We start from the raw sequence: 57,671 nt of genomic DNA, 5'->3' as shown, positions 1-57,671 counted from the left end.
TCCAGCACCACGCCCAGAGCGGTCAGCTCGTCGCGAATGCGGTCGGATTCGGCCCAGTTCTTCGCCGCGCGGGCATCCAGGCGCGCCTGGATCAGCGCGTCCACCTGCGCCGCATCGACCTTGCCGGCCGCGCCGGCCTGGAGGAACTCGTCGGCATCCATCTGCAGCACGCCGAGCAAAGCCCCCAGCTCACGCACACGAGCCGCCAGCGTGGCAGCCGCCGCCGGATCACTGTCGCGCAGGCGGTTGACCTCGCGGACCATCTCGAACAGCACGGCAACCGCTTCCGGCGTACCGAAATCGTCGTCCATCGCTGCGCCGAAACGCTCGACGAACTCCTCGCCACCCTGAGCAGCCACCTGCGGAAGGCCACGCAACGCGGTGTAGAAACGCTCCAGCGCGCCCTTGGCTTCCTTCAGGTTGTCCTCGGAATAGTTGATCGGGCTGCGGTAGTGGCTGGAGACCAGCAGGAAGCGCACGACTTCCGGGTGGTACTTCTCCAGCACTTCGCGAATGGTGAAGAAGTTGCCCAGGGACTTGGACATCTTCTCGCCGTCCACGCGCACTGCACCCGCGTGCATCCAGCTGGCCGCGTAGAGCTTGCCGGTGGCAGCCTCGCTCTGGGCGATCTCGTTCTCGTGGTGCGGGAACACCAGGTCCGGGCCGCCGCCGTGGATATCGAAGGTCTCACCCAGGCAGCAGGTGGACATCACCGAGCACTCGATATGCCAGCCCGGACGACCGGCGCCCCAGGGCGATTCCCAGCTCGGCTCGCCCGGCTTGGCGCCTTTCCAGAGCACGAAGTCCAGCGGGTCTTCCTTGGATTCGTCGACCTCGATGCGCGCACCGATGCGCAGGTCTTCGATCTTCTTGCGCGACAGCTTGCCGTAGCCGGCGAACTTGCCGACCCGGTAGTAGACGTCACCGTTGCCCGGCGCATAGGCGTAGCCCTTGTCGATCAGGGTCTGGATCATCTCGTGCATGCCGGCGATGTGGCCGGTGGCGCGCGGCTCGATGTCCGGACGCAGCACCGACAGGCGCGCCTCGTCCTCGTGCATCGCGGCGATCATGCGGGCGGTCAGGTCCTCGAACGATTCGCCGTTCTCCTGGGCGCGACGGATGATCTTGTCGTCGATGTCGGTGATGTTGCGCACGTAGGTCAGGTCATAGCCGCGATGACGCAGCCAGCGGGCGATGACGTCGAACGCGACCATCACGCGGGCATGGCCGATGTGGCAGAAGTCGTAGACGGTCATGCCGCACACGTACATGCGTACCTGATTGCCGACCAGCGGCTTGAAAGCGTCCTTGGTCTTGGACAGCGTGCTGTAGATCTGCAAATCAGCCATCCCTTACTGCCCCCAAGAGTCGCGCAGGGTCACGGTGCGGTTGAACACCAGGGCGCCAGCCTTGGAATCCTTGGCGTCGGCGCAGAAGTAGCCCTCGCGCTCGAACTGGAAGCGGTCGTCGGCGGTGGCGCTGGCCAGCGACGGCTCGGCACGGCAGCCCTTGAGCACCACCAGGGATTCCGGGTTGATGTTGTCGAGGAAGCTGCCACCTTCTTCCGACTTCTCCGGGTTGGCGGAGCGGAACAGGCGATCGTACAGGCGCACTTCGCACTCGACGCTCTCGGCGGCCGGCACCCAGTGGATCACTCCCTTGACCTTGCGGCCCTCGGGGTTCTTGCCCAGGGTGTTCTCGTCGTAGCTGCAGCGCAGTTCGACGATGTTGCCGGCGGCATCCTTGATGGCTTCGTCGGCGCGGATCACGTAGCTGCCGCGCAGGCGCACTTCCCCGCCCGGGATCAGGCGCTTGTAGCCGGCCGGCGGGACTTCCTCGAAATCGCTGGCGTCGATGTAGATCTCGCGGCTGAACGGCAGCACGCGCACACCCATGTCCTGCTTCGGATGGCGCGGCAGTTCGAGGCTCTCGACCTGGCCTTCCGGGTAGTTGGTGATGACCACTTTCAGCGGCTTGAGCACGCACATGGCGCGGCCGGCATTGGCGTCGAGGTCGTCACGGATGGCAAACTCCAGCATGCCGATGTCTACCAGGCCGCCGGCGCGGTTCACGCCGATCATGTCGCAGAAGGCGCGGATCGACGCCGGGGTGTAGCCGCGGCGGCGGTAGCCGGAGAGGGTCGACATGCGCGGGTCGTCCCAGCCATTCACGTGGTTCTCATCCACCAACTGCTTGAGCTTGCGCTTGCTGGTGATGGTGTAGTTCAGGTTCAGGCGCGCGAATTCGTACTGGCGCGGCTGGGCCGGGACCGGCAGGTTGGCCAGGAACCACTCGTACAGCGGGCGGTGATCCTCGAACTCCAGGGTGCAGATGGAGTGGGTGATGCCCTCGATGGCGTCCGACTGACCATGGGTGAAGTCGTAGCTGGGGTAGATGCACCACTTGTCGCCCGTCTGGTGGTGATGGGCGTGGCGGATGCGATAGAGGATCGGGTCGCGCAGGTTGATGTTCGGCGAAGCCATGTCGATCTTCGCGCGCAGCGAACGGGCACCGTCCGGGAATTCGCCGGCCTTCATGCGGGCGAACAGGTCCAGGTTCTCTTCCACGGAACGATCACGGAACGGGCTGTTCTTGCCCGGCTCGGTCAGCGAGCCACGGTAGGCGCGCATTTCCTCGGCGTTGAGGTCGCAGACGAAAGCCTTGCCGGCCTTGATCAGGTCGACTGCCCAGTCGTGCAGCTGGTCGAAATAGTTGGACGCGTAGCGCACCTGGCCGGCCCACTCGAAGCCCAGCCACTTCACATCAGCCTCGATGGCGTCGATGTACTCCTGGTCTTCCTTCGCCGGGTTGGTGTCGTCGAAGCGCAGGTGGCAGTCACCGCCGAACTCCTTGGCCAGGCCGAAGTTCAGACAGATGGACTTGGCATGACCGATATGCAGGTAGCCGTTGGGCTCCGGCGGGAAGCGGGTGACGATCTTCTGGTGCTTGCCACTGTCCAGGTCGGCCTGGACGATGGGGCGCAGGAAGTTGGCGGCAACGGTGGCTTCTTTCGTATCGGCGGTAGGCTTGCTCATGGTGTCCTTGATCATTCCGTCGTTCAGCCAGGGTAGGCCGGCCAAACCAAAGCGCTTATCATAGCCGAAGCTGTCAACCCCCTGACAGGCCTTCGATTTTTCCAAAGAGCGGATTTCCCTGATGACTACCACCGTCAAACTGCAGACCAACTTCGGCGATATCACCCTTGAACTGTTCGACGACAAGGCGCCGGAAACCGTGGCCAACTTCAAGGAGTACGTTAAGGCCGGCCACTACGACAACACCGTGTTCCACCGCGTGATCAACAACTTCATGATCCAGGGCGGCGGCTTCGAACCGGGCATGAAGCAGAAGAGCACCCGCAAGTCGATCAAGAACGAAGCCAACAATGGCGTCGGCAACAAGATCGGCACCGTTGCCATGGCCCGCACCATGGAGCCGCACTCGGCCAGCGCACAGTTCTTCATCAACGTCGCCGACAACGATTTCCTCAACCACAGCGCACCGACCGTGCAGGGCTGGGGCTACTGCGTGTTCGGTGAAGTGAAGGACGGCATGGACGTGGTCAACAAGATCAAGACCGTCGCCACCACCATGCGCTCCGGCCACCAGGACGTCCCGGCCGACGACGTGATCATCGAGAAAGCCGAAATCATCGGCGAGTGAGTCGATGAGCGTCCTGTTCATCTCGGACCTGCATCTCGAAGCGGAACGCCCGGACATTACCCGGGCGTTCTTGCATTTCCTTTCCACTCGCGCCCGCACGGCGCAGGCGCTGTATATCCTCGGCGACTTCTTCGAAGCCTGGATCGGCGACGATGGCATGGACGAGTTCCAGCACTCCATCGCCCGTGCCCTGCGCGAACTGTCCGACCATGGCACGCGTATCTACCTGATGCATGGCAATCGCGACTTCCTGATCGGCCAGGCGTTCTGCCGGGAGGCCGGATGCACCCTGCTGCGCGACCCGAGCCTGATCGACCTGGGCGGCGAGAAAATCCTGCTGATGCACGGCGACAGCCTGTGCACCCTCGACGTGGCCTATATGAAGCTGCGCCGCTGGCTGCGCAACCCGCTGACGCTGTTCATCCTGCGCAACCTGCCGCTGGCAAGCCGCCACAAGCTGGCGCGCAAACTGCGCAAGGAAAGCCGCGCGCAGACGCGCATGAAGGTCAGCGAGATCGTCGACGTCACCCCGGCGGAAGTGGAGAAGATCATGCGCGACAAGGGCGTGCGCATCCTGATCCACGGCCATACCCATCGCCCCGCCGTCCACGAACTGGAGATCGACGGCCGCCCTGCGCGGCGCATCGTCCTCGGCGACTGGGACCGCCAGGGCTGGGCGCTGGAGGCCGACGAACACGGCATGCAGCAGGCGCCCTTCCCGCTCTGATCGGCAAGGCCACGCCAATGGTGGCCTTTCGATGCCGACCCCGCCGCACTATCAGACGTTTCCACTTGACCGACACCCGCGATCTTACGCAGCATCGCCGGCTCGCTCACTCAAGGAAGAAACATGCTGATCTCCAAGGGAAATCTCATCAAATTCGGCGCCGCCCCGGTGGCGATGGTCGCTGCGGGCTTCATCCTGTTCAACGGGGTCTTCTTCTATAACGAAGCCGGCTTCATGACCCACGTACGGACCATCTTCGGCGACGAGAAGATCGTTGACGACGTGGGCTACGCCACCAAGTGGTTCGGCCGCGCCACCACCTGGAAGAAGGCCATCAGCGTGCAGTCCGTGCTGGTCATGGACGACAACGACAACAACCCCGAGAACGACGGGCTTGGCGCCACCATCGAAGCCTTCCCGATCGTCTTCCTCGGCAATGTCGACGCCAAGGTCGAGTCCTCTGCACGCTTCCGCCTGCCTGGCGGCGAACAGTTCCTGAAGATGGCCCAGGAATACCGCAACCCGGACAACTTCATCCGCACTGCGCTGGTCCCGGCGATCAAGGAAACCCTGCAAGCCACGGCCTCGCTGATGACCGCCGACGATTACTACGCTGGCGCGCGCAGCGAATTCGCCGCGGAGTTCGAGAACCAGCTCAACGACGGCCTCTACCTGATCAAGCGCAAGGAAGTCCGCGGGCCGCGCGGCGCCGTACCGCACCAGACCGCGATCCTGCAGGCTGGCACCGAACAGGGCAGCTTCGGCGACAACAACGCCAGCCAGTTCGTCACCGAGAAGGTCACCGACGGCAAGGGCATCCCGGTACGCAAGCAGCAGCAGTTCCGCAAGTTCGGCGTTGAAGTGGTGGAGGCGCGCATCACCAACGTTGATCCGAACCCGCAATACAAGCAGCGCATGGTCAAGGTGCAGCAGGCACTGGCCGAGCTGGCCGTGGCTCGTCAGAACCGCCTGAAGGAAGAAGAAGAGAAACTGCTGGTCACTGCCCGCGGCGAGAAGGAAGTGGAAGCCAAACGCCAGGAAACCCTGCGCGACCAGATCGAGCGCACCACCCAGGCTGAAACCGAGAAGCAACTGGCGGTGATCAACGCCGAACGCGAGAAACAGCGCGCCGAGATCGAAAAGCAGACCGCCGAACTGCTGCGCGACAAGGCCACCGTCACCGCGCAGGCCACCAAGGTCACCGCCGATGCCGAGGCCTACGCCCGTGAAGCGGTGATCAAGGCGGACGGCGCACTGCAGCCCAAGCTCGATGCGCTGATCGCCATCAACAAGGTATGGGCCGAAGCCGCCGCCCAGGCGCCGGTGCCCAGTGTGATGATGGCCGGCGGGCAGACCAGCGCCAGCAGCCGCCAGGACGAGATCGGCCAACTAATGGGCGTGCTCGCTACCAAGGCCGCGCGCGACCTTGCACTGGACCTGAAGGTAAAAGACTGACGCCGCATCTGTAGGAGCGAGCTTGCTCGCGAACCAGCCCAGCGCCGGAGCTGCCGGAAAATCTGTTCGCGAGCAAGAACTAGGCGTCCCCCTCGCTCCTACGAAGAACCAAGAAAAAAGCGCCCTGGTGGGCGCTTTTTTTGTTGCGGGGCGCGAGTCAGGCCGCCAGCTCCGCCGGCACGCCGCTGTGAAAACGGAATTCGCTGTCCGGCGACTGGATCAGGCTGGCCTCCACCTCGCGAATCTCCGCCACCCGGCGGTCGATATCGGCGTCATCGCCGTAACGCCGCGCCAGGCTCAGGTAGCCCTGGAAATGCCGCGCCTCGGATTTCAGCAGTGAGCCGTAGAACTTCGCCAGGTCGGCATCCAGGTGGTCCACCAGCGCAGCGAAGCGTTCACAGCTGCGGCATTCGATGAAGGCGCCGACGATCAGCGTATCCACCAGCTTCTGCGGCTCGTGGTTGCGCACCACCGCGCGCAGGCCGGAAGCATAGCGCCCGGCGGAAATCGGCCGCAGCGGGATGCCGCGCTTCTTCAGGATCGCCAGCACCTGCTCATGGTGGCGCAGCTCCTCGCGAGCCAGGCGCGACATGAAGTTCACCAGTTCCTCGTGGGCGCTGTACTTGGCGATCAGGGCCAGGGCCGTGCTGGCGGCCTTGAACTCGTTGTTCTTGTGGTCGATCAGCATCACTGCCTGATCCCGCAGCGCGGCTTCCACCCACGCATCCGGCGTGGCACAACCGAGGAATTCCCTGATTTCGGACAGCATCTTCTTGCTCCAGACGACTCAGCGCACCGGCGCCTGGCTGGCCGGTGCAATAAAGGCGGAGCATTATACGGGGGCCGCCGCGCGGAACCAGCTTCCGGCGTTGATATGCCTCAACGTCATGACGGCGATATCGCGACTACAGTGGTTCCACATAAACAACGCGCACGAAGGGAGACGATCATGCAAGCCATCCGTAGCATCCTCGTAGTCGTGGACCCGGACCAGCCGGAAGGTCTCGCGCTGAAACGGGCCCGCCTGATCGCCAGCGTGACCCAGTCGCACCTGCACCTGCTGGCCTGCGAGCGGCGCGCCGATTACAGCGCCAAGCTCGAGGAAGTCGCCGAGGTGCTGCGCCAGGAAGGCTTCAGCGCTTCCAGCCGCCAGGCCTGGAAGGACAACCTGCACCAGACCATCATCGCCGAGCAGCAGGCCGAGGGCTGTGGGCTGGTGATCAAGCAGCACAGCCCGGACAACCCGCTGAAAAAGGCCCTGCTCACCCCGGACGACTGGAAGCTGCTGCGCTTCTGCCCTGCCCCGGTGCTGCTGGTTAAAACCAGCCTGCCCTGGGCCGGACGCAACATCCTCGCCGCCGTGGACGTGGGCAACAACGACATCGAGCACCGCACCCTGCATGCCGGGATTGTCAGCCACGCCTACGATATCGCCGGGCTTGCCCACGGCCAGTTGCACGTGATCAGCGCCCACCCGTCGCCGATGCTCTCAGCCGCCGACCCGACCTTCCAGCTCAGCGAGACCATCGAGGCCAAGTACCGCGAGGCGTGCAAGGCGTTCCAGGCCGAATACGGCGTGGACGACCAGCACCTGCACATCGAGGAGGGCCCGGCGGACGTGCTGATCCCTCGCGCGGCGCACAACCTCGACGCAGCAGTGACGGTGATCGGCAGCGTGGCGCGCACCGGGCTGTCCGGCGCGCTCATCGGCAACACCGCCGAAGTGGTGCTCGACTCCCTGGAAAGCGACATCCTGGTGCTCAAGCCGGACGACATCATCGCCCACCTGGAAGAAATAGCCGCCAAGCCCTGACGGATGTGAGGAACAGGGTCCTACAGAAAGCAAAAGCGCCCATCCGGGCGCTTTTTTATTAGCCAGAAGAGATCAGACCCGCGACTCCAGCCCCTCAGCCAGGAAGCTCGGCGCGATATAGCGCTCGTAATGCGCCTCGGAGAGGATGAAGAATTCCTTGTCGATGGCGTCGCGCAAGTCCGGCAGTGCCCAGCCGCGGAACTCCGGCAGCAATGCCAGGCCGTAGGCTTCCACCTGGTTGATCATCCGCGAGCCGCGGGCGATCAGTTGGTAGGCCCAGCAATAGGGCGACTGCTCGGGCACGAAGCGGATCTGCCGCTGCTCCAGCTGGCTACGCAGCAGCGGCGCATCGAAGACTTCCAGCTTGGCCATCATCACCTGCGCCAGCAGGACCTCCAGGCGGCTCAGGACCGCCCGCTTCTCCTCGTCGCCGTAGCGGTTCCAGTTCACCACTTCGTGGTGGAAACGCTTGCAGCCACGGCAGACCAGGTCGCCATAGACCGTCGAGCAGAGCCCGACACAGGGGGTTTTGATGCGTTGCGAAGACATGGCTGAACAGATAGCTGGCAAAGCGGGCATGTTAGCCCTTTGTCTAGGCAAGTTCACCCTCGGGCGCCACGCAAATCGGCTTACCAAGGCCCATTAATTCCATTAGAATGGCTGCGCCTTTTTGGCGTCATTGTCCGAAAGAAGCTGTTTTCAAAGCGTCACGAAGCACAGATTCCGGCAGCCGCGCGGTCTGGGCGCCTCCCTCAAGCGCCCAGTCCCTCACGTCCCAGGCCCCACCGGCGTAAAACTTTGAAAACAGCTTCTGCCCGGAGATCGCCGGTGCCGTCGTAGGTCAGTGGATTACCGTCCACCATGCCTGACGAATGGATCGGAGGGGTCTCCTGGATACGCGTCCTCCGGGACCACTGATGAGGGAAATACTGTGCTTGAAGCCTATCGCAAACACGTAGAAGAGCGTGCCGCCCAGGGCGTCGTGCCCCAGCCGCTGAACGCCGAACAGACCGCTGGTCTGGTCGAACTCCTGAAGAACCCGCCGGCCGGCGAAGAAGAATTTCTCCTCGACCTGATCACCAACCGCGTACCGCCGGGCGTGGACGAAGCCGCCTACGTCAAGGCCGGTTTCCTGTCCGCCGTAGCCAAGGGTGAAGCCACTTCCCCGCTGCTGTCCAAGACCCGCGCCCTCGAGCTGCTGGGCACCATGCAGGGCGGCTACAACATCGCCACCATGGTCGAGCTGCTGGACAACGCCGAGCTGGCCGAAGTCGCCGCCGCGCAACTGAAGCACACCCTGCTGATGTTCGACGCCTTCCATGACGTCGCCGAGCGCGCCAAGAAAGGCAACGCCGCCGCCAAGGCCGTGCTGCAGTCCTGGGCCGATGGCGAGTGGTTCAAGGCCCGTCCGGCCGTTGCCGAGAAGCTGACCCTGACCGTGTTCAAGGTCCCCGGCGAAACTAACACCGACGACCTGTCCCCCGCTCCGGACGCCTGGTCGCGCCCTGACATTCCGCTGCACGCCCTGGCCATGCTGAAAATGGCCCGCGACGGCATCGAGCCGGTCCAGCCGGGCTCCGTCGGTCCGCTGAAGCAGATCGAAGCCGTCAAGGCCAAGGGCTTCCCGGTTGCCTACGTCGGCGACGTGGTCGGCACCGGTTCGTCCCGCAAGTCCGCCACCAACTCGGTGCTGTGGTTCTTCGGCGACGACATCCCCTACGTTCCGAACAAGCGTGCTGGCGGCTTCTGCTTCGGCACCAAGATCGCCCCGATCTTCTACAACACCATGGAAGACGCCGGCGCCCTGCCGATCGAGTTCGACTGCACCAACCTGGCCATGGGCGACGTCATCGACGTGTACCCGTATGAAGGCAAGGTCGTGCGTCATGACAGCGGCGAAGTGGTCACCACCTTCGAGCTGAAGACCCCGGTTCTGCTGGACGAAGTCCGCGCCGGCGGCCGTATCCCGCTGATCGTTGGCCGTGGCCTGACCGAGAAGGCCCGCGCCGAGCTGGGCCTGGGTGCCTCCGACCTGTTCAAGAAGCCGGAAGCGCCGGCCGACAGCGGCAAGGGCTTCACCCTCGCGCAGAAGATGGTTGGCCGCGCCTGCGGTCTGGCCGAAGGCCAGGGCGTACGTCCGGGCACCTACTGCGAACCGAAGATGACCACCGTCGGTTCCCAGGACACCACCGGCCCGATGACCCGCGACGAGCTGAAAGACCTGGCTTGCCTGGGCTTCTCCGCCGACCTGGTAATGCAGTCCTTCTGCCACACCGCCGCTTATCCGAAGCCGATCGACGTCAAGACCCACCACACCCTGCCGGACTTCATCATGACCCGCGGCGGTGTCTCCCTGCGTCCGGGCGACGGCATCATCCACAGCTGGCTGAACCGCATGCTGCTGCCTGACACCGTCGGCACCGGCGGCGACTCGCACACCCGCTTCCCGATCGGCATCAGCTTCCCGGCCGGTTCCGGCCTGGTGGCCTTCGCCGCTGCCACCGGCGTCATGCCGCTGGACATGCCGGAATCGGTTCTGGTGCGTTTCAAGGGCAAGCTGCAACCGGGCATCACCCTGCGTGACCTGGTCCATGCAATCCCCTACTACGCGATCCAGGCTGGCCTGCTGACCGTCGAGAAGAAAGGCAAGAAGAACATCTTCTCCGGCCGCATCCTCGAGATCGAAGGTCTGAACGACCTGACCGTCGAGCAAGCCTTCGAGCTGTCCGACGCCTCCGCCGAGCGTTCGGCTGCCGGTTGCACCATCAAGCTGCCGGAAGAGGCCATCGCCGAGTACCTGAAGTCCAACATCACCCTGCTGCGCTGGATGATCGGCGAAGGCTACGGCGATGCCCGTACCCTGGAGCGTCGCGCGCAAGCGATGGAAGCCTGGCTGGCCAACCCGCAACTGCTGGAAGCCGACAAGGACGCCGAATACGCTGCAGTCATCGAGATCGACCTGGCCGACGTCAAGGAGCCGGTACTCTGCGCTCCGAACGACCCGGACGACGCTCGCCTGCTGTCCAGCGTACAAGGCCGCAAGATCGATGAAGTCTTCATCGGTTCCTGCATGACCAACATCGGTCACTTCCGCGCTGCCGGCAAACTGCTGGACAAGGTCAAGGGTGGCATTCCGACCCGTCTGTGGCTGGCTCCGCCGACCAAGATGGACGCCCACCAGCTGACCGAGGAAGGCTACTACGGCATCTACGGCAAGGCTGGCGCGCGCATGGAAATGCCGGGCTGCTCGCTGTGCATGGGTAACCAGGCTCGCGTACAGACCGGTTCGACCGTGGTCTCCACTTCGACCCGTAACTTCCCGAACCGTCTGGGCGACGCCACCGACGTGTTCCTGGCATCCGCCGAGCTGGCCGCCGTTTCCTCGATCATCGGCAAGCTGCCGACCGTCGAGGAGTACATGGCCTATGCGAAGGACATCGACAGCATGTCTGCCGATATCTACCGCTACCTGAGCTTCGACCAGATCGCCGAGTTCCGCGAAGCTGCAGCCAACGCGAAGATCCCGGCCGTCCAGGTCTGAGACTCCTAGCGTGATGAAAAGCCCCGCCCAGTGCGGGGCTTTTCTTTTGCGCAGGCCCGAAATAGAAGCTTCCAGCCCCACCCTAACAATGGGCCTAATACTTATTGAACGGTTGCGCCCTCGCCTCCCGGGTCTAAGGTGGACTTCAGGCTCCTGCCGATATCCATGCCCAGGTGCCCTTGTGGAACCCTCCAGAGGTGCGCTCCCTTCCTCTGCGCCCCGCCCTCCATGGCGGGGCTTCTTTTTTCCTGTCGCCCTGGCACAACCCTTGCTCCGCTCCTGATACCTGCGATCCAACGGCGGATCGCACCCGACAATGGCGTCGCGGCTACTTTCCTTCGATGGCAGGTGGCGCGGCGCTTTTTTGTATTGAGAGGGTGTTCAGAGGTGGAGATGATCGACAGCACCAGCGCAGCTCCGGATAGCCTGGCCTGGGTTGCCGGGTCCGATGCCCCGGAGAAGACCGCGCTCAACCTGGGCTTCATGGCCCTCACCGACTCCGCGTCGCTGGTGGTGGCCGCCACCCAGGGCTTCGGGCAGCCCTACGGCCTGACCCTCAACCTGCAGCGCCAAAGCTCCTGGGCCGGGCTACGCGAGCGCCTGCTCAGCGGTGAACTGGACGCGGCCCAGGGTCTGTACGGGCTGATCTACGACATGCAACTGGGCCTGGGCGGCGCCCCGGCGACCGACATGGCCGTGCTCATGGGCCTGTGCCAGAACGGCCAATCGATCAACCTTTCCGCCCCCTTGATGCGCGACGGCGTGACCTCTGCTGAAGCACTGCAAAGCCATGTGCGCCAGAACGGTGCGCAACTCACCCTCGCCCACACCTTCCCCACGGGCACGCACGCGATGTGGCTCTACTACTGGCTGGCCGCCCACGGCATTCATCCGCTGCAGGACGTGCGCAGCCTGGTGGTGCCGCCAGCGCAGATGGTCGAGCACCTCAGGGCCGGGCGCATCGACGGTTTCTGCGCTGGCGGCCCCTGGGGCGCGCTGGCAGTGGACCAAGGCATGGGCTTCACCCTCGCCACCAGCCAGCAGATCTGGCCGGACCACCCGGAAAAAGTGCTCGCCACTACCCGCGCGTTCGTCGAGCAATACCCCAACACCGCTCGCGCGCTGGTCATGAGCCTCCTCGATGCCAGCCGCTTCATCGAAGCCAGCACAGACAATCTGCGCAGTGCAGCGCAACTGATCAGCAACGCGGACTATGTCGACGCCCCGCTGGCCAGCATCGAGCCGCGCCTGCTCGGCCGCTATCAGGACGGCCTCGGTCACGCCTGGCAGGACGCGCACCCGCTGCGCTTCTTCAATGACGGCCAGGCCACCTATCCCTGGCTCTCCGACGGCATCTGGTTCATGACCCAGTTCCGCCGCTGGGGCCTGTTGCGCGAGGACCTCGACTACCTCGCTATCGCCCGCCAGGTCCAGCAGCTGGATCTCTACCGCGAAGCCGCCGGCGCGGTGGGTGTCAGCGTGCCGCAGGTCGAGATGCGCGCCTCGACCTTGATCGACGGCCGACTCTGGGACGGTAGCGACCCAGCCAGCTATGCCCGCAGCTTCGAGCTGAATGCCCTGGCGGAGCGAGGTTGAACATGCTGCGCGTCCTGCTGATCAATGACACCCCGAAGAAGGTCGGCCGTCTCAAGGCGGCCCTGGTGGAATGTGGCTTCGAGGTCATCGACGAGTCCGGCCTCACGGTCGACCTGGCGCAACGGGTGGAGGCCCTGCACCCCGATGTGATCCTCATCGACACCGAATCCCCCGGCCGCGACGTGCTGGAGCAAGTGGTGCTGGTCAGCCGCGACCAACCGCGTCCGATCGTCATGTTCACCGACGAGCACGACCCGCAGGTGATGCGCCAGGCCATCCGCTCCGGAGTCAGCGCCTACATAGTCGAGGGCATCCAGGCACAACGCCTGCAGCCTATCCTCGATGTCGCGATGGCTCGTTTCGAGAGCGACCAGGCCCTGCGCGCGCAACTGCAGGCGCGCGAGCAGCAACTGGCCGAGCGCAAGCGCATCGAACTGGCCAAGGGGCTGCTGATGAAGATGAAAGGCTGCGCCGAGGAAGACGCCTACACCCTGATGCGGCGCCAGGCCATGGGGCGCCAGCAGAAGCTGGTGCAGGTTGCCGAACAGATCATTGCGATGCACGAGATGCTGGGGCACTGAGCGCCGACGGCCATCTGCCAGCGGCGGCCACTCGCGATCAGAACGCCAGCCTCAAGGCTGGCCCCCGCTAGGCAGATCCTTGCCTATGCTGCGCACGCTCGGCAGATGCCGGGCCACTCGTGCCCTCCGGGGCATCGCAGTGGACACTTGCGGCTAGGCGCCCCGGTGTCCACCCGACCACGCCGCGCATGCGGCCCAGCCAGGGCATCCCCATGATCGACCTCACCACCTGGAATCTCAGCGTTCCCACCGATCCGAGACCCACCGAAGTCACCACCCAGCAGATCGCCAAAGGCTATGAAAGCCGATTTTTCCGGCGTGACGGCGGCCAGGTGGTGTTCTGGGTCCCGGTCACCGGCTCGCACACCTCCGACAGCGTATTCCCACGCAGCGAACTGCGCGAGACGACGACAGACGGAGAGGTTTCCAACTGGTACTACAACCAGGGCGACAACGAACTGCGCGTAACCATGAGCGTCCAGCAGGTGCCGTCGAAGAACAAGATCATCATCGGCCAGATCCACAGCCGCTCGCCCTATACCGGCGACGGCGAGCCCCTGGTCAAGCTGCAGTACCACTATCTGCCAACACTGCAGAGCGGGCGCCTGGAAGCCCTGGTACGCAATCACCCGGACGACAGCGCCAGTATCAATGTCCCCTTGATCGACAACATTGCCCTGGACCAGCGCTTCAACTACAGCCTGCGCGTCACCTCGGTGGGCAACCTGGCCATCCGCGTGGAGACCTCCGATGGCCGCGCCAACTACTACCGCAAGATTCTCAGCACCACCTGGTCCAAGCAATTGCTGTACTTCAAGGCCGGCGCCTATATCAACGACAACTACGGCGACAGCAGCGAAGGCGCGCGCGTGACCGTGTACCACCTGAACATGGCGCATCGCTGAAACGCCATTCGCCAGCCCGATCAGGCGCGCGGCGGGCGCAGTGCGCGTAGAATGCACGACACGCCCGCATCACCCGCCGCATTGTCATCGAGAGCGCCCATGGCCCGCCTGAAACTGGAATTCCCCGAAGAACTCTTCATCTACACCACCAAGCTCACCGTTCGCGTCACCGATATCAACGGCGCCAACCACCTGGGCAACGACTCGATGATCTCGATGATCTCCGAGGCCCGCGCACGCTTCCTGTTCGACTACGGCATTCGCGAGACCGGCATCATCGTCACCGACCTCGCCACCACCTACCGCGCCGAAGCCCACGCCCGCGACCAGTTGCTGTTCGAGGTAGGCGTCATGGACTTCAACCAGTACGGCGGCGACATCATCTTCCGCATTACCCGCCCGGCCGACGCCACCCTGGTAGCGATGGCCAAGTCGGGCTTCGTATTCTTCGACTACCAGGTCGGCGAGGTCATGCCGATCCCCGAGGCCTTCCGCGACACCTTCCCCAACGTCAACTGGGTCGCCTGACGCTCCAGTTCGGCGCGCGCCCTCCATGGGCGCGCCCCAGGATGGCCCATCACTGATCGCAGCTCATCCGGCAACACCTTGATCTGCTAAGGTTTTACCACCTTGGCCCGCACCTTGCTCAGCAACGGGCAGTGGTAGTCAACGGCGATTACCCAACCTACGACAAAGGCGTCGCATCCAACCCCGCAACTTGCGGTGGGTGGAGCGACGCCTTTTTCGTTTGCCCCGGCGCAGGGGCCCAGCAGGACCTTTCCCGAGCCCGGCGGCTGCCAATTGAGCGCCTGACCGGAGCCCTCAACCGTTGCTGATGAGGTGTTCGATGAACACGAGTTTCTGGAAAGCCGGCCATGCGCCGACCCTCTTCGCCGCCTTCCTGTATTTCGACCTGAGCTTCATGGTCTGGTATGTCCTCGGCCCGCTGGCCGTGCAGATCGCCACCGACCTGCAACTGAGCACCCAGCAGCGCGCGCTGATGGTCGCCACGCCGATTCTCTCCGGCGCCATCCTGCGCTTCCTGATGGGCCTGCTGGCCGATCGCTGGTCACCCAGGGCCGCGGGCATCCTCGGCCAGGTGATCGTCATCTGTGCGCTGTTCGGCGCCTGGCAGCTGGGTATCCACAGCCTGGAGCAGGCGCTGATCCTCGGCGTACTGCTGGGTATGGCCGGCGCCTCGTTCGCCGTAGCACTGCCGCTGGCCTCGCAATGGTATCCGCCGCAGCACCAGGGCAAGGCCATGGGCATCGCCGGCGCGGGCAACTCCGGTACGGTACTGACCGCCCTGTTCGCTCCCGCGATTGCCGCCGCCTTTGGCTGGCAGAACGTCTTCGGCTTCGCGCTGATCCCGCTGCTGGCGACCCTTGCGGTGTTCGCCCTGCTCGCCCGCAACGCCCCACAGCGCCCACCGGCCAAGTCCCTGGCTGACTATCTGAAAGCCCTGGGCGACCGCGACAGCTGGTGGTTCATGTTCTTCTACAGCGTGACCTTCGGCGGCTTCCTCGGCCTGGCCAGCACCCTACCCGGCTACTTCCACGATCAGTACGGGCTGGACCCAGTGCAAGCCGGCTACTACACCGCCGCCTGCGTCTTCGCCGGCAGCCTGATGCGCCCGCTGGGCGGTGCCCTGGCCGACCGCATCGGTGGCATCCGCAGCTTGCTGGTGATGTACACCGTCGCCGCGATCTGCATTGCCGCGGTGGGCTTCCACCTGCCCAGTGCAATGGCCGCGCTCAGCCTCTTCGTGGTGGCCATGCTCAGCCTGGGCGCAGGTAACGGCGCGGTGTTCCAACTGGTGCCGCAGCGCTTCCGCCAGACCATCGGCGTGATGACCGGCCTGATCGGCATGGCCGGCGGCATTGGCGGTTTCTGCCTGACGGCAGGCCTGGGCGCGATCAAGCAGGCCACCGGCGACTACCAGATTGGCCTCTGGCTGTTCGCCAGCCTCGGCGTGCTGGCCTGGTTCGGCCTGCACGCGGTGAAAGCGCGCTGGCGCACCACCTGGGGCAGCGCCGCCGTTACCGCGGCACGGGTCTGAACCATGCGCCCTTGTAGGAGCGAGCTTGCTCGCGAACCGCTTAACGCCGGAGTCGCCGGGAAATCCGTTCGCGAGGCCGATTTTGTTCCCGACAACATTCGGCATTCCCCACATCCCTGTGGGTCACAAGCTCGCTCCTACCGGTGTCGGCGATGACTTTGCGGATTTCCTTCGCCCAGGCCAGCGCCACCGGCCCGCGCGCCGAGAACCAGGACGCCCTGCGGGTCGTCACCCCGCCCGCCGGGCTGGCCGCCAGCAAGGGGCACCTGTTCGCCATCGCCGACGGCGTCAGCCACTGCGCCGACGGCGGCCTGGCCGCGCGCCTGAGCCTGCAGGCGCTGGCCGCCGACTACTACACCACTCCCGAGACCTGGGCCGTCGCCCAGGCTCTCGACCGCCTGCTGATCTCGCAGAATCGCTGGCTGCAGGCCAACGGTGGCGGCCAGCCGCTGCTCACCACCCTTACTGCACTGGTCCTGCGCGGCCGGCGCTTCACCCTCGCGCATGTCGGTGATTGCCGCCTGTACCGCTGGCACGCAGGCGTTCTGGATTGCCTGACCCAGGATCATGTCTGGGAACAGCCCGGCATGCAGCACGTACTCAAGCGCGCCCTGGGCCTCGACCAGCACCTGGTGGTGGACTACTGCGACGGCGAACTGGCAGCCGGGCAACGCTTTCTGCTGCTCAGCGACGGCATCTGGGCCGCCCTGGGTGACAGTGCCATCCGGCGCCTGCTGGAGGATGCGCAGTCCCTGCAGAGTTGTGCCGACGCCCTGGTCAGCGCCGCCCACCTGGCCGGCAGCCAGGACAACGCCAGCGCCCTGTTGCTGCGGGTGGACGAGCTACCACCGGCGAGCCTCGGCGACACCCTCGCCCAGCTCGACCACTGGCCCGCACCACCGGCGCTACGGGACGAACAGGAGTTCGAGGGATGGCGGGTCGCAGGCAAACTGGCCCAATCCCGCCAGTCGCTGGTCTACCGCGTGCACGACCGGCAGAATCGCCCCTGGCTGCTGAAGACCCTGCCCCCGGCGCTGCGCGATTCTCCGGAAGCCGCCCAGGCGCTGCTGCTGGAAGAATGGTTCCTGCGCCGCGTGCAGGGCCGTTACTTCCCTGAACTGCACAGCCTGCCGCAGCGCCAGCACCTCTATTACGTGATGCGCGAATACCAAGGGCTGGCACTGGACGAGCAACTGAAGCTCAACGGCCCACTGAACCTGCCCGACTGGCTGGACCTTGCCCCGCGTCTGCTGCGCGGCCTTGGGCAATTGCACCGGCGCAACATCCTGCACCGCGACATCAAGCCGGAAAACCTGCACTGGGCCGACGACGGCGAACTGCGCCTGCTGGACTTCGGCCTGGCCTACTGCCCCGGACTGTCACAGGAAGACCCGCACGACCTGCCCGGCACCCCGAGCTACCTGGCGCCGGAATCCTTCCAGGGCGCAGCGCCGGACGCCCGCCAGGACCTCTACGCGGCCGGCGTCACGCTGTACCGCCTGCTCTGCGGGCACTACCCCTATGGCGAAATCGAAGCCTTCCAGCATCCGCGCTTTGGCACAGCCGCACCGGCCAGCCGCTACCGTCCGGAGGTGCCAGCCTGGCTCGACGACTGGCTGGCAAAACTGACGGCGGCCCAGCCGCAACAACGCTTCGAGACTGCGGAGGAATGCCTGCTCGCCCTGGAACAAGGCGAGCGGCAGGCCCCGGCGCGCCCACGTCCCCTGCTGGAGCGTGAGCCGCTGCGGGTCTGGCGTGGCGTTGCCCTGGCATCCCTGACCATCAACCTCGGCCTGCTGTTCTGGCTCCTGCACCACGGCTGAGGCCGCACCAGATCGGTTCGAGGCGCCTCACCACAGTGCACGCGCCCGCGCGGAAAGCTCCCCCGGTTAGGCCGCAAGCCCGGTAAATCCGAGCTACCGACAAGTTGGCACAGCCCCTGCAACAACCCGTTCAACAATCTACAAAAGCGCGTCCCTCAACGAAGAGGTTCGCACTTCCCGATCGATCGGGACTTGGACAAAGGCGTCCTCGCTGGGTAACCGGCGGGACGCCTTTTTTGTTTTCCGTGTTTCAGCTTTGCGTGACGGAGCCCTGACATGAAAAAGCTCAAGCTCGTACTGATCGGCAACGGCATGGCCGGCGTGCGCACCCTCGAAGAACTGCTGAAGATCGCGCCCGACCTCTATGACATCACCGTATTCGGCGCCGAGCCCCATCCCAATTACAACCGCATCCTGCTCTCTCCCGTGCTGGCCGGCGAACAGGCCTTCGAAGACATCATCCTCAACGACCTCAACTGGTACAGCGAGAACGGCATCCGCCTGCTGCTCAATCGCAAGGTCACGCGCATCGACCGTCACCGCCGCAAGGTCTACGCCGAAGATGGCAGCGAAGCCGAATACGACCGTCTGCTGATCGCCACCGGCTCCAACCCCTTCATCCTGCCAGTGCCGGGCAGCCGCCTGCAGGGCGTGATCGGCTATCGCGACATCGCCGACACCCAGACCATGATCGACACCGCTGGCAACCACAGCCACGCCGTGGTCATCGGCGGCGGCCTGCTCGGCCTGGAAGCGGCCAACGGCCTCAAGCAGCGCGGCATGGACGTTACCGTGGTGCACCTCTCCGACTGGCTGCTGGAGCGCCAACTGGACCGCACCGCCGGCAAATTGCTGCAGGAAGCGCTGGAGTCGCGCGGCATCCACTTCCGCCTGAACACCCACACCGAAGAGCTGATCGACGACGGCAGCGGCCGCGTCTGCGCCATCCGCTTCAAGGACGGCGAAGTGATTGCCGCCGACCTGGTGGTGATGGCCGCCGGTATCCGCCCCAACACCGAACTGGCGGAAAAGACCGGCTTGCCCTGCAACCGCGGCATCCTGGTCAACGACACCCTGCAGACCTACGACCCGCGCATCTACGCCCTGGGCGAATGCGCCAGCCATCGCGGCATCGCCTACGGCCTGGTGGCGCCGCTGTTCGAGCAGGCCAAGGTCTGCGCCAATCACCTGGCCATGCTCGGCTTCGCCCGCTACCAGGGCTCGGTGACTTCCACCAAGCTCAAGGTCACCGGCATCGACCTGTTCTCCGCCGGCCAGTTCATGGGCGGTGAGGGCACCGAGACCATCACCCTCTCCGACCCCATCGGCGGCGTGTACAAGAAACTGGTGATCAAGGACGACGTGCTGGTCGGCGCCTGTCTCTACGGCGATACCGCCGACGGTGGCTGGTACTTCCGGCAGATCCGCGAGAACCACAACGTCGCCGAAATCCGCGATCACCTGATGTTCGGCGAGAGCAGCATTGGCGACGTCGGCCACCAGGGCCAGAGCAGCGCGGCAAACATGCCCGACAGCGCCGAAGTCTGCGGCTGCAACGGCGTGTGCAAGGGCACCATCGTCAAGGCGATCCAGGAGAACGGCCTGTTCAGCGTCGACGAGGTGAAGAAGCACACCAAGGCCGCCAGCTCCTGCGGCTCCTGCGCCGGCCTGGTGGAGCAGATCCTGATCAGCACCGTGGGCGGCGCAGCGGACGTGAAGCCCAAGAGCGAGAAAGCCATCTGCGGCTGCAGCGATCTCAACCACGGCCAGGTGCGCCAGGCGATTCGAGACCATCACCTGGTCACCCTGGGCAGTGCCATGCGCTTCATGGACTGGCGCACCGCGGACGGCTGCGCTACCTGCCGCCCGGCGCTGAACTACTACCTGATCTCCACCTGGCCGGGCGAAGCCAAGGACGACCCACAGTCGCGCCTGATCAACGAACGCGCCCACGCCAACATCCAGAAGGACGGCACTTACTCGGTAGTCCCGCGCATGTGGGGCGGCGTCACCAACGCCGCCGAACTGCGGCGTATCGCCGACGTTGCCGACAAGTACCAGGTGCCCATGGTCAAGGTCACCGGCGGCCAGCGCATCGACCTGCTGGGCGTGAAAAAGGACGATCTTCCGGCCATCTGGAAGGAGCTGGACATGCCTTCCGGCCACGCCTACGGCAAGTCCATCCGTACCGTGAAGACCTGCGTCGGCAGCGAGTTCTGCCGCTTCGGCACGCAGAACTCGACGCAGTTGGGTATCGACCTCGAGCACGACCTGTTCAACATGTGGTCGCCACACAAGGTCAAGCTGGCCGTCTCCGGCTGCCCGCGCAACTGCGCCGAGGCTGGCATCAAGGACATCGGCATCATCGGCGTGGATTCGGGCTGGGAGCTGTACATCGGCGGCAACGGCGGGATCAAGACCGAGGTGGCGGAATTCTTCGTCAAGCTCAAGACCTCCGATGAAGTCCGCGAGTACAGCGGCGCCTTCCTCCAGCTCTACCGCGAGGAAGCCTTCTACCTCGAACGCACCGTGCACTACCTGCAACGGGTCGGCATGGAGCGCATCAGGAAAGCCGTGCTGGAAGATGCGGAGAACCGCCAGGCACTCAACGCGCGACTGCAGTTCTCCCTGTCGCTGGAACAGGACCCATGGCAGGAGCGCATCGCCCAGCGGCCGCTGAAGAAGGAATTCGAACGGATTCCCCTCAAGCAGCTGGAACCCGCCTGAGCGCCCGCCGGGCCCCGCCATCGGGGCCCCTATTACCCGATAGCCGGAGACACCCCATGAACTGGTTCGACATCTGCGCCCTGGACGACATCAACCCGCTGGGCTCGCGAATCATCGCCGGCCCCAAGGGCGACATCGCGATCTTCCGCACCTCAGAGGACGAGGTCTTTGCCCTCGACGACCGCTGTCCACACAAGGGCGGCCCGCTGTCCCAGGGGCTGATCTACGGCAAGCGCGTGGCCTGCCCGCTGCATAACTGGCAGATCGAACTGGCCAGCGGCGAAGCCGTGGCCCCCGACCAGGGCTGCGCCCATCGCCACGAGGTGAAGGTTGCGGATGGCCGGGTGCTGCTGGCCCTGCGCGACAACCTCGCCCGCTGCATTTGATTCCCCCTGCTTCTGACTCAGCGCGAGGCTGCGCCATGCCCCACAACCGTCGCACCACCGCCTCCACCTGCTGCTACTGCGGCGTCGGCTGCGGTGTACTGATCGAGCACGACGACGAGCGCATCCTGGGTGTGCAGGGCGACCCGCAGCATCCGGCCAACTTCGGTCGCCTGTGCAGCAAGGGTTCGACCCTGCACCTCACGGGCGATGAAGATGCCCGCGCGCAGTTCCCGGAGCTGCGCCTGGGCAAGGGTCTGGCGCGTAGCCGTACAGACTGGGATACCGCACTGGAGCATGCCGCCAGCGTCTTCGCCGAGACCATTCGCGAGCACGGCCCGGACAGCGTGGCCTTCTATGTCTCCGGTCAGTTGCTGACCGAGGACTACTACGCCTTCAACAAGCTGGCCCGCGCCCTGGTCGGCACCAACAACATCGACAGCAATTCGCGCCTGTGCATGTCCTCGGCGGTGGTCGGCTACAAGCGCAGCCTCGGCGCCGACGCCCCGCCCTGCAGCTATGAAGACATCGAGCTGGCCGACTGCGTAATGATCGCCGGCAGCAACATGGCCTACGCCCATCCGGTGCTCTTCCGCCGGCTGGAAGAGGCCCGCGCGCGGTGCCCGGAGAAGAAGTTGATCGTCATCGACCCGCGCGTAACCGACACCGCGGAACAAGCCGACCTGCACCTGGCGATCCTGCCTGGAACCGACGTCGCGCTGTTCCACGGCATCCTGCACATCCTGCTCTGGGAGGGCTGGATCGACCGCGCCTTCATCGATGCCCACACCGAAGGGCTGGACGAGCTCAAGGCGATAGTGCGCGACTACGGCCCGCTGGCCGTGGCGGAAGTCTGCGGTATCAGCGTCGATGACCTGCAACGCGCCGCTCAATGGATCGGCCAGGCGCCATCCTTCCTGTCGCTCTGGTGCATGGGCCTCAACCAGTCCACTGCCGGCAGCGCGAAGAACAGCGCGCTGATCAACCTGCACCTGGCCACCGGGCAGATCGGCCGGCCCGGCGCCGGCCCCTTCTCCCTCACTGGCCAGCCCAACGCCATGGGCGGCCGTGAGACCGGCAGCCTGTCCAACCTGCTGCCCGGCCACCGCGACGCCTCGAACGCCGAGCACCGCGCCCAGGTCGCTGAATACTGGGGTGTCGAGCAACTGCCGGAGAGTACCGGCCTGAGCGCCATCGAGCTCTTCGACGCGGTCCGTGATGGGCACATCAAGGCCCTGTGGATCGCCTGCACCAACCCGGCGCAATCGCTGCCGGACCAGACCCGCGTGCGCGAAGCCCTGGCCGCCTGCCCCTTCGTCATCGTCCAGGAAGCCTTCACCACCAGCGAGACCTGCCAGTACGCCGACCTGCTGCTGCCGGCCGCCAGTTGGGGCGAAAAGGAAGGCACGGTGACCAACTCCGAGCGCCGCATCAGCCACGTGCGCCAAGCCATTCCTGCCATCGGCGAAGCACGGTCGGACTGGAGCATCGTCTGCGACCTCGCCCGCCGCCTGGAGCAACGTCTGCGCCCCGGCCAACCCAGCCTGTTCGACTTTGATTCGCCGGCCGAGCTGTTCGATGAATACAAGCTGCTGACCCGTGGGCGCGACCTCGACCTCTCCGGTATCGGCTACGCACTGCTGGACACCCGCGGGCCACAGCAATGGCCATTCCGCTGCGGCGCGGTAGAGGGCACCGAGCGCCTGTATGGCGACGGACAATTCCCCACCGCCAATGGCCGCGCCCGACTGATCGCCGAGCCCTACCGCGCAGCGAAGGAAAAGCGCGATGCGCGCTATCCGCTGATCCTCAACACGGGCCGCCTGCGCGATCAGTGGCACGGCATGACTCGTACCGGTACCGCACCGCAACTGTTCGGCCATGTCGAAGAGGCTGTTCTCAGCCTGCATCCGAATGAACTGCGCCGTCGGCGCATCAGTGACGGCCAACTGGTACGCCTGCACAGCCGCCGTGGCGAATTGGTGCTGCCGGTACAAGCCGACGACCGACTGCGTCCCGGCCAGGCCTTCCTGCCGATGCACTGGGGCGACCGGTTCCTCAAGGGGCTGGGGATCAACGTGCTGACTCTGCCTGCCGTAGACCCGCTGTCACGCCAACCCGAGCTGAAGCACGCCACCGTGGAAGTCAGCCGCATCGAATTGCCCTGGCACTTCTTCGCCCTGGTGGAAGGCGATGTGCAGAAGCGCTTCGACACACTGCGCCCATTGTTCGAGGAGCTGCGCTACGCCAGCTTCAGCCCGACCGGCCGCGACCGCCCCGCATTGGTGATCAGGGCAGCCCACAGCGAGGCACCCAGTGCTGAGTGGTTGAATCGCATCGATGCCCTGCTCGATCTCGGCGAAGGGCCGGTCATGGCCTACGACGACCCGCGTCGTACCGTCGGCAAGCGCGTGCGTATCGAACAATCGCGAATCGTCTCGCTGCGCCTGGCCGGCGAAACCGCCGCCCGCGCCTGGCTGCGCGAACTGTGGAAGGAAGGCCGCGCTGACCAGGAGCTGCGCCGCTGGCTGCTCGCCCCACTCAGCGCCGCCCCTGGCAAGGCCGGCGCGGCGACAGACAAGACCCTCTGCAACTGCCTGAACGTCAGCCAGAGCCGCATACAAGCCGGCATCGACCAGGGCCTGGACCTGGAAGGCCTCAAATGCGAACTCAAGTGCGGGACCGCCTGCGGCTCCTGCGTACCGGAAATCAAGCGCCTGCTGGCCTGCAAGCCGCTCGCGGCGAGCGCCTGAACCAAGCCGCGAAGACGGCAGCCTGAGGAGAACGACATGAGTGGAAAAGTCTGGCTGATCGGCACCGGTCCGGGCGACCCGGAAATGCTGACCCTGAAGGCCGTGCGCGCCATGGCACAGGCCGATGTGGTGCTGATTGACGACCTGGTGAATCCCGCCGTGCTGGAGCACTGCCCAACTGCACGGGTGATTTCCGTCGGCAAGCGCGGCGGCTGCCGCTCCACGCCACAGGATTTCATCCATCGCCTGATGCTGCGCTACGCAAGCCAGGGGCGCCGCGTGGCACGCCTGAAAGGCGGCGACCCGTGCATCTTCGGTCGCGGCGGCGAAGAGGCCGACTGGCTCGCCGCGCAGGGCATCGAGTGCGAGCTGGTCAACGGCATCACCGCCGGGCTGGCAGCCGCTACCCAGTGCGGTATCTCCGTGACCCTGCGTGGCGTCAGCCGAGGCGTGACCCTGGTAACCGCGCACACTCAGGACGACAGCCCGCTGAACTGGCGCGGCCTGGTGGAAGGCGGAACGACCCTGGTGGTGTACATGGGGGTGGCAAAACTGGCGGATGTCCACAAGGGCCTGCTTGACGGCGGCATGGCGGCTTGTACGCCAGTGGCGATGATCGAGAACGCCTCCCTGCCCGCCCAGCGCGAGTACCGAAGCCGGTTGGCCGACATGCTTGACGATGCCCGGCGCATCGCCCTGAAGAGTCCGGCAATCCTGGTGATCGGCGAAGTCGTAGGCGCTGCACAGCAAGCGATGCTGGCCCGCACTGCCTGAATCTGACTTTTCTGCAGGCAAAGAAAAACCCGGCCTAGGCCGGGTTTTTCTCGTCAGCTCAGACCAATTACTTGGCTTGGGCTTCCACTTCGGCTTCTACGCGGCGGTTAACAGCGCGGCCTTCGGCGGTTGCGTTGTCAGCAACCGGACGGGACTCACCGTAACCAACAGCGTTTACGCGACCGCCTTCAACACCGTACTCGTTGACCAGTACGTCACGAACGGCGTTGGCACGACGCTCGGACAGCTTCTGGTTGTAGGCGTCGGTGCCGACGGAGTCGGTGTGGCCTTCAACGGTGGTGGAGGTGGACGGGTACTGCTTCATGAAGTCAGCCAGGTTTTTGATGTCAGCGTAGCTGTTCTCTTTAACCTTGGACTTGTCGAAGTCGAACTTCACGTCCAGCTGTACGCGAACGACTTCGGCAACAGCCGGGCAGCCGTTGGCATCAACGGTGACGTTGGCCGGGGTGTTCGGGCACTTGTCGACGTTGTCGCAGACGCCGTCGTTGTCGGAGTCGGAGCAGACTTCAGCAACCGGCTCGGGAGCCGGGGCCGGCTTGGCGCCGCCGCCGAAGTTCATGCCGACGCCCAGGCCAGCCATCCACTCGCCCTGGTGACCGTTGTCACGCTTCTCCAGGCCGTACTGGCCATCGAGGCTGGCTTTGGCGTAGAAGTTCTCGGTGAAGTAGTACTTCAGACCGGTACCGACCATGGCCATGGTCAGGTTCTGACGACCACCGTTGTCGGAGTTGATGTTGGTCAGGCTCTGGTGGCCGATACCTGCGGAAACGTACGGACGCAGGTTGCCAGCACCCGGAGTGCCGAAGTGGTAGATGGCGTCCAGAGTGCTCAGGTTGCCATGGACCTTCTTGTTGCCGGTCTCGTAGGTGCCACGTACGTCGTGGTACTCACCGTAGGACAGAGCCAGCTCGACGTCGTCGGTCAGGAAGTAACCAACCGAGCCGCCGTACAGGTCCGCGTTCTTCATGTTGCGGGTGCTGTCGGTGAAGTAGCGCTTGCCGAATGCTTCGACTTCGACGGCGCCCTGGCCTTGAGCGAACGCATTGACAGCGGCAGTGGCGATCAGCGAGCCAACTACAACGCCTAAGGTGTTCTTCAGTTTCATCCGTTAAATCCCCATCTTGGTGGTCAATAAGTTGTCCTAACCATAGGCCGTACAACTTGGGTGGCAAGTTTATCAGAACTTGCCAAACAGAGAGACAATATTTCCCGGACTAAGATTCCGTCACATTCGAAAACTTTTCTCTCATTCGATCGAGTGCACGTTTGTAGCGCATCTTCGTGGCGCTAAGCCCCATGTGCATGATGTCGGCGATTTCCTGGAACTCCAGTTCCGCAACAAATCGAAGCACGAGGATTTCCCGATCAATGGGATTGACATGAACTAGCCAGCGGTCTAGTCCACCTCGCTCTTCGACTTTCGGGGCCTTCTCTTCAGAAGCTTCCTCGACTGGATCCAGACTCAGCGCATCGAGCAATCTGCGTTTGCGCCGCTCCTTCCGATACTGGGTAATGCACTCGTTGTAAGTGATGCTGTACAGCCAGGTCTTGAACTTCGACTTCCCCTCGAAGTTCTTCAGACCATACAGCACCTTGAGCATGACCTCTTGACACACATCATCGGCGTCCCGGTCGTTGCCCAGGTAGCGCGCACAGACGTTGAACAGCGTGCGCTGGTAACGGCGCATCAGCTCTTCGTAGGCCCGTGTCACGTGGTAAAGCTCCTCGTGAGAACGCTCCACCAGCTCCTCGTCGGTGAGCTGGCGCGGGTCATAGCGCAAGGACAGTGATTGCGGCGTGTTCAAGTCGGGTCGGGCCAGGTCAAGTCAGCGTCCGGCACGGCTTTCGGGAAGCCGTACCGGCAATCGGTCATCATCTTCAGCGACTGGTTACACGCTGATCGAGCAGGATGCGGTTGGCGATCGACACCAGCTCACCCTCGTCTGTCAGCAGGATAGTCTTGATGGTACCAATTTCCTCGATGATGCCTTCGACATCCGCGACTTTCACCTGTTGTCCGACCTGATACAGCTCTCGCACGTAAATGCCTGCAATGATCTGCCCCGCCACTTCGCGGCTACCCAGGCCCAGGGCAAGCGCCGCGGCCAGGCCGATCGTGATCAGCACGATGGCAATGATGTAGTTCAGCAGGTCGGTCTTGATTTCGAGCTGGCCGATGGCCACGGAAATGCTGACGATGATCACCAGCCACTGGGCAACACGCCCCAGGCCGCTGGCATAGTCGAGACCGAAACCGTCGGCGGCGCCGCGCACCAGGCTGTTGGCCAACTGGGCCAGCAGTACGCCGACAATCAGCACCAGGGCCGCGCCAAAGACCTTCGGCAGGTAGAGCGCCAACGCATCGAGGGAGGTCGAGACCCGCGGCAGGCCCAGGGTATCCACGGCGGACACGAGGAATACCAGGAGCACGAACCAGTACATGATCTTGCCGATCAGGGTCGAAACCGGAACCTGGATGCCTGCCCGCGACAGCAGCTTGGTCAGCCCGGTGCCACCCATCAGGCGGTCGAGGCCGAGCTTGGCGAGCAGCTTGGACAACAGCGCATCCAGCAGCTTGGCGACGACAAAGCCGAGCAGCACGATCACCAGGGCGGCAAGCAGGTTCGGAATGAACGCGGCCAGCTTGCCCCACAGGGTGTTCATGGCGGTCAGCAGGCTCTGCGTCCAGATGTCGATTTGCATGTTCAGTCGGCCTTGTCAGCGGAAGGGGCGGAATTCTGCGCGCGGCGCGAAACCGGTGCAAGGTGCAGGGCTCCACGGCTCACGCCAATGGTCAGCGCTTCGAACCAGTGCCCGACCAGGCTGAACAGATCGCCCGCACCCACCTGCCGGTTGGCAGTTTTCAGGACGCGATCCAGACGCGAGTCATCACCCGGCTGTTCCGGGGGCATGCGCAGCAGGTCGCGCAGGGATTCTTCAAATGGATCGTGCATACGCACCTCGCCTGTGTGAGGTGCTTGACGCCCTCACCACCTCAAAAGTCACACCTAGAGCCAACGCAGGCGGCGGAAGACCCACCACTGGAACGCCACTATTGCGAGGATCACCACGCATGCCACGGCGAAGCCGTAAGGTGCGCTGGAGCCCGGAATACCGCCGACATTGATGCCCAGAAGACCGGTCACGAAGCTCATGGGCAGGAAAAAGCCGGTGATGATACCAAGCAGGTACATGGTGCGGTTCATCCGCTCGGTAATTCGACGATGTTCGGCTTCCTGGATCAGGCTGATGCGCTCGCGCACCAGTTCCAGTTCTTCCAGGTTGCGAGTCAGGCGGTTATACAACTCGTTCCAGTAATCGGCATCATCGGCGACCGTCCAGTTTGCCTTGAACCTGACCATCTGCGAGTAGATTTCCCGCTGCGGCGCCAGATAGCGGCGCAGGCCTGCGGCACGTCGCCGCAAGGTGCGCAGCTGGTGCTGGTCGGGAATGCTGCGCTCGTCCTCCTCGATAGCCTCCTCCATGGCGTCAAGCTGGTCGGCGAGTCCGCCAATCAGGGTATCGACGCGATCGGTGAGGTAATGAGCAAGGTACAGCACGACTTCCGAGGCGGTCTTCGGACCACGTCCGGCGTCGAGGTCGGCCCGCAGGTCCGCCACAGCCTTGAGCGGGCGCAGGCGCAGCGAGATGACACGTTGCGATTCGGCATAGACGCGCAGGGAAACCATGTCCTCGGGCACCGCCCCGGGGTTCAGGTTGACCCCGCGCAGGAACAGCAGCAGGCGCTCGCCACCCAGATCCACCAGGCGCGGACGGGTCGCCTCCTCCAGCAACAGGTCACAGGCGAATTCGTTCAAGCCGCTCAATTCGCGCAACCAGGCCTGGGCTTCGGGCACACCACGATCCCAGTGCACCCAGAGGCTCTCCTCGGGCTTGAGATCCAGCAACGGCAGTTCGCTACGGGTGATCCGCCGGCCACCGCCGTGACCATCCAGTACGAAACCGTCGATCAGTCCGCGTTCCGTGCCGCTTTCGTACTGCTGCATGCCTTTTTTCCTTCGCTCCCGATCGCTATCGCGAGGCCTCATGAAAAATGCCGGAAGCTTTCGCTTCCGGCATTGACTCGAACTCTTGCTGAAAGGTTCGAATTATTCCGGCATTTTCAACGCTTTAGGAGAAACGATGATGCCGTTGTTATCGGCATAGACGAACTCGCCCGGGCGGAAGGTGATACCGCCGAAGGTCACGGCCACGTTGAGATCACCGATGCCGCGCTTGTCGGTCTTCATCGGATGGCTGGCCAGCGCCTGCACGCCCAGATCGGTCTGCGCGATCACATCGACGTCACGGATGCAGCCGTACACCACGATGCCTTCCCAGCCGCTCTTGGCAGCCTTCTCGGCCAGCATGTCGCCCAGCAGCGCGCGGCGCAGCGAGCCGCCGCCATCCACCACCAGCACCTTGCCCTTGCCGTCCTTCTCGACCTGCTCCTTGACCAGCGAGTTGTCCTCGAAGCACTTGATGGTGACGATCTCGCCACCGAAGGAGTCCCGTCCGCCGAAGTTGCTGAACATCGGCTCGACGACCTGGACCAGCTCCGGGTAGGCATCGCACAGATCGGGGGTGACGTAATGCATGGAAAACGCTCCTCTTGATGAAATCCGGCCGGCTTCAGGCCTGGATGTGACCGAAAGCCGCAATGGCGTCACAGTCTACTCCCTGCCACGCCAAGCTCAAGCCTGGGCCAGAGCGCCCTGCTCCGCTGGCAACCCACCGTGCTCCAGCCAGTGTTGCAGGCTTGGCCAGACTTCGCGCTGGGCGCCCTTGCTGATGAGCATCTCGACGTGGCCGAAATCCTCGGAGAAGCCCTGCCGCCGCCCCAGGTGCAGGTACTCGCGGACCTCGGAACCGAACTGCTCCAGCAGCATGCGACAGGCCCAGGCCGGATCCTGGATATCGCCATCGGACGCCACCGCCAGCACCGGTACGCGGACATTCTGCAGACCACCCCACCAGTCATTGCCCTTTTCGCCGAAGCGGCCGAACAGGCTGTACCAGCGCAGGGTTTCCAGGGCGAGCCCCAGCGGCTCATCCTCAGGCCCACGCTTGAGCCGCGAACCCGACAGGCCGCCCATGCGCTTGAGCAGGAAGCGCCCGCCCCAGGCAACCGGCGGCAACTTCAGCGGCCAGTAGGTGCGACTGATCTGACTGCCACATAGGGCAACGCTGGCCACCTCGGCTTCTTCGAGATAGCCGCCGCCAAGTGCCGCCGCAAGGGTGATGCCACCCAGGGAATGACCGATCCAGTGTGGTGCCTGACCACTCTGCTCGACCACGAAGCGTGCGAGGGCCGGCAGGTCGAAGCGAGCGTAGTCGGCGACACGATTGCGGTCGTAGTCCTGGTTGCGCAACGACAGTCCGTGGCCGCGCATTTCTGGAATCCACACGTCGAAACCGGCGCGCGCCAGATAGGCGCCCAGGCCGATGCCCTTCGGCGAATACCAGAAGCGACGATTGGAGAAACTGCCGTGCAACAGGATCACCGGCACGCCACGCCGGCCTTCGGAGCGGCCAAGGCGGGTCACTGCCAGCTCGACGCTGGTGTCCGGGCTGTTGTTCGGCTTGAGGCGGTAAACATCCTCGGTGAGGTCACCGCGCAATTCGGCGCTCACGAGCGCGACAGGAAAAAGTTGACTGCTGCTTTGCATGGAATCGCTTGCACAAAAAAGGGCGGGTGAAATCACCCGCCCTTCTCAGGATGGTAAAGGAAACGTCAGGACTGACCTTCAGCGAGGAAGAACCAGGTATCGAGGACCGAGTCGGGGTTCAGCGATACGCTCTCGATGCCCTGTTCCATCAGCCACTTGGCGAGGTCCGGATGATCCGACGGGCCCTGGCCGCAGATGCCGATGTACTTGCCGGCACGGTTGCACGCCTGGATGGCGTTGGACAGCAGCTTCTTCACGGCCGGGTTACGCTCGTCGAACAGATGCGCAACGATGCCCGAGTCACGGTCCAGCCCCAGGGTCAGCTGGGTCAGGTCGTTGGAGCCAATGGAGAAGCCGTCGAAGAACTCGAGGAACTCATCCGCCAACAAGGCGTTGGACGGCAACTCGCACATCATGATGACGCGCAGGCCGTTCTCGCCACGCTTGAGACCGTTGGTGGTCAGCAGGTCGACGACCTGGGAGGCTTCGCCCAGGGTACGGACGAACGGCACCATCAGCTCGACGTTGGTCAGGCCCATTTCGTTGCGGACCTTCTTCATCGCGCGGCATTCGAGCTCGAAGCAGTCACGGAAGGATTCGCTGATGTAGCGCGAGGCGCCACGGAAGCCGAGCATCGGGTTCTCTTCTTCCGGCTCGTAGAGCTTGCCGCCGATCAGGTTGGCGTATTCGTTGGACTTGAAGTCCGACAGGCGCACGATGACCTTCTTCGGCCAGAAGGCAGCGGCCAGGGTGCTGACGCCCTCGACCAGCTTCTCGACGTAGAAACCGACCGGATCGTCGTAACCGGCGATACGCTTCTCGACGCTTTCCTTGATGTCCGCCGGCAGGCTGGCGAAGTTCAGCAGAGCCTTGGGGTGCACGCCGATCATGCGGTTGATGATGAATTCGAGGCGGGCCAGGCCCACGCCTTCGTTCGGCAGCTGCGCGAAGTCGAAGGCACGGTCGGGGTTGCCGACGTTCATCATGATCTTGAACGGCAGCTCGGGCATGGCGTCGACCGAGTTCTGGCGGACGTCGAAGCCCAGTTCGCCTTCGTAGATCAGACCGGTGTCGCCTTCGGCGCAGGACACGGTCACACGCTGGCCATCTTTCAGCGCCTGGGTGGCGTTGCCACAGCCGACGACAGCCGGGATACCCAGTTCACGGGCGATGATCGCAGCGTGGCAGGTACGGCCGCCACGGTTGGTGACGATGGCGCTGGCGCGCTTCATCACCGGCTCCCAGTCTGGGTCGGTCATGTCGGAGACCAGTACGTCGCCCGGCTGGACCTTGTCCATCTCGGAAACGTCGTGGATCACCTTCACCGGACCTGCGCCAATGCGCTGGCCGATGGCTCGGCCCTCGACCAGGACCTTGCCTTTTTCCTTGAGCAGGTAGCGCTCCATCACGTTGGCGCTGGAACGGCTCTTCACGGTTTCCGGGCGGGCCTGCACGATGTACAGCTTGCCGTCGTCACCGTCCTTGGCCCATTCGATGTCCATCGGACGCTGGTAGTGTTTCTCAATGATCAGAGCCTGCTTGGCCAGTTCGATCACCTCGGCGTCGGACAGGGCGAAGCGAGCGCGATCGGCCTTCTCCACATCGACCACCTTGACCGATTTGCCGGCCTTGGCTTCGTCGCCGTAGATCATCTTGATGGCCTTGCTGCCCAGGTTGCGACGCAGGATGGCCGGACGGCCGGCTTCCAGGGTCGGCTTGTGGACGTAGAACTCGTCGGGGTTCACCGCACCCTGCACCACGGTCTCGCCGAGGCCGTAGGCACCGGTGATGAACACCACGTCACGGAAACCGGATTCGGTATCCAGGGTGAACATTACCCCGGCAGTACCGGTTTCCGAGCGAACCATGCGCTGCACGCCGGCGGACAGGGCGACCAGTTTGTGGTCGAAGCCCTGGTGCACGCGGTAGGCAATGGCACGGTCATTGAAAAGGGAGGCGAAGACTTCCTTGGCCGCGCGGATCACGTTGTCCACGCCGCGGATGTTCAGGAAGGTCTCCTGCTGGCCGGCGAAGGAAGCATCCGGCAGGTCTTCGGCGGTGGCGGAGGAACGCACGGCCACGGCCATGTTGTCGTTGCTGCCGGCCATCTCGGCAAAGGCCTTGCGAATCTCGGCGTCGAGACGCTCAGGGAATTCGGCGTCCATCACCCACTGGCGGATCTGTGCGCCGGTCTTGGCCAGGGCATTGACGTCGTCCACGTCGAGGGCGTCGAGGGCCGCGTGGATGCGATCGTTCAGGCCGCTCTGCTCGAGGAAGTCACGGTAGGCCTGGGCGGTAGTGGCGAAGCCACCCGGTACGGAAACGCCGGCACCGGCGAGGTTGCTGATCATTTCGCCCAGGGATGCGTTCTTGCCCCCCACATGTTCGACATCGTGGACGCCGAGCTTATCGAGGGAAACTACGTACTCTACCAAGGTGATCTCTCCACTAAGTGTTGGAAAAGGTCATACAAGTCGGTGCGGCCCCACCCTGTCTGGCCGGAGCCGGAAAAATGGGTGAGAATGCCCCGGCAAAGGGCCTTGCAAACGCGGGGCCTATCATAACCAGGATTCGATCCTACCTATAAGGCCCGCAGCGCACATGAAACGAACTGCATTCTTCATTTCCGACGGCACCGGCATCACTGCCGAAACCCTCGGCCAGAGCCTTCTGGCGCAGTTCGAGAACATCAATTTCACCAAACTGACACGACCTTACATCGATACCGAAGAAAAGGCGCGCGTCATGGTACAGCAAATCAACCGGGCTGCGGAGGCGGACGGGGCAAGGCCAATCATCTTCGATACCATCGTCAATCGTGAGATCCGTTCGGTCCTTGCGCAATCCAACGGTTTCATGATTGACATCTTCTCGACCTTTTTGTCCCCGCTCGAGCAAGAATTATCCTCAGACTCGTCGTATTCCGTCGGAAAATCCCACAGCATCGGCCATAACCCGCATTACATGGAGCGGATCGATGCGGTGAACTTCGCCCTCGACAACGACGACGGCGCCCGCACCCACTACTACGACAAGGCCGACCTGATCCTGGTCGGCGTCTCGCGCTGCGGCAAGACGCCCACCTGCCTCTATATGGCCCTGCAATACGGCATTCGCGCGGCCAACTACCCGCTGACCGAAGAGGACATGGAGCGCCTGCAGCTGCCCAATGCGCTCAAGCCCTACAAGCACAAGCTGTTCGGCCTGACCATCGACCCGGACCGGCTCACCGCGATCCGCCACGAACGCAAGCCCAACAGCCGCTACGCCAGCTTCGCCCAGTGCGAGTTCGAAGTTCGCGAGGTGGAAAACCTGTTCCGCCGCGAGAACATCGCCTACATCAATTCCACGCATTTCTCGGTGGAGGAGATCTCCGCGAAGATCCTCGTGGAAAAAGGCGTCGAGCGCCGCCTGAAGTAACTGTCCGGGCTTTCCCCCTACCTTCCTGCAGCGGCCGGTCCTCCCGGCCGTTGATCTTTCGGCAGCTTCTCGCCGCTGCGCCTATCATTCTCCAGACCCACGATTTGCCCATGACCCAGGTCATGGGGCGGGCATTCCACTGCAACGGCACAGGAGAGCGCCATGCGAGGATGTCAGTATCTGGTTCTGGCCTTATTGCTGGCGCTGTCGGGTTGTGATTCGGACGAACCGCCCAACGCCCAAAAGGCCACCCCAAGCCCACCAGCCACCCCCCAGCCCGCCGCTGTGCCAGCGCCGCCACCGGCCCCGGCCCCGACTGCCGCGCCCGCACAACCGGCGACGCCAGCACCGGCTGCGCCCGAGCAACAGTCCCAGGCGGTGTTCAGCAACGAGCAACTGGACCAGATGCTCGCGCCTCTGGCTCTGTACCCCGATTCCCTGCTGGCGCAGGTGCTGATGGCGACCACCTATCCCGGCAATGTCGCCGACGCGGCAGCATGGTCGAAGGCGCACCCTAAAGTCAGTGGCGATGACGCCGTCAAGCAGGTGGCAGATCAGCCATGGGACCCGAGCGTGCAATCGCTGGTCGCCTTCCCGTTGGTACTGGTCACGCTGGGCCAGGACCCCGCGTGGGTCCAGCGGGTCGGCGATGCCTTCCTGGCCCAGCCGGACGCCGTGATGGATTCCATCCAGCGCCTGCGCCGCCAGGCCCAGGCCGCCGGCAACCTGAGCTCCAACGAACAGCAGACCGTTACGCTGAAGCCGGCCGCAGCGGCGCCCGCACAGCCTTCCTCAGGCAGCACCGTGGTCACTCAGCAACCTGCACCGGCGCAGACGATCGTCATCGAGCCGGCCAATCCGCAGGTGGTCTACGTGCCCAGCTACAACCCCACGCAGGTTTATGGCACCTGGGCCTACCCGTCCAGTCCGCCGGTCTACTACCCGCCGCCGCCGGAATACCCCGTCGCTACCGCACTGGCCAGCGGCCTGGCATTCGGCGCGGGCGTCGCCATCGTCGGCTCGCTCTGGGGCGACTGCGACTGGGACGACCACGAGATCGACGTGGACGTGGAGCACTACAACAACTTCAACAGCAACCGGAACGTCAACCGCAACGTGAATCGCGAGTTCAGCCAGAACATCAATGGCAACCGTGCGGCCTGGCGCCATGACCCGACCTACCGCAACGGCGTGCCCTACCGCGACGCTCGCAGCCGTGAGCAGTACAACCGACGGCTGGCGGGCGGCGAACAACGCGAAGCGATGCGCGGCTTCGACTCGGCCAAGGCGCAGGAGCGCTCCCGCGCCCGGGACAGCCTGGCACAGCGCGGCATCGCCCCGGCAGCGAACAACCAGCAGGCGCGCGAGCGTGCCCAGGCGGCGACCCGCGACCTGCGCGACAACCCGCAAGCGCTCCAGCGCGCGCAACAGGCCAACCGCGAACCACGCGACGCCAATCAGGCCCGCGAGCGCGCGCAGAACGCCACTCGTGAGCTGAAGAACAATCCTGAAAACCGGCAGCGGGCGCAGAACGCCATGCAGAACCGCAGCAACCCGGCACAGCAACGGCCCCGGGCGCAGAACAACCAGCAGATCCGCGAACAGGCCCGTCAACAGCACGCCAGGAGCCAGGCGCCACGCAACAATGCCTTTGCCGGCGCCAGCAACCCGAGGCAAACCCGCGAGATCGCCAACCGCGGGCAAGCCAGTCGCGCCGCTGCCAGCCGCCCGCAGGCCGCCCGCGCCGGCCATACCGTACAACGCCCTGCCCGCGCGCCTCGTGGCGGCGGACGCCGATAGGAGACGAGCCATGCCCATCGCCTCGCGCCTGCTGGCGCTCGCCCTCCTCGCCGCCCTGCCCGCCAGCCTGCTGGCCCAGGAAAGCTTCCCCACCCCCGACGCAGCCGCCGACGCCTTCATCGCCGCGCTTGGCAGCGAAAAGGCCGACCCCGAACGCCTCGCTGCGCTGCTGGGCAAGGACTGGCAGAGTTACATTCCGACTGCTGGCATCGATCGGGACGAAGTGGATGCCTTCCTCGCCCACTACAAGGACAAACACCAGATCGAGAAGGACAACCCCCACCTCGCCCATCTGGTCGTCGGCAACGACCCGTGGACCCTGCCCCTGCCGATCGTCCACGAGAAGAACGGCTGGGCCTTCAATGCCAAGGCCGGCGGCGAGGAAATCCGCATTCGCCGCATCGGCCGCAACGAAGAGTCGACCCTGGAAGCCGTGCAGGCGTACCACGATGCGCAGATGGATTACGCCGAAGTGGATCGCAACGGCGACGGCGTCCTGGAATACGCGCAGAAGTTCGTCAGCAGCGACGGGCAGCATGACGGGCTGTACTGGCCGGAGGAGGAAGGCGGAGAGGAAAGTCCGCTCGGCCCGCTGTTCGGCGACGAATTGCCCGGCGACGGCTGGCATGGTTACCACTACCGCATCCTCACCGCCCAGGGCCCCTCGGCGCCCGGCGGCGCCTACGACTACCGGATCGGCGGCAGGATGACCCGTGGTTTCGCGCTGGTCGCCTGGCCGGTGAAGTACGGCGACAGCGGCGTCATGAGCTTCATGATCAGCCACGATGGCGAGATCTTCTCCAAGAACCTCGGCCCGGAGAGCGACAGGATCGCCAAGAAGATGACCCGCTTCGACCCGGACAGCAGCTGGACCGAGGTCTCCGCAGAGCAGGAAAAACCCTGAGTGACTGAACCCGCCCGACCGCCCCGCGGTCGGACGGGTTCAGGAACAGCCGCCGCTCGCACCGGGTCCGGCGGGTGCGCCCAGGCCTGTCATGCGCCTGAAACAAATAGCCTGCCAACGCGCCAACCGACTGTCGCCAGCGAAAAACCACATGATAGAATTCGGCGCGCTATTGCCTGGCGTCACCAGGCCTCGCCGGTCGGCATGCCGGCCACAGCCATCTGGGGTGACGACCGCGGCGTTTCTTTTCAAGGCTTTGCGGCCACTCACTCATCAAGGCCCATGAGACTCAAGCCCACTGCCCTGCTCCTCTTCCTGAGCATCCTCCTGCTTCCTGGCATCAGCGCCGCTGCCGGCAAGACCGTCTATGGCCTGAACGAATACGCCCGGATCAACGACCCGGACATCGAACTGGCCGCCAAGCTCGACACCGGCGCCAAGACCGCCTCCCTCAGCGCCCGCGACATCAAGCGCTTCAAGCGTGATGGCGAGACCTGGGTGCGCTTCTACCTGGCCACCGACACCGCCGATAGCCAGCCGATCGAAAAACCCCTGGCGCGCATCAGCAAGATCAAGCGCCGCCACGGCGACTACGACCCCGACGAAGGCAAGGCCTATACCGCGCGCCCGGTGATCGAACTGGAGCTGTGCATGGGCAAGGCCCTGCGCACCATCGAAGTGAACCTTACCGATCGCAGCGCCTTCCAATACCCGCTTCTGATCGGCTCCGACGCGCTCAAGCGTTTCGGCGCCCTGGTCGACCCGAGCCTGAAATACGCTGCCGGCAAGCCCGGCTGCCAACCCGTAGCGAAACCTGCCGAGTAATCCCATGCGCTCTCTTACCCTGCATCTGAAGGTCCTGATCGCCATCCTGCTGACGCTGGGCGTCGCGATCACGGCCTACCAGATCTTCGTCCTCGGCATTCCCATGACCGAGGCCGAGACCGACGACCTGTGGAACATCGACGCCAAGGTCGAGTTCGTGGCCACGCCGAAGACCCCGGTGAAGGTGCAGATGTTCGTGCCGCCGCTGACCCAGGACTACGTCAGCCTCAACGAGAGCTTCGTCTCCAACAACTACGGCGTGGGTATCAACCGCTCCGACGGCAACCGCAAGGTCACCTGGTCCTCGCGTCGCGCCACCGGCCAGCAGACGCTCTACTACCGCCTGGTGCTGACCAAGCGCTACGCCGGCGCCAGTGAAAAGGCCAAGGAAAAGGGCCCGATCTTCCGCGACAGCCTGCCCCTGGAAGGCCCGGACAAGATCGCCGCCGAAGCCCTGATCGCGCCCATCCGCCAGCACTCGGCGGACGTCGAGACCTTCGTCAGCGAAGCCATCAAGCGCGCCAACAACCTCAATGACGACAACGTGAAGCTGCTGCTGGCCGGCGATACCAGCCTGGACAAGCGCTCCCACGTGGTCGAGACCCTGCTCGCCGTGGCCCATGTGCCGCTGGAGCGCGTGCACACCATCCGCCTGGTCGCCAACCAGCCGCAGCAGCCCGAACTCTGGCTGCGCAGTTACAACGGCAAGGAGTGGCTGTACTTCAACCCGGAAACCGGCGAACGCGGCCTGCCCAACGACCGCCTGATCTGGTGGCTGGGTGACGAGAGCCTGCTGTCCATCGAGGGCGGCAAGAAAGCCACGGTCAACTTCAGCCTCAACAGCAGCGAGATGAACGCCATCCGCCTGGCCAAGCTGTCGGACGAGAACACCGACGCGGCCTTCCTCGAGTACTCGCTGTACGGCCTGCCGCTGTCCACCCAGCAGACCTTCCAGATCATGATCATGATCCCGTTTGGCGTGCTGGTGATCCTGATCCTGCGCAACCTGATCGGCCTGCAGACCCTGGGTACCTTCACCCCGGTGCTGATCGCCCTGGCCTTCCGCGAGACCGGCCTGCAGTGGGGTATCGGCCTGTTCACGGTGATCACCGCGCTGGGCCTGTCGCTACGCTCCTACCTGGAACACCTGAAGTTGCAGATGCTGCCGCGCCTGTCGGTGGTACTGACCTTCGTGGTGGTGATGATCGCCGCCATCAGCCTGCTCAGCCACAAGCTCGGTTTCGAGAGTGGCCTGTCGGTCGCCCTGTTCCCGATGGTGATCCTGACCATGAGCATCGAACGCCTGTCGATCACCTGGGAAGAGCGCGGCGCCGCCCACGCCATGAAGGCCGCCATCGGCACCCTGTTCGCCGCCGCCCTGGCGCACATCCTGATGCGCGTACCGGAGCTGGTGTACTTCGTGTTCACCTTCCCGGCCGTGCTGCTGATTCTGGTGTCGTTCATGCTGGCGATGGGTCGCTACCGCGGGTACCGCCTGACCGAACTGTTCCGCTTCAAAGCCTTCCTCAAGGACTAAGCCATGTTCGGCCTGATCAAGCGATGGAAAGCCCTGGAAGCCAAAGGCATCATGGGCATCAACCGACGCAACGCGGACTACGTGCTCAAGTACAACCAGCGGCACCTGTACCCGATCGTCGATGACAAGATCATCACCAAGCAGCGCGCCATCGAAGCGGGCATCCACGTACCGGAAATGTACGGGATCATCTCCACCGAGAAGGAGATCGAACGCCTGCCGGAAATCATCGGCGAGCGCAGCGACTTCGTCATCAAGCCGGCGCAGGGCGCCGGCGGCGACGGCATCCTGGTGATCGCCGACCGCTTCGAGGAACGCTACAAGACGGTCTCCGGGCGGATCATCAGCCATGAGGAAATCGAGCACCAGCTGTCGAGCATCCTTACCGGCCTGTACTCCCTGGGCGGCCACCGCGACCGCGCACTGATCGAGTACCGGGTGACCCCGGACCAGATATTCAAGAGCATCAGCTACGAAGGCGTGCCGGACATCCGCATCATCGTGCTGATGGGCTACCCGGTGATGGCGATGCTGCGCCTGCCGACCCGCCAGTCCAACGGCAAGGCCAACCTGCACCAGGGCGCCATCGGCGTGGGTGTGGACCTGGCCACCGGCCTCACGCTGCGCGGCACCTGGCTGAACAACAAGATCAGCAAGCACCCGGACACCACCAATGCGGTGGATGGCGTGCAACTGCCCAACTGGGACGGCTTCATGAAGCTCGCCGCCGGCTGCTATGAACTCTGCGGCCTGGGCTACATCGGCGTGGACATGGTGCTGGACCAGGACAAGGGCCCGCTGATCCTCGAACTCAACGCCCGCCCCGGCCTGAACATCCAGATCGCCAACGACTGCGGCCTGACCCTGCGCACCCATGCCGTCGAGGCGCACCTCGCCGAGCTGGAGGGCAAGGGCGTGAAGGAGACGGTGGAAGAGCGCGTGCGCTTCTCCCAGCAGCTCTTCGGCCACGTGCATCCGAAGGAAGTCTGAGGCGCCCTGACCCATGAAAAAGCCCGGCGAATGCCGGGCTTTTTCATGGGCAGCCGCTGCGCTGCAATCCCGTAGGGCGCATAACCTGGAACAGGTTATCCGCCGGAAACTCTATGGCGGATAACGCTGACGCGTTATGCGCCCTACGCAACTGGGCGGTTCGCGAGCAAGAACTAGGCGTCCCCCTCGGTCCTACGAAAAGCATCGACCCCGTGCACAGCTCATCGCACCACGGCCAGCTCGAAGCCGCCCTGGTCGCCGTGCTCGCGCACCTTCATCCCCGCCTCGTTCACCGCCAGGTCTTCCAGCGGGCGCTTGTAGGGCTTGTTGTCGAGGGTCTGCAGGCTGCGGTCCTCGTCGGTGGTGAGCAGCAACACGTAGCGCTCACCCTGGTTGGCGCGCACCGGTACCGTGCCCTCGATGAAGGCGTAGCGGTACCAGGTTTCCGGATTGAGCTTGTACACCGCGTCGCTCACCAGCCGGGTCGGGCGCTTCTGTTCATCCAGGAACAGCAGCGATGGGTAGACCACCTGGTGATTGGCGAAGCTGCGCACGCGCAAGCCGTAGACGCGCTGGGAGCTGGGCAGCTTCATCGCGACGAAATAGCTCTTGCCCATGGGGAAGTCGAAGCTCGGCGAGAACTTGTTCAGCTCTTCATAGCGCGGCTCCTCCGCCGACAGCTCGGTAAAATCGCCATCCCCCATCTGGTCGCAGCAGCGCCGCTGCAGGTCGACGTAGAGGTCATCCAGGGTCTTGCCGCTACCCTTGAGCAACGCCTTCATGGCATCGGTCTGTTCGCCCGCGCCATCGAGCCCCGGCAGGTTGTTCGGGCGCGCCTTCAGGTCGATCTGGCGGCCTTCGGTGAAGGCGATGTTGCTGCCGCCCTGCTCGCCCCGACGGAAAGTTTCGCCGCGCTGCTCCGCGGTGATCGGCGAGTTGCGTACCTGGCCCTTGTCGTCGACCCAGGTGAAGTACGGGCTGCCGTTCTCGCTGCGGACGAAGCCGCGATCCTCATAGGATTCGGCATCGATGTACTCGGAGGAATGGTCGCCATTGGGCAGCACATAGTCGGCGCGACCGGGCGCTACCTGGCCGGCGGCGTAGAAGCTGTTCTGCAGGTTGCCCTGGGCGTCGACCCAGGTGAAGTAGCGCCGCTTGCTTTCCCCCGCCGGCCGGCTGCCCGGCCATTGCGTGGCGCTGAGGTCGATCAGCCGCGCACGATCGCTCTGGTCGATGCGCTTGTCCGCCTGGCGCTGCTGCTGGGCGTAATTGGCGTCGACGAAGGTGTTGTGCACCTGGCCGCTGTCGTCGATCCACGACAGGTAACGGCCGCTGGCAGCCTGCGCCGAGGCACTCAGGCCGATGGCGGCGCAGCAGGAAATCAGGAGGGTCAGCCTGCTCATATTCTCGCCCTCAGAAGGTGGTGCGGTAAGTCATGGCGAAGACGTATGCCTTCACCGTGGTGCTGACGTCGAGGCCGGCATAAGGGTTGTAGACCAGGTTGTCGATGCCGGTGCAGTTGATGTTGCAGCTGCTGCCCGCCTTGATGCTCTGCTTGGAGACGAAATAGTTGAAGCCCAGGTCGATCACCGTGTCCTTGTCCCACTGGTAGCCCAGGCCCAGACCATAGAGGTCGGCGTCGCCAATCGGCACCAGGGCGTCGGCCTTGTCCTTGGGAATCGCCGAGGGGCGGTACTCGTAGCCTGCACGCAGTTGCAGGCGGTCGTTGACGTCGTACTGCACGCCCATGGCGTAGCTCCAGGTGTCCTGGTAACCACGGTCGAGGATGATGCTGTGGTCGGTGGCGCCGTTGGGCGCGAAGTTCTTGGCGATGCGCAGCAGGTCGAGCTCCTTGTCGAACTCGATTTCCAGTTTGTTCCAGTCGCTGTAGTCGGTCCACTTCAGGTCGAAGTTGAACTGCCACTTGTCGAACGGGCGCACCTTGATGCCAGTGGAGAAGCTGTCCGGGTTGACCATGTTCAGCGTCGCCACGCCGTGTTCTTCCTCGGCGTTGCCATAGGGGAACAGCGGGCTGAGGAAGGCGCCGAACACCGAACTCTGCATGCCAGACCAGAAGCCCTGCCAGTCCTTGGTGTAGTCGACGCGGTACTTGCCCTTGAGGTGCATGCGCGACTCGCTCTGGTAGGTCGCGCCCCAGGCGAGCCAGTCATAGGGTTCCCAGAGCACGCCCAGGTTGAAACTCGGCGAGAGGGTCTGCTGCATGTCCAGCTTGAGGTTGGCCAGCGAATCATAGGGGCCGATGCGCCCGCCGCAGACGTTGAACACCAGCTCGACGATTTCCTGGGCGCCGGGCACGCAGGTGGTGTCGTGCAGGGTCTGCAACAGCCCCGTGAGCAGGCCCGGGTTGCGGAAGTCGGTATCCAGCGCCATGGCCTGGTGCGAGAAGCCGACGCTCAGCCCCACCGACAGGTCGTCGTTGACCTCGTAGCCCACCGATGGCGAGAAGTAGGTGATGCGTTGCAGCGAGACGCGGCGGCCTTCATAGCGCGCCGGGTCACTGTCGGAATCACGCGAATAGCCCAGCGCCTGGGGGGCGTAGACGTTGGTGGCGAAGGTGAATTTGGAGCCCGGCGGGTTGATCGACAGGCCCGCCAGCGGAGCCACCAGCAGCGGCATGTCGGTCATGCCGCCGAGGCCCGGCAGGTACATGGTCGGCGTCAGGGTACGGCTGTTCTCGCCGGCCACCGGATCGTCGTCCAGGCCGAATGCCGAGGAGCCGTAGTCCGGCGGCGCCTTGAAGCCCGCGCGGATATCCATGACCCCGGTGATCAGCTTGATCTGGGTCTGGCGGCCCTTGAGCTTGGTCAGGGCAGCGGGGTTGTAGTGCACCGCATCGATACCGGTGGAGTCGGCCGTGACCGCGTTGGCCATGGCCATGGCCTTGGGGTTGCCGATGGTCAGGTCGTTGGCCAACTGGGCCTGGGCGAGCGTCGCCCAGCCAAACCCTACCCCTGCCATCGCCACCGCGAGGGGCGAAATGCGCATAGTCATGTGGTGATCGCTCGTCGGTTACTGGGCTTTGAGGCCTTGGATATCCAGGGGCAGGGAAACCCCCAGCAGTACATCCGGCGAGTCTTCGGTCAGACCGAAACCGGCGTTCACGTTGACGATGTAGTCCGGCGATGTTCGCAGGCCGAGCGAGAAGTTCATGATCGCGCTGGTCTGCTCGGGCGCCTCGACCGTGCGGTCATTGAAGTAGTACTTGTTCTTGAACGAGTAGGCCATCTGGTACGAGGTGGCCAAGGAAACGTCGTAGGACAGCGCGTACGCCATGCCCATGGCGAAGTTGAGGGTATCGCCCGGCACCACCTTCTCCAGCTCTTCGCCGAACTGGTTCTGGTGGATGTCGTCGACCTTCATGTTGTAGGTGTAACCGAGCGAGCCGTAGAGCACGACCGGATCGATCACGTAGGACATGTTGGCCCCGGCGCCGAGACTGTAGTAACCAGCGCCGGTGGAGACATCGTCCTGCACATTGCCCTTGTAGGGGCTGTCGCCGGTGGGCAGGCCGAGCGTCGCATAGAGCGTGGTGACCGGCCGGCCACGACTCGCGGCCCAGGGCTGCCAGCGCAGCGTCGCGGAAATGTCACCGAGGCTGTAGGCATGGATGTCGCGCTCGGTGTCGTACTTGGCCACGAACGGCAGACGCATGCTGAAGGTCAGGTTGTCCCAGATGCCGTAGTCGAAGGTGAAGGAGTTGGTGAAGGTGTGCTGCGCCTCGCTCTGGGCCAGTACGCTGTAGACGTTCTCGCCACTGCGCACGGCCTGCAGGCGCGTGTCGCGCATCAGGGTGTAGTCAAAGCCGTAGGTCAGCTGGCGCTCACCCTTCTTGAGCAGGGTGTAGCTCTTCTCGGCGGCCTGGAATACCTGCTCCAGCGCCTTGGCGCTGTCGGCGTCGGTGTCCTTCTTGGCCAGCGCATCACGCGCGTCTTCGGTTGTCGCTTCTTCGGCGATGGCGCTGGTACTTGCCAGCAGGGCCAGAGCGGCAACGCACGCAAACCCCTTGAAATCCATGTTGCTATCCCCTGGTCTTGTTCTTATTCGTATGGGCCGATCGGGCGGTCACTTGCGCCGGATGTACTGGACATCTCCATTGGTGGCGGCTTCGCCAATCTGGTTCTGGGTGATCTTGCTCATCTCCGGAAACTCACGGAACGCCAGCAGGCTGACGGTGCGGTCATCCACCAGGCGCAGGTCGGCCTCGCGCAGCTCCAGGGCGTTCTTGGGCTCCTGGCCGCTGGGGTAGATGACGAAGAGCACGTTCTGGTCCCAGATCTCTTCGAAACGGGCGCGGGTGAAACTGATGTTGCCCAAGGCAGGATCGGCAACGAAAACGTGGTCGTTGTAGACGTCGCGGACCACGACGAAATGCTTGAAACCGGCATAGTGGATCGGCACCAGCGCCGGGTGTTCGAGCGAGTCCAGGTCGGAGAACTCGGCACGGAAGCCGCCACTCTTGTAGCCGAGTGCGGCGGCGTAGCGCTTCATGTCCAGAAGCGAGAAGCCACGGCGCTGGACGATCTTGTCGGCCTCGCCGTACTTGATCAGGCCTTCCATGACCTGACGCTCCTCCAGGTTGCGGCCCAGGTAGTAGTCCAGCAGCGTGGTCAACGCCGCCGAGCCGCAGCTGTAGTCGTAGGCCTGGCGGATGACGTTGCGGAACTGCACCTGGCTCATCGGTTCGAGCTGGACCGATTCGCGGAAGGGACCGTTGGGCGTGAGCGGCTGCGAGATGTTCACTGTGCCTTGCTGTTGCGGCTTGGTATCCACGGCCTGGGTAAAACCGAACAGGCCCAGCAGGCTTCCCAGCAGAATCTCGAACATCCAGCCCCCTCTCTTCAATCCTGGAAGAACCTTGCCGGCAGGCGCCGGCAAGGGTTACCGCGCGTACAACCTCGGGATCAGTGACCCCAGACCTTCACGGTCGAACCGGCCAGGTTCAGGTTGGAAACGGTCAGCGAGCCAATGCTGGCTCCAGTGGTGCCAACCTTGACGGCGTCGATGGTGACGTCGCCGGTCACGGTGGGCAGGCCGATGGCCAGCTGCTGGGTTGCAACAGCGGTGCCGCCACCGGACGGGGTGATGCTGGTGGTGACCACGTCAACGGTCATCGGGGCGTTGTCGGCGATGGTTACGCTCGGCAGGTGGATACCCTGCAGGACCAGGGAACCGCCGCCGGTGTCGGCGTCCTTGTAGGTGACAGCGCCGATGGAGGCGTTGAAGGTACCGGAAATGCTGATGCCATCCTGGCCGGTGATACCGGACAGTGCAGCGTCATCCATGGATTTCATGTCGGCATGTGCCAGGAACGGAGCGGCCAGAACTGCGCTTGCAAGAACCAGTTGCTTGATTTTCATTGTTATAACTCTCCAGTGTTCAGGTGGGGTTGCCCCAGGCACTGCAAGGGGCGTCCTACCCCGCTGCAGGTTGACCGGCTGCTGCCGATCTTCCAGACCCACGACTTCTTCCTTAGGCGCCGCGGGTATGGATTCGTGAAGCACGAAGCTTCGCGTCCTGATCTCCAAGCTACTGACCCGCCGTGAACCTGCCAGCCCATCCAAGGGATGGCGCAAAACCAACCGTCTGACTCAAGCTTCGCTGAGCAGTCCCAGACTCTTCCCCTTGAGTACCGCCTGGGTCCGGCTACGCACCCCCAGCTTGGCGAACAGGTTGTGCAGATGCCACTTGATGGTGGCCTCCGACAGATGCACCGCCTGGGCGATGTCGCGGTTCGACAAACCCGCCGCCACGAGCCGCAGAATCTCTCGTTCCCGGTGGCTAACATCCTGATTTTCATCGAAACTTTCCGGATCGACGGAAAGCCTGCGGCACTGTTCGCGGAGCATTTCCGCCACCCCCTGCCAGGCCGAGGCGCGCTTGGGTTCGGCGGCCTTCCAAGCCTCCCACAGCGGCAGCAGCCACAAGGCGTCATCCTGGAACAGTCGGCGGTAGCCCAGATTCCAGGCTTCTTCCAGGGTGGGAGCGAACAAAGCGAAGGCTTTTTCGCTGTTACCTTTCTGCCAATACGCCACAGAAAGTAACAGCGAAAGACGCAGCCGCCGGTCGCGCTGATAGGGCGAGGTAAAGCCCGCCAGGCAGGCTTCCAGACGCTGCTGCGCGCGCTCGGCGCGCCGCTCCGAGAGCGCCAGGCGCGCCTCGGCCAGAACCAGCGCGGTATGCGCGTCGGCGTAACGCTCGGCATTGAGCCCGGAGAGGTGCCGCTCCAGTTGCAGGCAGACCCGCTCGGCCTCGTTGGGCCGGCGCATCCACAGCAGCAGTTGCACCTTGCAGCTCATCGCCAGCGCATGCACCCGCTCATAGCCCGGCGACTGCAGGCCAACCAGCCATTCGTCGAGCTGGGCCAGCCCTTGCTCGGCCTCACCGGCGAAGAATCGCGCCTTGGCCATCACCAGCTTGCCGCGGCTGATCAGCTCCACGGGCGTTGCGACATCACGCCAGGTGGTAGCCAGCGGCAGTTCGGCGAGGATCGCCGCGTGGCGATCCTGCTCGTACAGCAGATCGGCATAGGCCAGCGACAGCGGCCCACCAACCCGACTGCGCCGGCCGAAGACCCGCTCCACGCGGCTGCGCGCGCTCTCGGCGATGGTCCGGCCGCGCTCCAGTTCGCCGCGCTCCTTGCAGATCAGCGCCTCGATCATACTGACCACCACCTGCAGGTATTCGCTATCGGCCATGCGCAGGCAATCGCGCGCGACCCCGATGGCGGTTGCCGCCTCGGCGTAGTCGCCCAGCAGCGCATAGGCCGCCGCCTGGATGCACGACAGGCTGGCACGGAACACCGGCTGGTTGCCCGGCACCAGCGCCAGCCACTGGCGAGCGACCTTCAGGCACGCCTCCAGCTTGTCCTGGTAGAGCAGCACCAACGCCTTCAGCACCTGGGCCACGGCGAGCAACTCGGCCATGCCGAAGTGGCGCACCTTGCCCTGGCCTTGCAGCAACCGGGCGCTGAGCTCTTCGATCAGCGCCTCGGCCTCGGCGAACTTCTGCTCGAAGGCCAGTTGCCAGGCGTAGAAGATCTGGAACACCGGATGCTCGCGGATCACCTCGGCGGGAATACTGCCGAGCATCCCGAGGATGCCGTAGACGCGGTTGCCGGCGATCAGCTTGGCGCCCTGGCGCTCCAGCAGATCGGCGGCAAAGGCATAGTCACGCGCACGCAGCGCGTACTTGATCGCGCGGTCGGCCATATCGCGCCCCTCGCACCAGCGTGCAGCGGCGTGCAGCAGCGGCGTCGGGTCAGAGTTGCGCGCCAGTCGGCCCTGGAGGAATTCGGCGAACAGGTGGTGATAGCGGAACCACTCGCGCTGGTCATCCAGCGGAATGATGAACAGTTGCTCGTTCTGCAGCCGCATCAGCATGTCCAGGCCATCGCGGCGGCCGGTCAGGGCGTTGCACAGTTCAGCGCAGAACTCATCGAGCACCGAGGTCTGGTCGAGGAACTGCTGCAGCGGTTCGGGCAGGCTGCGCAGCACGTCCTCGGCCAGGTAATCGGCAAGATCACGTTCGGTGCCGGTGAGGCCCTTGAGCAGCGCGGCCCGATCCGGGTTGCGCGCCAGTGCCAGCGCCGCCAGATGCAGCGCGGTGATCCAGCCCTCGGTGCGTTTGTGCAGCAACTTGAGCTCGCTGTCGCTCAGGGTCAGGCCCTTGAGTTCGGTGAGGAAGGTGTCGGTTTCCTCGCGGGTCAGGCGCAGGTCGTCGCCGCTGAGGCAGAAGGCCAGTGGCGCCAGCCCCGGCTCATCCACCAGGAAGCGCGGGCGGTAGCGGGTGCTGGTCACCAGGCGAATGTTGTCCGGCAGGTGCTCGATCAGGTACCGCGCGCCATGGGCCAGCGCCGGGTGGCGGATCTGGTGGAAATCGTCGAGCAACAGGTAGAGCGGCCCGTCCAGACGCCGCAGGTCGGAAAGGAAGGCATCGATGATGCCCTCCAGCGGCAGGGTCATGTCTGACTGCAGCAGGTTCGAGGTGTTGGTTCCAAAATCCGCCTCGACGCTGCGAATGCTAGCCACCAGGTACTGCACCAGGCGCTGCGGTTCACTGTCGCCCTCGTCGCAGGACATCCAGGCGACCCGTGCACCACCCTCCAGCAAGCGCTGGCGGAACAGGCTGAGGATGGTGCTCTTGCCGAAGCCGGCCGGCGCGCTGAGGATCAGTACGCGCTGCAGGCGGTTGGCATACAGGCGATCAATCAGCGCGCGGCGCGGCAGCAGCGAATCGCTGTCGGTGCGCGGCGGGAACAGTTTGGTGCGCAGCAGCGGCATGGGCTGCTGCGGCAGTGTGGTCAGGGTCGTCATGTCAGAGCAGACTCAGCTCGCGGGCACGGCGTATCGCTTGGGTCCGATTGCGCACCTTGAGCTTCTCGTAGATGTTGTGCAGGTGCCATTTGACGGTGCCCAGGGCCAGCGACAACTGCTGGCCGATCTCCTCGTTGGAGAGTCCCTGGGCCGCCAGGCATACCACCTCGCGCTCGCGGTCGGTCAGACCTTCTTCGAGCACCTCGGGCGACCTGCGTGCTTCCTGCCCCGGCCAGACGGTCAACATTCCGCGAATGAAGACCTGCAGCGCCGGTTGTCGCTCGGTGGACTCCAGTTGCTGCAGCAACTGGCGAATCCCCTCGCCTTCCTCGATGAAAATGCTCCGCACCCCTTCCCGCTCGGCACCTACCAGGCATTGGCCGAGCAGGCTGTGGGAACGCTCCTGGTATCCCAGGCGCTGGTAGCTCAGGGCCGCCAGCAGGTCCAGGCGCAGCCGTTGCAGGCCGTGCCAGCCCGGCTGGAGCATGCCGCGCAGCTGGGTGATTTCGTGCAACGCCTCGCTGAAATGCCCGCGCGCCTGGAGCAGGCGCACGCGGCTGATGCCCTGCACCCAGAGCACCGGGTTGAACGGCATCTGCTTGTAGTGGCTGGCGAGCTTGGCCCAGTCGATCGCCTTGAGTCGCTGTTCGGCGCGCTTGCAGCGGTCAGTGGCGGTCTCCTGGAGGATCAGGTTGATCTCCTCGCCCACCGCCATGGCGAAGAAGCGCCAGGACTGGTTGCGCGAGGCCAGGGTCTGCATCAGCCCGAGGGTGGCCAACGCCTCCTTGCCGCGCCCCTGCAGGCGCTGGATGCGTGCCAGGCACTGCATGCCCTGGGCATACAAATCGATGGGATTGACCACATCGACACGCCCCAGCGCCCAGCGCAGGCGTTCTTCCAGGCCGTCCAGCTCGGTACGGTAGTAGGCGGTCAGCGCTTCGGCGATGGCCGGCAGCGCCAGGGCCTGGGAGCGCTTGTCGAACAGCGGCATGGCCTGTTCGCGCACCCGTTCGATGAGCATCTGCGCCTGCTTGACCTGGCCCTGCTCCAGCGCCAGCACGACCTCGATCGTGCACTGCTGCATGTGCAGGTAGCGGCCATCGAGGAAGTGGTTGCGCTGTTGCGCCAGCCCCATCAATCGACGCGCCTGCTCCGCCTGGCCGCGCACGACCTGGGCGAAGGCCCCGATCAGCAGGATCGCACCTTCGAGAAACGCCGAGTTCTGCCCCAGTTGGCTCTCCACCTTGCGTGCCAGGGTGATGCACTGCTCGAGGTCATCCTTCTGCAAGGCCAGCACGGCTTTCACCGCCAGCGCCGACAGGTACTGGTTGCCCATCGGGCCGTTGCCGCGCGAGTCGCCCCAGCGCGCCAGCAGCTCATCGATCATGCGGTTGGCTTCAGGCAGGCTGAGCTCGGTGGCACGGGTCCAGACGTCGCTGAGCACGAGGATCGGGTAGCGTTCGGCGATCTCGTTCGGCACGTGCTTGCGCCAGCGCGAGATCAGGTAGAGCTGGCCGCGGTTGATCAGTTCCAGGCCGCAGCCATCGACCAGCGCGGCGAGCATCTCCGGGTCCTCGGCGAGGCAGGCGTGCTCGATGGCCAGGGTCGGCATGTGGTGATTGGTGAACCACAGGCTGGCGTTGAAATGCAGTTGCTTGAAGCGCTCCGGGTCGCGCTCGCGCAGGCGGGCGCGGAGGAAGTCGGCGAACAGCTGGTGGAAGCGGTACCACTGGCGGTCACGATCCAGCGGCAGGAGGAACAGCTGCATGCTGTCCAGGTGCTCCAGCAGCGCCTGGCCGTCCTGGCGACCGGTCAGGGTATTGGCCAGGTCGCCATTCAGCCGATTGGCAATCCCCAGGGACAGCAATGCGTCCTGCACATCTGCCGGCAGACGCTCGAACACCGCACGCAGCAGGTAGTCACCCACCGCCGCCTTGTCGCTGCTGAGCAGCTTGAGGTCTTCGGGCGCGCCGGGCTGCTGGCGCAACCACAGGCTGACCAGGTGAACCCCTGCCATCCAACCTTCGGTCTGGTTGTGCAGCGACTGCAGGCAGCTATCTTCGAGTAGCAGGCCATCACGGGCCAGGTATTCGCGGGTTTCGTCGCGGGACAGGCGCAGCTCGTCCTGGCCGATTTCCAGCAGCAGCCCCTTGGCGCGCCAGGTGGCGAGGTTCAGCGGTGGCTGGGAACGGCTGCCGATGGCCAGGGTGAGGCCGGGCGGCGCGTACTGCACCAGGCGATTGAGGCCGGCGAAGACGTCGGAATGGGTGATCTCATGCAGGTCGTCGAGTACCAGCAGGACCTTGCGCTCGTCGCGGGAGAGGTCCATCAGCAGGCTTTCCATGACCGCGACCACAGGTACGCGCATGGTGTTGCGCACGTAGCCCAGCGCATCCTCGCCGGTGCCAGGCACGGCAGTGGCCAGGGCCTGGATGAGCTTCAGGCAGAAACGGCCGGGGTCGTCGTCGTCGCTCTCCAGGGAGAGCCAGGCGACCTGGTGGCCTTCGCTCGCACGCTTGCCGGCCAGCGCCGCCAGTGCAGTGGTCTTGCCGAAACCGGCGGGCGCCGAGAACGACAGTATCGAGGCATAGGGATGACGGTCCAGGGCATTCTGGACCTCAGGACGAATCAAATAATCAGCAGGCACCCGAGGGGGTGTTAATCTGGAGCGCAGAAGGCTGCCGGCTGCGGGTTCGAGCACTACATCCACGGCCTGTATCCCTGTGTCATTATCGTTGTTGGTACGGAGCACTGTCCGCGTGGGATTCGTCACTTCTTATCAGAATGCTTTTCCGACGTAAACTGAAGAAATAGCTCTAGGATCGATACTTCAGCCGACCTGATCACCTCATTTGCCTGCACGCTGTTACCCATGCCTGACTGTTTCCTGCACCCGCTTCCCTACCGGGAAGACCCGGGTGAACGCTTCGCCCTGATCCATCGGGCGCCCGGCGCCGTACTCCTCGACGCCGGTCGACCCATTGCCACACGTGGACGCTATGACCTTCTGAGCGCCTGGCCATTGGCAGAACTGGCACCAACCGCCGACGAATCGGCCAAGAGCTTTTTTGCCCGCGCAAGAACCGCCTTGCAGAGCCTGGGCGAGGCGAATGTCCCCGGCGATTGCAAACTGCCATTCGTCGGCGGAATGATCGGTTATCTCGGTTATGACTTTGGCCGGCGCGTCGAGCACCTGCCCGAGCCGAACCTCGATGACCTTGCCCTGCCCGACGCGCGCCTGGGGCTGTACGCCTGGGCGCTGGTCAGCGATCACGAGGAGCGCAGCAGCCAGCTGGTGTTCCATCCCGCGCTGGCGGCGAATGAGCGCAAGCGCTTGATCGCGCTGTTCGAGGGCCCCTGCGACGACCAGGTCCTGGCGCCTTTCCGCCTCGGCGCGCCATTCCATCCGGACCAGAGCCGCGAGCAGTACCGCGAGGCGCTGGAGCGCGTGCACGGCTATATCCTCGCGGGCGACTGCTACCAGGTGAACTACACCCAGCGCTTCCGCGCGCCCTGCAGTGGTTCACCCTGGCTGGCCTACCGTGCGCTGCGTGAGGCCTGTCCTACGCCGTTTGCCGGTTACCTGGCATTGCCTGAAGGCGCAGTCCTCAGCCTGTCGCCGGAGCGTTTCATCCAGCTCCACGGCAAGCAGGTGGAAACCCGCCCGATCAAGGGCACCCGTCCGCGCGGTGAGACGCCCGAAGCCGACCGGCAGAACGCCGAAGCCCTGCTCGCCAGCGAGAAGGACCGCGCCGAGAATCTGATGATCGTCGACCTGCTGCGCAACGATCTGGGCCGCAGCTGCCGCCCCGGCAGCGTGCGCGTACCCGAGCTGTTCGCCGTGGAGACCTATCCCAACGTGCATCACCTGGTGAGCAGCGTGCGCGGCGAACTGGCAGACTACAAGGACGCGCTGGACCTGCTCGAAGGCAGCTTCCCCGGCGGCTCCATCACTGGCGCGCCGAAGGTCCGCGCCATGCAGATCATCGACGAACTGGAGCCGACCCGGCGCAGCATCTACTGCGGCAGCCTGCTCTACCTCGACGTGCGCGGCGAGATGGACAGCTCCATCGCCATCCGCACCGTACTGGTGAAGGACGGCCAGGCGAGTTGCTGGGCGGGCGGCGGTATCGTCGCCGACTCCAGCTGGGAGGAGGAATATCAGGAGTCGCTGACCAAGGTGGGCGTGCTGCTGCGCACCCTGGAAAGCCTGTGAGGCTCGCTCGGATCGCCAGTTACCTGCAGGAGCGAGCTTGCTCGCGAACAGGTTTTGCCTACAGCACCGGCATCAAGTGGTTCGCGAGCAAGCTCGCTCCTACGAAGATCAAGAGCTCCTCACCGTGGCCCTGGCCCTCTCCTCAGCGAGAGAAGGGACTGTACGGTGCCGGATAAAGCTGTGGCGTCAGCCAGCACGATCTGCCCCCTCTCCCTGCGGCTGAGGGCTGGGTGAGGGGGAAATACGGGCACGGACTTTTCCTGGAAAAGTCAGTTGCTCCTACCAAAAGCCGGAAAGAAAAAGCCCCGCATCAGCGGGGCTTTTTCGTCACAGCCAGCGTTACAGGCTGAGCGGGCGGTTCGACGCCTTGAGGAACTCCTTCTTCAGGTCCTCATAGGTGTGCACGGCCGGGAACTGCGGGAACTCGCGAATCACGTTTTCCGGCGCGTGGAACAGGATACCGGCGTGGGCTTCGGCGAGCATGGTGGTGTCGTTGTAGGAATCGCCAGCGGCGATCACACGGTAGTACAGGCTCTTGAAGGCGATGACCGACTGGCGTTTCGGGTCCTTCTGGCGCAGCTGGTAGCTGACGACACGATCGGTCTCGTCAGTGATCAGCTTGTGGCACAGCAAGGTCGGGAAACCGAGCTGGCGCATCAGCGGCTGGGAGAACTCGTAGAAGGTGTCGGAGAGGATCACCACCTGGAAGCGCTCGCGCAGCCAGTCGACGAACTCCACCGCGCCTTCCAGCGGCTTCAGGGTAGCGATCACTTCCTGGATGTCGGACAGCTTCAGGCCGTGCTCGTCGAGGATGCGCAGACGCTGCTTCATCAGCACGTCGTAATCCGGGATATCGCGAGTCGTCGCCTTGAGCGCTTCGATACCGGTTTTTTCAGCGAAGGCGATCCAGATTTCCGGAACCAGGACCCCTTCCAGGTCGAGACAGGCGATTTCCACGAACGATTTCCCCGCAGGATTGACTTGAGAGGCGGCACTCTAGCCGCTCGCTCCAAGCGGCGCAACGCGGCACTTATACCCAAACACCACAGTCGACCTTCCTGATGGTTATTTAGGGGCATATCCGCCTCTTTGCTACCATCGCGCCCACAGAGCGCCTTGCGCCATTAAAACTAGGAATACCGCCTGATGAGCCTCCCGTTCGATATCGCGGAAATCGCCGCGAGCTATGCCAGCAAAGCCCCACAGGACATCCTGAAGCTTGCCTTCGAGCACTTCGGCGATGAGCTGTGGATTTCCTTCAGCGGTGCCGAGGATGTGGTGCTGGTGGACATGGCCTGGAAGCTCAACAAGAACGTCAAGGTGTTCAGCCTGGACACCGGTCGCCTGCACCCGGAAACCTACCGCTTCATCGAGCAGGTCCGCGAGCACTACGGCATCGCCATCGAAGTGATGACCCCGGATCCGCGCCTGCTGGAGCCGTTCGTCAAGGAAAAGGGCCTGTACAGCTTCTTCAAGGACGGCCACGGCGAATGCTGCGGCATCCGCAAGATCGAGCCGCTCAAGCGCAAGCTGTCCACCGTCACCGCCTGGGCCACCGGCCAGCGCAAGGACCAGAGCCCCGGCACCCGCAGCCAGGTTGCCGTGGTCGAACTGGATGGCGCCTTCTCCACTCCGGAAAAGCCGCTGGTCAAGTTCAACCCGTTGGCCAACATGAGCAGCGAAGAGGTCTGGGCCTACATCCGCATGCTGGAAATCCCCTACAACAGCCTGCATGAGCGCGGCTTCATCAGCATCGGCTGCGAACCCTGCACCCGCCCCGTGCTGCCGAACCAGCATGAGCGCGAAGGCCGCTGGTGGTGGGAAGAAGCCACGCAGAAAGAATGTGGTCTGCACGCCGGCAATTTGATCAGCAAGGCCTGAGGCCTTACGCTCGTCTGACGGAAATTTCCCCTGTCAGCCCGCAGCCCAGGATTGGATGCCTGTATGCCTGCGATGGAGCCGATCCCATGCGCATCACCCTGGTGAAGAAGGTCCTGGCCGATGGCCAGGACTGCCGCAAATGCCGCGAAGTCCACGAACGCCTGGTCAAGGGCGGCTACCTGAGCCGCATCGACCGCACCCTGGTCGCCGACGAGCGCAACCCCGCCAGCACCGGCTGGCTGGTCGCCGCGCAGTACGGCGTGGACACCGCGCCCTTCTTCGTCGTGCGCCATGATGACGGCCGCGAGGTCGTCTACACAGTGTTCATGAGCTTCCTCCACGAGGTGCTCGAAGGCCGGGGCGAACTTCCGCTGGACTCCCGCGAAGCACTGGCCGAACTGGCCCAGCGCGACGACCTGGATCGTCTGTAGGCGTCGCCCTTGACGCATTTTGGATGAGTGCTCGGCAAGGCTGTTCTGCCCTCCCCTGACGCACCAGAAAGCTTCGACAGGGATCGCCCGCGCCCGCGCATTTGCGATACTGCGCCGGCACATCCGCCAACATGAAAAAGCCCGGCATCTGCCGGGCTTTTTCATGTTCCGTGGCGCAATCAGTAGACCGGCAACTCGATGCCGTCGAACAGCTCGTCCAGCTCGGTCTTGTTGTGGCACTGCACGGCCTTGGCCAGCAGCTCACGGGTCAGGTGCGGAGCGAACTTCTCGATGAAGTCGCACATGAAGCCACGCAGGAAGGTGCCGCGGCGGAAACCGATCTTGGTCACGCTGGATTCGAACAGGTGGCTGGCATCGAGCATCACCAGGTCGCTGTCGAGTTTTGGATCGACCGCCATGTGGGCGACGATGCCAACGCCCAGACCCAGGCGCACGTAAGTCTTGATCACGTCGGCGTCGGCGGCGGTGAACACTACCTTCGGTACCAGGCCGCGCTGGTTGAAGGCCTCGTCGAGCTTGGAGCGACCGGTGAAGCCGAACACATAGGTGACGATGGGCTGCTCGGCGAGCAGTTCCAGGGTCAGCTTCGGCACCTTGGTCAGCGGGTGGCCCTGAGGCACGATCACGCAGCGGTTCCAGCGGTAGCACGGCATCATGATCAGGTCACCGAACAGCTCCAGCGCCTCGGTGGCGATGGCGAAGTCGACAGTGCCGTCGGCGGCCATCTCGGCAATCTGCATCGGCGTGCCCTGGTGCATGTGCAGGGATACGTCCGGGTACTGCTTGATGAAGCCGCTGATCACGCCGGGCAGCGCGTAGCGCGCCTGGGTGTGGGTGGTGGCGATGGACAGGGTGCCCTTCTTCTCGTTGGAGAATTCCTGGGCAATCTGCTTGATGCTTTCGACCTTGCGCAGGATCTCGCCAGCGGTGGTGATGATGCGCTCGCCGGCCGGAGTGACGCGGGTCAGGTGCTTGCCGCTGCGGGCGAAGACTTCAACGCCGAGCTCGTCTTCCAGCAGGCGGATCTGCTTGCTGATGCCGGGTTGGGAGGTGTACAGGCTTTGGGCGGTAGCCGAGACGTTCAGATCGTGGTGCGCGACTTCCCAGATATAGCGCAGTTGCTGAAGCTTCATGGACTTTCCTCGAAATGAATGTCGCTACCCGCGATCAGGGGCTTGTCGTTTTATAACCATATTAATGGTTTAAGGAATAAAACTAGACGTTTTTTTTCGCCCTGCATGCCATTCGTCTAAAGCCCCGCGCAAATGCCGGGCCTGTCCGACGTATCGTCACAAAGCTTTCAGCGGTGCAGCAGCATCGGCACCAGGTAGACCGGCACCTCGGCCAGTTGCACCAGGCGCCCGGCGGTGCGCCCCAGCGGCGTGTTCAGCCCTTCCCCATGGCTGTGGCTGCCGGCAACGATGATGTCGACGCCCAGGCGCTTGGCCTCGTCGAGGATCACGGTCGGCGCGTCGCCCTGCACCACCCGCACCGTGCGGATCAGCTCGGCATCCTGGCGCGCCTCCCCCAACTCATCGCGGAAGCCTTCCATCACCCGCTGCTCGATGCTGCCCATGACGTTGGTCAGGCCATTGGTGCGCATCTCGTTCAACGTACCTTCATCCAGGTAGGTCTGCAGGACGGACTCGGCGAACAGCCCCAGCGGCTCCACCGCGTGCACGACGTACACCTCGGCGCCATAGGCTCGGGCGAGCGAGAGCGCATGCTGGAGGACGTAGGGGGCGTAGAGACCGAGGTCGGTGGCGTAAAGAATCGTTCGGATCATGCGGCCTCCTCGACTGCCTGCGCGGCGGGGCCTATCCAGCAGCGTAGCAGGAGAACGCGAATCGCTCCGAGACGGCCGGATGTCGCGGCCGGGCGGCTATCCGGCGACCTTCTTCTCGTTGCTCACTCCATGCGGGACATGGCCGGTCGCCACTACATCCCGCGCCCTCTCGCAGTGCATCGGCTGGTCATCGAAGAACACATCCGCGGCGAAGGCTTCGAGGAAGGCGGCCTTATCCAGGCCACCGAGGAACAGCGACTCGTCCAGGCGGATATCCCACTCACGCAGCGTGCGGATCACCCGCTCGTGGGCCGGGGCGGAGCGTGCGGTGACCAGCGCCGTGCGGATCGGGCAGGACTCCTGGGGGAAGGCCTGCTGTACGCGGTTCAGCGCCGCCAGGAAAGGTTTGAACGGCCCGCCGCCCAGCGGCTCGCGGGCGGATTCGCGCTCGTGGGTCTGGAAGGCTTCCAGTCCGCCCTGCTGGTAGACGCGTTCGGAATCGTCGGAGAACAGCACTGCATCGCCGTCGAAGGCGAAACGCAGCTCGCCATTGGCCTCGCGGCGGGTGCCCCCGGACAGAATGGTTGCGGCAGCGAAGCCGGCATCCAGGGCGTTACGCACGTCCTCTATGTGAGTGGAGAGGAAGAGGTGGCAGTTGAACGCCTTGAGGTAGGGATAAGGGCTGCGGCCGCCGACGAAGGCGGCGCGCGAGATGCCCAGGCCGTAGTGCTGGATGGAATTGAACACGCGCAGACCGGTGTCGGCGCTGTTGCGCGAGACCAGGATCACCTCCACCGGCGCGCTGTCGGTCCCGCCGTTGAGGGCGAGCAGCTTCTGCACCAGGGCAAAGGCGTCACCCGGCGGCAGGACCTGGTCCTCGCGCGCGATCTGGTACTGGCGGTAGGCTTCGACGCCTTCGCTTTCATAGACCTGATGGCTTTCCCGCAGATCGAACAGCGCCCGCGAGGAAATCGCCACCACCAGCTTGTCGCCCAGCCCTTTTGCCATGCTTCCCCCGGTTTCCGTCAGCGAGCCTG

The 57,671-nt window shown here is 64.3% G+C and carries 48 protein-coding genes (2 of these 48 running past the window's edge); 24 read left to right on the top strand and 24 right to left on the bottom strand.

The features are described 5' to 3' along the window. Positions 1-1,349, bottom strand: the 5' portion of a protein-coding gene (gene cysS / locus L6D89_RS11350) for a cysteine--tRNA ligase (RefSeq protein WP_236199748.1). The gene continues 40 nt to the left of window position 1, outside the view; 1,349 of the gene's 1,389 nt are visible here — the first part of the coding sequence; it begins with the start codon at positions 1,347-1,349; its stop codon lies beyond the left edge, outside the window. Positions 1,350-1,352: 3 nt separating this feature from the next. Then, positions 1,353-3,035, bottom strand: coding sequence for a glutamine--tRNA ligase/YqeY domain fusion protein (locus L6D89_RS11345; RefSeq protein WP_236199747.1), 1,683 nt, complete (start codon positions 3,033-3,035; stop codon positions 1,353-1,355). Positions 3,036-3,156: 121 nt separating this feature from the next. On the opposite strand from L6D89_RS11345, the gene L6D89_RS11340 reads away from it, so the two are divergent. From L6D89_RS11340 to L6D89_RS11330, 3 genes are all read left to right on the top strand, one after another. Beyond that, on the top strand, positions 3,157-3,663 hold the full coding sequence (locus L6D89_RS11340) for a peptidylprolyl isomerase (protein ID WP_024765728.1): 507 nt from the start codon (positions 3,157-3,159) through the stop codon (positions 3,661-3,663). A 4-nt stretch (positions 3,664-3,667) separates the two neighbouring features. After that, complete coding sequence (gene lpxH, locus L6D89_RS11335) at positions 3,668-4,390, top strand: UDP-2,3-diacylglucosamine diphosphatase (protein ID WP_236199746.1); 723 nt, start codon at positions 3,668-3,670, stop codon at positions 4,388-4,390. A gap of 123 nt (positions 4,391-4,513) precedes the next feature. Beyond that, entirely contained in the window at positions 4,514-5,845 is a 1,332-nt protein-coding gene (locus L6D89_RS11330) for an SPFH domain-containing protein (RefSeq protein ID WP_236199745.1), read from the top strand. 157 nt (positions 5,846-6,002) lie between these two features. On the opposite strand, the gene L6D89_RS11325 is transcribed toward L6D89_RS11330, so the two are convergent. Then, entirely contained in the window at positions 6,003-6,614 is a 612-nt protein-coding gene (locus L6D89_RS11325) for a MiaE family protein (RefSeq protein ID WP_236175174.1), read from the bottom strand. Between the two features lie 180 nt (positions 6,615-6,794). On the opposite strand from L6D89_RS11325, the gene L6D89_RS11320 reads away from it, so the two are divergent. Beyond that, on the top strand, positions 6,795-7,658 hold the full coding sequence (locus L6D89_RS11320) for a universal stress protein (RefSeq protein ID WP_236199744.1): 864 nt from the start codon (positions 6,795-6,797) through the stop codon (positions 7,656-7,658). Positions 7,659-7,730: 72 nt separating this feature from the next. On the opposite strand, the gene L6D89_RS11315 is transcribed toward L6D89_RS11320, so the two are convergent. Further along, positions 7,731-8,207, bottom strand: coding sequence for a DUF1289 domain-containing protein (locus L6D89_RS11315; protein WP_236175176.1), 477 nt, complete (start codon positions 8,205-8,207; stop codon positions 7,731-7,733). A gap of 382 nt (positions 8,208-8,589) precedes the next feature. Here L6D89_RS11315 and acnB point away from each other — a divergent pair, with 382 nt between their 5' ends. The 11 genes from acnB (at position 8,590) to cobA (ending at position 24,800) form a co-directional block, all read left to right on the top strand. Then, positions 8,590-11,199 carry a bifunctional aconitate hydratase 2/2-methylisocitrate dehydratase gene (gene acnB / locus L6D89_RS11310; protein WP_236199743.1) on the top strand — a complete coding sequence of 870 codons (2,610 nt, stop codon included), beginning with the start codon at positions 8,590-8,592 and terminating at the stop codon, positions 11,197-11,199. Between the two features lie 393 nt (positions 11,200-11,592). Then, complete coding sequence (locus L6D89_RS11305; RefSeq protein WP_236199742.1) at positions 11,593-12,795, top strand: CmpA/NrtA family ABC transporter substrate-binding protein; 1,203 nt, start codon at positions 11,593-11,595, stop codon at positions 12,793-12,795. A gap of 2 nt (positions 12,796-12,797) precedes the next feature. Beyond that, positions 12,798-13,376: an ANTAR domain-containing response regulator gene (locus L6D89_RS11300; protein ID WP_236175179.1), complete on the top strand. Its 579-nt coding sequence runs from the start codon at positions 12,798-12,800 to the stop codon at positions 13,374-13,376. A gap of 212 nt (positions 13,377-13,588) precedes the next feature. Further along, positions 13,589-14,281, top strand: coding sequence for a polysaccharide lyase family 7 protein (locus tag L6D89_RS11295; protein WP_236199741.1), 693 nt, complete (start codon positions 13,589-13,591; stop codon positions 14,279-14,281). A 99-nt stretch (positions 14,282-14,380) separates the two neighbouring features. Beyond that, the gene (locus L6D89_RS11290) at positions 14,381-14,809 is read left to right on the top strand and encodes a thioesterase family protein (protein WP_236199740.1); all 429 of its coding nucleotides are present in this window, start codon (positions 14,381-14,383) and stop codon (positions 14,807-14,809) included. A 319-nt stretch (positions 14,810-15,128) separates the two neighbouring features. After that, positions 15,129-16,340 carry an MFS transporter gene (locus tag L6D89_RS11285; protein ID WP_236199739.1) on the top strand — a complete coding sequence of 404 codons (1,212 nt, stop codon included), beginning with the start codon at positions 15,129-15,131 and terminating at the stop codon, positions 16,338-16,340. 152 nt (positions 16,341-16,492) lie between these two features. Next, positions 16,493-18,163 carry a bifunctional protein-serine/threonine kinase/phosphatase gene (locus L6D89_RS11280; RefSeq protein ID WP_236199738.1) on the top strand — a complete coding sequence of 557 codons (1,671 nt, stop codon included), beginning with the start codon at positions 16,493-16,495 and terminating at the stop codon, positions 18,161-18,163. 276 nt (positions 18,164-18,439) lie between these two features. Beyond that, complete coding sequence (gene nirB, locus L6D89_RS11275; protein WP_236199737.1) at positions 18,440-20,890, top strand: nitrite reductase large subunit NirB; 2,451 nt, start codon at positions 18,440-18,442, stop codon at positions 20,888-20,890. Between the two features lie 56 nt (positions 20,891-20,946). After that, positions 20,947-21,276, top strand: a complete 330-nt coding sequence (nirD, locus tag L6D89_RS11270; RefSeq protein ID WP_236199736.1) for a nitrite reductase small subunit NirD — start codon at positions 20,947-20,949, stop codon at positions 21,274-21,276. A gap of 35 nt (positions 21,277-21,311) precedes the next feature. Then, positions 21,312-24,026, top strand: coding sequence for a nitrate reductase (locus tag L6D89_RS11265; protein ID WP_236199735.1), 2,715 nt, complete (start codon positions 21,312-21,314; stop codon positions 24,024-24,026). A 36-nt stretch (positions 24,027-24,062) separates the two neighbouring features. Then, positions 24,063-24,800 carry a uroporphyrinogen-III C-methyltransferase gene (gene cobA, locus L6D89_RS11260; RefSeq protein ID WP_236199734.1) on the top strand — a complete coding sequence of 246 codons (738 nt, stop codon included), beginning with the start codon at positions 24,063-24,065 and terminating at the stop codon, positions 24,798-24,800. A gap of 67 nt (positions 24,801-24,867) precedes the next feature. Here the strand turns inward: cobA and L6D89_RS11255 are convergent, their stop codons facing one another. The 8 genes from L6D89_RS11255 to ppsA all read right to left on the bottom strand — a co-directional run bounded on the left by L6D89_RS11255 (position 24,868) and on the right by ppsA (position 32,925). After that, complete coding sequence (locus L6D89_RS11255) at positions 24,868-25,926, bottom strand: OmpA family protein (protein WP_236175188.1); 1,059 nt, start codon at positions 25,924-25,926, stop codon at positions 24,868-24,870. Between the two features lie 109 nt (positions 25,927-26,035). Then, positions 26,036-26,626 (bottom strand): RNA polymerase sigma factor SigX, encoded by a 591-nt coding sequence (gene sigX / locus L6D89_RS11250; RefSeq protein WP_236175189.1) that lies wholly within the window; start codon positions 26,624-26,626, stop codon positions 26,036-26,038. A gap of 73 nt (positions 26,627-26,699) precedes the next feature. Continuing rightward, the gene (locus L6D89_RS11245) at positions 26,700-27,524 is read right to left on the bottom strand and encodes a mechanosensitive ion channel family protein (protein WP_236175190.1); all 825 of its coding nucleotides are present in this window, start codon (positions 27,522-27,524) and stop codon (positions 26,700-26,702) included. A gap of 2 nt (positions 27,525-27,526) precedes the next feature. Then, positions 27,527-27,775 carry a CrfX protein gene (locus L6D89_RS11240; protein WP_236175191.1) on the bottom strand — a complete coding sequence of 83 codons (249 nt, stop codon included), beginning with the start codon at positions 27,773-27,775 and terminating at the stop codon, positions 27,527-27,529. A gap of 54 nt (positions 27,776-27,829) precedes the next feature. After that, on the bottom strand, positions 27,830-28,828 hold the full coding sequence (locus L6D89_RS11235; RefSeq protein WP_236199733.1) for a zinc transporter ZntB: 999 nt from the start codon (positions 28,826-28,828) through the stop codon (positions 27,830-27,832). Between the two features lie 102 nt (positions 28,829-28,930). Then, positions 28,931-29,419: a ribonuclease E activity regulator RraA gene (gene rraA / locus L6D89_RS11230; RefSeq protein WP_024765711.1), complete on the bottom strand. Its 489-nt coding sequence runs from the start codon at positions 29,417-29,419 to the stop codon at positions 28,931-28,933. Positions 29,420-29,515: 96 nt separating this feature from the next. After that, positions 29,516-30,490: an alpha/beta fold hydrolase gene (locus L6D89_RS11225; RefSeq protein WP_236199732.1), complete on the bottom strand. Its 975-nt coding sequence runs from the start codon at positions 30,488-30,490 to the stop codon at positions 29,516-29,518. Positions 30,491-30,555: 65 nt separating this feature from the next. Next, positions 30,556-32,925 carry a phosphoenolpyruvate synthase gene (gene ppsA, locus L6D89_RS11220; protein WP_236199731.1) on the bottom strand — a complete coding sequence of 790 codons (2,370 nt, stop codon included), beginning with the start codon at positions 32,923-32,925 and terminating at the stop codon, positions 30,556-30,558. A gap of 166 nt (positions 32,926-33,091) precedes the next feature. Between ppsA and ppsR the strand changes: the two genes are divergently transcribed. From ppsR to L6D89_RS11190, 6 genes are all read left to right on the top strand, one after another. Then, positions 33,092-33,910, top strand: a complete 819-nt coding sequence (gene ppsR, locus L6D89_RS11215) for a posphoenolpyruvate synthetase regulatory kinase/phosphorylase PpsR (protein WP_017516884.1) — start codon at positions 33,092-33,094, stop codon at positions 33,908-33,910. A 162-nt stretch (positions 33,911-34,072) separates the two neighbouring features. Further along, positions 34,073-35,710: a DUF3300 domain-containing protein gene (locus L6D89_RS11210; protein ID WP_236199730.1), complete on the top strand. Its 1,638-nt coding sequence runs from the start codon at positions 34,073-34,075 to the stop codon at positions 35,708-35,710. A 10-nt stretch (positions 35,711-35,720) separates the two neighbouring features. Continuing rightward, positions 35,721-36,614 (top strand): DUF2950 domain-containing protein, encoded by an 894-nt coding sequence (locus L6D89_RS11205; RefSeq protein WP_236174475.1) that lies wholly within the window; start codon positions 35,721-35,723, stop codon positions 36,612-36,614. 282 nt (positions 36,615-36,896) lie between these two features. After that, a complete protein-coding gene (rloA, locus tag L6D89_RS11200) occupies positions 36,897-37,439 on the top strand; it encodes a retropepsin-like aspartic peptidase RloA (protein WP_236174476.1) in 543 nt (180 codons plus the stop codon). Positions 37,440-37,443: 4 nt separating this feature from the next. Next, the gene (rloB, locus tag L6D89_RS11195) at positions 37,444-38,976 is read left to right on the top strand and encodes an osmotic stress tolerance membrane protein RloB (protein ID WP_236174477.1); all 1,533 of its coding nucleotides are present in this window, start codon (positions 37,444-37,446) and stop codon (positions 38,974-38,976) included. 3 nt (positions 38,977-38,979) lie between these two features. Next, on the top strand, positions 38,980-39,966 hold the full coding sequence (locus tag L6D89_RS11190) for an alpha-L-glutamate ligase-like protein (RefSeq protein WP_236199729.1): 987 nt from the start codon (positions 38,980-38,982) through the stop codon (positions 39,964-39,966). 221 nt (positions 39,967-40,187) lie between these two features. Here L6D89_RS11190 and L6D89_RS11185 read toward each other — a convergent pair whose 3' ends face one another. The 7 genes from L6D89_RS11185 to L6D89_RS11155 all read right to left on the bottom strand — a co-directional run bounded on the left by L6D89_RS11185 (position 40,188) and on the right by L6D89_RS11155 (position 51,009). After that, a complete protein-coding gene (locus L6D89_RS11185) occupies positions 40,188-41,369 on the bottom strand; it encodes a MalM family protein (RefSeq protein WP_236174478.1) in 1,182 nt (393 codons plus the stop codon). A 10-nt stretch (positions 41,370-41,379) separates the two neighbouring features. Continuing rightward, a complete protein-coding gene (locus L6D89_RS11180; protein ID WP_236174479.1) occupies positions 41,380-42,978 on the bottom strand; it encodes an outer membrane protein transport protein in 1,599 nt (532 codons plus the stop codon). Between the two features lie 18 nt (positions 42,979-42,996). Further along, entirely contained in the window at positions 42,997-44,001 is a 1,005-nt protein-coding gene (locus L6D89_RS11175) for a transporter (protein WP_236174480.1), read from the bottom strand. A gap of 48 nt (positions 44,002-44,049) precedes the next feature. Next, positions 44,050-44,811 (bottom strand): C39 family peptidase, encoded by a 762-nt coding sequence (locus tag L6D89_RS11170; protein ID WP_236174481.1) that lies wholly within the window; start codon positions 44,809-44,811, stop codon positions 44,050-44,052. A 77-nt stretch (positions 44,812-44,888) separates the two neighbouring features. Further along, entirely contained in the window at positions 44,889-45,344 is a 456-nt protein-coding gene (locus L6D89_RS11165) for a DUF6160 family protein (RefSeq protein WP_236174482.1), read from the bottom strand. A gap of 231 nt (positions 45,345-45,575) precedes the next feature. After that, the gene (locus L6D89_RS11160; protein ID WP_236199728.1) at positions 45,576-48,299 is read right to left on the bottom strand and encodes a winged helix-turn-helix domain-containing protein; all 2,724 of its coding nucleotides are present in this window, start codon (positions 48,297-48,299) and stop codon (positions 45,576-45,578) included. Position 48,300: 1 nt separating this feature from the next. Continuing rightward, entirely contained in the window at positions 48,301-51,009 is a 2,709-nt protein-coding gene (locus tag L6D89_RS11155) for a winged helix-turn-helix domain-containing protein (RefSeq protein WP_236199727.1), read from the bottom strand. Positions 51,010-51,171: 162 nt separating this feature from the next. On the opposite strand from L6D89_RS11155, the gene pabB reads away from it, so the two are divergent. Further along, the gene (pabB, locus tag L6D89_RS11150; RefSeq protein WP_236199726.1) at positions 51,172-52,515 is read left to right on the top strand and encodes an aminodeoxychorismate synthase component I; all 1,344 of its coding nucleotides are present in this window, start codon (positions 51,172-51,174) and stop codon (positions 52,513-52,515) included. Positions 52,516-52,854: 339 nt separating this feature from the next. Here pabB and thrH read toward each other — a convergent pair whose 3' ends face one another. Further along, positions 52,855-53,472, bottom strand: a complete 618-nt coding sequence (gene thrH, locus L6D89_RS11145; RefSeq protein WP_236174486.1) for a bifunctional phosphoserine phosphatase/homoserine phosphotransferase ThrH — start codon at positions 53,470-53,472, stop codon at positions 52,855-52,857. A 189-nt stretch (positions 53,473-53,661) separates the two neighbouring features. Between thrH and L6D89_RS11140 the strand changes: the two genes are divergently transcribed. Beyond that, a complete protein-coding gene (locus L6D89_RS11140; protein WP_236199725.1) occupies positions 53,662-54,396 on the top strand; it encodes a phosphoadenylyl-sulfate reductase in 735 nt (244 codons plus the stop codon). Between the two features lie 86 nt (positions 54,397-54,482). Next, entirely contained in the window at positions 54,483-54,827 is a 345-nt protein-coding gene (locus L6D89_RS11135) for a hypothetical protein (protein WP_081520589.1), read from the top strand. Between the two features lie 179 nt (positions 54,828-55,006). Here L6D89_RS11135 and cysB read toward each other — a convergent pair whose 3' ends face one another. From cysB to L6D89_RS11115, 4 genes are all read right to left on the bottom strand, one after another. Next, positions 55,007-55,981: an HTH-type transcriptional regulator CysB gene (cysB, locus tag L6D89_RS11130; RefSeq protein WP_236199724.1), complete on the bottom strand. Its 975-nt coding sequence runs from the start codon at positions 55,979-55,981 to the stop codon at positions 55,007-55,009. 167 nt (positions 55,982-56,148) lie between these two features. Then, on the bottom strand, positions 56,149-56,634 hold the full coding sequence (locus L6D89_RS11125) for a universal stress protein (protein WP_236199723.1): 486 nt from the start codon (positions 56,632-56,634) through the stop codon (positions 56,149-56,151). Positions 56,635-56,730: 96 nt separating this feature from the next. After that, a complete protein-coding gene (locus L6D89_RS11120) occupies positions 56,731-57,642 on the bottom strand; it encodes a 5'-nucleotidase (protein WP_236199722.1) in 912 nt (303 codons plus the stop codon). Positions 57,643-57,659: 17 nt separating this feature from the next. Continuing rightward, positions 57,660-57,671: the 3' end of a putative 2-dehydropantoate 2-reductase gene (locus L6D89_RS11115; RefSeq protein ID WP_236199721.1), read on the bottom strand. The gene runs 936 nt beyond the window's last position; the window shows 12 of its 948 coding nt (coding positions 937-948); its start codon lies beyond the right edge, outside the window — the gene reads right to left on this strand; it ends in the stop codon at positions 57,660-57,662.

Origin of the sequence: Pseudomonas pseudonitroreducens, from assembly GCF_021603645.1 — a bacterium.
GTDB lineage: Bacteria > Pseudomonadota > Gammaproteobacteria > Pseudomonadales > Pseudomonadaceae > Pseudomonas > Pseudomonas pseudonitroreducens.
The sequence above is the reverse complement of the archived record's forward strand: the minus strand, read 5'-3'. Positions and strand labels throughout refer to the sequence as shown.

Coding starts and splice junctions, on each gene's coding strand:
- L6D89_RS11345 (WP_236199747.1), bottom strand. CDS start 3,035: ATGAGCAAGCCTACCGCCGATACGAAAGAAGCCACCGTTGCCGCCAAC.
- L6D89_RS11340 (WP_024765728.1), top strand. CDS start 3,157: ATGACTACCACCGTCAAACTGCAGACCAACTTCGGCGATATCACCCTT.
- lpxH (WP_236199746.1), top strand. CDS start 3,668: ATGAGCGTCCTGTTCATCTCGGACCTGCATCTCGAAGCGGAACGCCCG.
- L6D89_RS11330 (WP_236199745.1), top strand. CDS start 4,514: ATGCTGATCTCCAAGGGAAATCTCATCAAATTCGGCGCCGCCCCGGTG.
- L6D89_RS11325 (WP_236175174.1), bottom strand. CDS start 6,614: ATGCTGTCCGAAATCAGGGAATTCCTCGGTTGTGCCACGCCGGATGCG.
- L6D89_RS11320 (WP_236199744.1), top strand. CDS start 6,795: ATGCAAGCCATCCGTAGCATCCTCGTAGTCGTGGACCCGGACCAGCCG.
- L6D89_RS11315 (WP_236175176.1), bottom strand. CDS start 8,207: ATGTCTTCGCAACGCATCAAAACCCCCTGTGTCGGGCTCTGCTCGACG.
- L6D89_RS11305 (WP_236199742.1), top strand. CDS start 11,593: ATGATCGACAGCACCAGCGCAGCTCCGGATAGCCTGGCCTGGGTTGCC.
- L6D89_RS11300 (WP_236175179.1), top strand. CDS start 12,798: ATGCTGCGCGTCCTGCTGATCAATGACACCCCGAAGAAGGTCGGCCGT.
- L6D89_RS11295 (WP_236199741.1), top strand. CDS start 13,589: ATGATCGACCTCACCACCTGGAATCTCAGCGTTCCCACCGATCCGAGA.
- L6D89_RS11290 (WP_236199740.1), top strand. CDS start 14,381: ATGGCCCGCCTGAAACTGGAATTCCCCGAAGAACTCTTCATCTACACC.
- L6D89_RS11285 (WP_236199739.1), top strand. CDS start 15,129: ATGAACACGAGTTTCTGGAAAGCCGGCCATGCGCCGACCCTCTTCGCC.
- L6D89_RS11280 (WP_236199738.1), top strand. CDS start 16,493: ATGACTTTGCGGATTTCCTTCGCCCAGGCCAGCGCCACCGGCCCGCGC.
- nirB (WP_236199737.1), top strand. CDS start 18,440: ATGAAAAAGCTCAAGCTCGTACTGATCGGCAACGGCATGGCCGGCGTG.
- nirD (WP_236199736.1), top strand. CDS start 20,947: ATGAACTGGTTCGACATCTGCGCCCTGGACGACATCAACCCGCTGGGC.
- L6D89_RS11265 (WP_236199735.1), top strand. CDS start 21,312: ATGCCCCACAACCGTCGCACCACCGCCTCCACCTGCTGCTACTGCGGC.
- cobA (WP_236199734.1), top strand. CDS start 24,063: ATGAGTGGAAAAGTCTGGCTGATCGGCACCGGTCCGGGCGACCCGGAA.
- L6D89_RS11255 (WP_236175188.1), bottom strand. CDS start 25,926: ATGAAACTGAAGAACACCTTAGGCGTTGTAGTTGGCTCGCTGATCGCC.
- L6D89_RS11245 (WP_236175190.1), bottom strand. CDS start 27,524: ATGCAAATCGACATCTGGACGCAGAGCCTGCTGACCGCCATGAACACC.
- L6D89_RS11240 (WP_236175191.1), bottom strand. CDS start 27,775: ATGCACGATCCATTTGAAGAATCCCTGCGCGACCTGCTGCGCATGCCC.
- L6D89_RS11235 (WP_236199733.1), bottom strand. CDS start 28,828: ATGCAGCAGTACGAAAGCGGCACGGAACGCGGACTGATCGACGGTTTC.
- rraA (WP_024765711.1), bottom strand. CDS start 29,419: ATGCATTACGTCACCCCCGATCTGTGCGATGCCTACCCGGAGCTGGTC.
- L6D89_RS11225 (WP_236199732.1), bottom strand. CDS start 30,490: ATGCAAAGCAGCAGTCAACTTTTTCCTGTCGCGCTCGTGAGCGCCGAA.
- ppsR (WP_017516884.1), top strand. CDS start 33,092: ATGAAACGAACTGCATTCTTCATTTCCGACGGCACCGGCATCACTGCC.
- L6D89_RS11210 (WP_236199730.1), top strand. CDS start 34,073: ATGCGAGGATGTCAGTATCTGGTTCTGGCCTTATTGCTGGCGCTGTCG.
- L6D89_RS11205 (WP_236174475.1), top strand. CDS start 35,721: ATGCCCATCGCCTCGCGCCTGCTGGCGCTCGCCCTCCTCGCCGCCCTG.
- rloA (WP_236174476.1), top strand. CDS start 36,897: ATGAGACTCAAGCCCACTGCCCTGCTCCTCTTCCTGAGCATCCTCCTG.
- rloB (WP_236174477.1), top strand. CDS start 37,444: ATGCGCTCTCTTACCCTGCATCTGAAGGTCCTGATCGCCATCCTGCTG.
- L6D89_RS11190 (WP_236199729.1), top strand. CDS start 38,980: ATGTTCGGCCTGATCAAGCGATGGAAAGCCCTGGAAGCCAAAGGCATC.
- L6D89_RS11185 (WP_236174478.1), bottom strand. CDS start 41,369: ATGAGCAGGCTGACCCTCCTGATTTCCTGCTGCGCCGCCATCGGCCTG.
- L6D89_RS11180 (WP_236174479.1), bottom strand. CDS start 42,978: ATGACTATGCGCATTTCGCCCCTCGCGGTGGCGATGGCAGGGGTAGGG.
- L6D89_RS11175 (WP_236174480.1), bottom strand. CDS start 44,001: ATGGATTTCAAGGGGTTTGCGTGCGTTGCCGCTCTGGCCCTGCTGGCA.
- L6D89_RS11170 (WP_236174481.1), bottom strand. CDS start 44,811: ATGTTCGAGATTCTGCTGGGAAGCCTGCTGGGCCTGTTCGGTTTTACC.
- L6D89_RS11165 (WP_236174482.1), bottom strand. CDS start 45,344: ATGAAAATCAAGCAACTGGTTCTTGCAAGCGCAGTTCTGGCCGCTCCG.
- L6D89_RS11160 (WP_236199728.1), bottom strand. CDS start 48,299: ATGACGACCCTGACCACACTGCCGCAGCAGCCCATGCCGCTGCTGCGC.
- pabB (WP_236199726.1), top strand. CDS start 51,172: ATGCCTGACTGTTTCCTGCACCCGCTTCCCTACCGGGAAGACCCGGGT.
- L6D89_RS11140 (WP_236199725.1), top strand. CDS start 53,662: ATGAGCCTCCCGTTCGATATCGCGGAAATCGCCGCGAGCTATGCCAGC.
- L6D89_RS11135 (WP_081520589.1), top strand. CDS start 54,483: ATGCGCATCACCCTGGTGAAGAAGGTCCTGGCCGATGGCCAGGACTGC.
- cysB (WP_236199724.1), bottom strand. CDS start 55,981: ATGAAGCTTCAGCAACTGCGCTATATCTGGGAAGTCGCGCACCACGAT.
- L6D89_RS11125 (WP_236199723.1), bottom strand. CDS start 56,634: ATGATCCGAACGATTCTTTACGCCACCGACCTCGGTCTCTACGCCCCC.
- L6D89_RS11120 (WP_236199722.1), bottom strand. CDS start 57,642: ATGGCAAAAGGGCTGGGCGACAAGCTGGTGGTGGCGATTTCCTCGCGG.